Source organism: Azospirillum sp. B2RO_4 (assembly GCF_051124815.1).
In the GTDB taxonomy this organism is placed as follows: Bacteria; Pseudomonadota; Alphaproteobacteria; order Azospirillales; family Azospirillaceae; genus Azospirillum.
On the sequence record NZ_CP118485.1, the window covers coordinates 1,125,845 to 1,182,777 of the forward strand.

The following is a 56,933-nucleotide window of genomic DNA, read 5'->3' on the forward strand; positions in this document are numbered from 1 at the left end:
TCAATCGTCGTCGGGATCCGGCGGCGGCGGCAGGCTGGCGCCGGTCAGATTAGCGCCGGAAAACTTCGCGTCGCGGATGTTCGCGTCGCTCAGGATGGCTCCGGTCAGGTCGGCATTGCTGAAGTCGCAGTCCGACAGGTTGGCCCCGCGCAGGTTGGTGCGGACGCAGGAACTGCCGGTCAGTCGGGCGCCGGTCAGGTTCGCCGCCCACAACCGTCCGGTCGGCTGGCCATCCGGCCCCTTGATGTCGACCCAGCCGACTCCGGCGCCGTCCAGCCGCACCCCGTCCATGTTGGCGCCGCGTAGATTGGCGCCGTCCAGGATCGCCGCGCTGAAATCGGCGCCGGCCAGCACCGCTTCGGAAATGTCGCACATGATCAGCAGCGCCTCGCGCATCTTGGCGCCGCTGAGGTTGGCCCGCTTCAGGTTGGCGCCCGACAGGTTCACGCCGGTCAGGTCGATGTGGCTGAGGTCGGCGCCGGTCAGGTCGGCCCGCGCCCCCATCGTGCCGTTGGTGTTGATCCACGTGTAGTGGCTGTGCAGCGCCTGCTGGATCTGGACCGAGAAATTGTCGGCCGACCGCGCCAGATTGGCGCCGGTGGTGTCGGCCCCGGCCAGATCGGCGCCCTCCAGCTTGGCGCCCTGCAGGTCGGCGTTGCGCAGGTTGGCGCCGGCCAGCATCGCTCCGGTCAAGTTCGCGTCGCGCAGAACCGCGCCCTGCAGGTTCACGCCGGACAGGTTGCTGCCGCGCAGGTCGGCGCGGGCGAGATTGCAGCTTTTCATGCTGGCGCGCATCAGCGTCGCGCCGGTCAGCAGCGCGCCCTCGCAGTCGGCGCCATTCATCGAAACATCGGTCAGGTCGGCGCCGGACAGGTTGGCGTTGGTCAGCGACGCATCGTCGAAATCGGTTCCCGACAGGTCGGAGCGGACGAAGTCCAGCCCCTTTCCGCCCTTGCCGCCTTGTCCGCCATAGAGCAGGGCGCCGCCGCGCAGATCGGCCTCGCGCAGGATGGCGCGCTTCATCTTGGCGCCGCGCATGTGGGCGCCGCGCAGGTCGGCGCGGTACAGGTTGCAGCCGGACAGGTCCGCCTTCGTCAGATGGGCGGCGAACAGGTCTGCGGTGCTGAGATTGGCGTTGGACAGGTCGCAATGGGACAAATTCGCGCCGGACAGCTTGCCCTGCGCCAGGTTCACCCCGGACAGGTTCGAGCCTTCCATGTTCGCCATGGTCAGGTTGGCGCGCGAACCGCCCGACTTGTTCTTCAGCCAGCGCTCGTGCTTTTCCAGCACGGCAACCAACTCGTGCGGTGTCATCGGTCCTGCCCGGTCTGCATGGTTGCGTGGTCCATCGATAGACCAGTGTCCGGAAATAATCTATGCCAAAGGTTAAAGCCGCCTCCAGTGCCGAGGCGGCTTGGCGCGGGCGGCACCGGGCCCCATCTGCGGGGCGTCGGGCGCAGCACCGCCTGCAACTGCGCAGTTTCGAAAGGGAGTTGGGGATCATGTCGGGTGGACACACGCTTGCGGCTTTCGACACCGAACTGGCTGCCCTGCGCAGCGCCATCGACCGGATGGGCGAACTGGTGGAGCGGCAGGTCGGGCTGGCGCTCGATTCGCTGGCCGGCCCCGACGCCGGGATCGCGGGCGAGGTGCTGAAGGGCGACGCCGAGATCGACCGGCTGGAGATGGAGGTCGAGGCGATGACCGTCCGTCTGCTGGCCCTGCGCCAGCCGATGGCGAAGGACCTGCGCGAGATCGTCGCGGCGCTGAAGATCGCCTCGAATCTGGAACGCATGGGCGACTTCGCCGGCTCGGTCGCCAAACGGGCGGTCACGCTGGCCACCCTGCCGGTGGCGCCGCCGGTCGCTTCGCTGGTCCGCATGGGCCGGATGGTGCAGGCGATGATCGGCGACATGCGCCGCGCCTATACCGAACAGGATGCCGACCTCGCCGCCTCCGTCCGCGATTGCGACGGGGAGGTCGACGCTGCCTATACCGCGCTGTTCCGTGAGTTCCTGACCTACATGATGGAGACGCCGGCGCAGATCACCGGCTGCACCCATCTGCTGTTCGCCGCCAAGTCGATCGAGCGCATCGGCGACCACGCCACCAACGTGGCGGAGAACATCAGCTTCCTGGTCAAGGGCCGCCTGCCGTCCGACGAGCGCCGCAAGGAGGATCTCAGCAGCTACGCCGTCGCGCCGCCGCGTGACGGTGAGTAACAGGGAGTGCTTGACAGGCAACCCCGCCCTGTGTTGCGGTTGAAGCCATGAACATGTCCTCGCCCCTCCTGTCGCAGCATTGGTGGTGGCCCGTCTCCCACGGGCCGGCCTGGCAATGCGCGTAAGCGTGGATTGAGAAGAAAAGGCCGCCCGGTGCATCCGGAGCGGCCTTTTTCCTGACCCGACGCAGCGGGTCACCCAGCGGAAGAATGGACAGGCAGGCGGAAGCACTGGGCGGCGTCACCGACAAGACGCCCGAACCGGAGCACCGCCGTCATGATCCCGTCCAACCTGTTCCTCGCCGACCCCTCCTTTCTCGAACCCATAGCCGCCGTGACCGGCGGTGGTCTTGGTCTGCGCCGCACGGCCGAGCCGGTGGCGATTGCCGAGGCGGTCGATGCGCTCGTCACCGCGCTCGACGAGCGGCGCGGCCTGCTGCTGTCCGGCGGGGTGGAGGCGCCCGGCCGCTACCGGCGTCAGGCGCTGGGTTTCGCCGATCCGCCGCTGTCGGTGACCGCGCGAGGCCGCACCGTGCGCATCGATGCGCTCAACCCGCGCGGCCGGCTGCTGCTGCCCGCCGTGGCCCGCGCGCTGGAGGGGCACGAGGCGCTGGTCGGGCTGGAGGTCACCGCCGGCCGCGTCACCGCCCTGGTGTGCCGCCCGGCCGGCGTCTTCGCCGAGGAGGAGCGCAGCCGGCAACCTTCCGTCTTCAGCGTGCTGCGGGCGCTGATGGCGCTGTTCGCCTGCCCGGAGGAGCCGTTCCTGGGGCTCTACGGCGCCTTCGGCTACGACCTCGCCTTCCAGTTCGAGACGATCCGGCGCCGGCTGGAGCGGCCGGACGACCAGCGCGATCTGGTGTTGTATCTGCCCGACCGGTTGCTGGTGGTCGATCATGCCGCCGGGGTGGCGCGGCGCTTCACCTACGAGTTCGTGGTCGATGGCGTCTCGACGGAAGGCTTTGCCGGCGGCGGGCGGATGCACGCCTATCGCCCCGACACCAACGCCGCCGCCGAGTGCGACCATGCCCCCGGCGAGTACCAGCAGGTGGTGCGGGCGGCGAAGGAGGCCTTCAACCGCGGCGACCTGTTCGAGGTGGTGCCCGGCCAGACCTTCGCCGAACCCTGCGCCGACAGCCCGGCCACCATCTTCCGCCGCCTGCGCACGGCCAACCCGGCGCCCTACGAGGCGCTGATCAACCTCGGCGATGGTGAGTTCCTGGTCGCCGCCAGCCCGGAGATGTATGTGCGCGTCGGCGGACGGCGGGTGGAGACCTGCCCGATCTCCGGCACCGTGGCGCGCGGTGGCGATGCGCTGGCCGATGCGGCGCAGGTCTTGACCCTGCTCAACTCCGCCAAGGATGCGGCGGAACTGACCATGTGCACCGACGTCGACCGCAACGACAAGGCGCGGGTGTGCGAGCCCGGTTCCGTCCGTGTCATCGGCCGGCGGATGATCGAGCTGTATTCCCGCCTGATCCACACCGTCGATCATGTGGAAGGGCGGCTGCGCGAGGGATTCGACGCGCTGGACGCTTTCCTCACCCACAGCTGGGCGGTGACGGTGACCGGTGCCCCGAAGCGCTGGGCCATGCAGTTCCTGGAGGATACCGAACGGTCGCCGCGCCGCTGGTATGGCGGGGCCTTCGGCCGCATCGGCTTCGACGGCGGGATGGACACCGGGCTGACGCTGCGGACCATCCGCATGAAGGACGGCATCGCCTTCGTCCGCGCCGGCGCTACCCTGCTGTCGGACAGCGATCCCGATGCGGAGGATGCCGAATGCCGGCTGAAGGCGTCGGCCTTCCTCGACGCGGTGCGCGGCGAGGGGGCGGGACCGCGGCTGTCGGTGGTCCAGACCATGGTGAGGCGGAGCGGGGAGGGTCGGCGGGTGTTGCTGGTCGATCATGACGACAGCTTCGTCCACACGCTGGCCGATTATTTCCGCCAGACGGGGGCCAGCGTGACGACGCTGCGTCATGTCCACGCGCGGGCGTCCTTGCGCAGCGACCCGCCCGACCTGCTGGTCCTGTCGCCGGGGCCGGGGCGGCCGGCCGATTTCGACGTCGGCGGCAGCGTGCAGGCGGCGCTCGACCTTGGCGTGCCGGTGTTCGGCGTCTGCCTGGGCTTGCAGGGGATGGCCGAGCATTTCGGTGCCGAACTGGAGCGCCTGCCGGAGCCGATGCACGGCAAGGCCTCACCCCTGCGTCACCAGGGTGGCGCGCTATTCGACGGGTTGCCGCAGGGGATGCGGGCCGGGCGCTACCACTCGCTGGTGGCGCGGCGCGACAGCCTGCCGCCGGACCTGCGGGTGACGGCGGAGACGGAAGACGGCACGGTGATGGCGATCGAGCACCGGACGCTGCCGCTGGCCGCGGTGCAGTTCCATCCCGAATCGATCCTGACCTTGGACGGGGTCGCCGGTGGCGGTTCCGGTCTGGCGCTGGTCGCCAATGTCATGGAGCGGCTGGCTGGACGCGCCGGCAGGGTGCCTGAACGCGAAGCGGCGGCCTGAAGGGGCCGCCGCTGCGTGACTTGGATGGAAGGAGAGTGACGGGGAAACCCGTCACTCCACCATGCCCAGCGCTTCCTTGTAGAGTTCCAGGATGGCTTCCTGCTCCTGGCGGTCGGCCTTGTCCATCTTCCGCAGGCGGATGATCTGCCGGATGATCTTGGTGTCGAAACCGGTGCCCTTCGCCTCGGCGTAGACTTCCTTGATGTCTTCCTGCAGACCGCGCTTTTCCTCTTCGAGACGCTCGATGCGCTCGACAAAGGACTTCAGGCGATCCGCCGCGATGCCGCCGACGTCGGACATGGCTAAAACCTCAAACGATGGGGGTGTTCGGGAACGGGGCGGGACAATATCGGCGGGCGGGGGGAATGGCAAGCCGGCGATACGCCGCGTGCACGCACGGCAGAGGTCCGGCTGCGTCATCGCGTCGCGGCCATTCCTTCGTACAAGCGTGACCGCCGCCGGGATTTGAACAGCTCGTGGCTGATTTGTCTTATTGCATGAAACAATCGTACGATGGACCTACGCAGCCATTCCCTTTGTTGCGGCGCACCCAATAGGCTGGTATTACCATCGGTGGGTTCGGCTTCACAAAGGCGCATGGATAAGTCATGTATGCGCGTCGTCTGGGCCGATAACCCATGGGGGATGCCGGGATCGGCGTATCTGAGGCAGGGGAGTTTTATCTAATGAAAGTCGCCATTCCAAAGGAGCGACGTGCGGGCGAACTTCGCGTGGCCGCCTCACCGGAAACGGTGAAGAAACTGAAGGGTTTGGGACTGGACGTGGTGGTTGAGAGCGGGGCCGGTCTCGGCTCCAGCATCACCGACGCGGCCTATGAGGCGGCGGGGGCGTCCATCGCTGCCGACGAGGCGTCGGCGCTGGCCGATGCCGACATCGTGTTGAAGGTGCAGCGTCCGCTGATCGCCGCCGAAGGGGGCGAGGACGAGCTGGCGCTGATGCGCAAGGGCGCGCTGCTGTTCGCCATCCTCAACCCCCACAACAGCCGCGACCATGTGAAGGCCTATGCCGATGCCGGCGTGAACGCCTTCGCCATGGAGTTCATGCCGCGCATCACCCGCGCCCAGGTCATGGACGTGCTGTCCTCCCAGGCCAACCTCGCCGGCTACAAGGCCGTGGTGGATGCCGCTTCGGAATATGGCCGCGCCTTCCCGATGATGATGACCGCCGCCGGCACCGTTCCGCCGGCGCGCGCCTTCATCATGGGCGTCGGCGTCGCCGGTCTGCAGGCCATCGCCACCGCCAAGCGCCTCGGCGCCATCGTCTCGGCCACCGACGTGCGCCCGGCGGTGAAGGAGCAGGTGCAGTCGCTGGGCGGCAGCTTCGTCGCCGTCGAGAACGACGAGTTCAAGCAGGCCGAGACCGCCGGCGGCTACGCCAAGGAGATGTCGGACGACTACGAAGCGCCAGCAGGCGGCGGTGGCCGAGCACATCAAGAAGCAGGACATCGTCATCACCACCGCGCTGATCCCCGGCCGCAAGGCGCCGATCCTGGTGAGCGGCGGAGCATGTGGCGTCGATGAAGCCGGGTTCGGTCATCATCGATCTGGCGGTGGAGCAGGGCGGCAATGTCGAGGGTGCCAAGCTGGGCGAGGTGGTGACCACGGCCAACGGCGTGAAGATCGTCGGCCATGCCAACTACGCCAGCCGCATCGCCGAGAGCGCCTCGCTGCTCTACGCCAAGAACCTGCTGGCGCTGCTGACCTCGCTGCACGGCAAGGACACGGGCGTGGCCGTCAATTGGGACGACGAGATCGTCAAGGCCATCGCGCTGACCCGCGACGGCGCCGTCGTCCACCCCGCCTTCGCCGGCTGACCGGGCGCCTGAGGAGACTTACCGCAATGGATCAGACCCAACTGTCCGCCCGTATTGCCGAGCTGAAGGCGAACCTCGCGGCGCTGAGCCAGCAGGCCGACCTGCTGGCCGCCCAGGTCGCGCACGCCGCCCAGCCGGTCACCGAGGCCGCCGGCGGCCATGGCAGCTTCTTCGTCACCGGCCTGACGGTGCTCGTGCTGGCCTGCTTCGTCGGCTACTACGTCGTCTGGCGCGTCACCCCGGCCCTGCACTCGCCGCTGATGGCGGTCACCAACGCCGTGTCGTCGGTCATCATCGTCGGCGCCCTGATCGCCGCCGGCCCGGCCGGCTTCGACTTCGAAGGTCCTGGCTTCCTCGCCGTCATCCTGGCGTCCGTCAACATCTTCGGCGGCTTCCTCGTGACCCAGCGCATGCTCTCCATGTTCAAGAAGAAGGGCCAAGTAAGACCATGGAAACCTTGTCGGCCCTTCTATACCTCGTCGCCTCCATCTGCTTCATCATGGCGCTGCGCGGGCTGTCCAGCCGGAGACCTCGCGCCAGGGCAACATCTACGGCATGGTCGGCATGACCATCGCCATCCTGACCACGCTGGCCTCGCCCATCGTGCAGTCCTATTGGATGATCGTGCTGGGCATCGCCATCGGCGGCGCCATCGGCTATGTGGTCGCCAAGAAGATCGAGATGACGGCGCTGCCGCAGCTGGTCGCCGCCTTCCACTCGCTGGTCGGTCTGGCCGCCGTCTTCGTCGCGCTCGCCGCCTTCTACTCGCCGGCGGCCTACGGCATCGGCCTGCCGGGCGCCATCGCCAAGGGTTCGCTTGTCGAGATGGCGCTGGGCACCGCGGTCGGTGCGATCACCTTCACCGGCTCCATCGTCGCCTTCGCCAAGCTGCAGGGTCTGGTCACCGGCAAGCCGCTGGTCTTCCCGATGCAGCACCCGCTGAACGCGGCGCTGGGCGTGCTGACCGTCATCCTGATCATCTGGCTGGTGCAGTCGAACTCGACCACCGCCATGTGGCTGATCATCCTGGTGGCGCTGGCTCTCGGCTTCCTGCTGATCCTGCCGATCGGCGGCGCCGACATGCCGGTGGTCATCTCGATGCTGAACAGCTATTCGGGCTGGGCGGCCTGCGGCATCGGTTTCACCCTGCAGAACAACCTGCTGATCATCACCGGCGCGCTGGTCGGCTCCTCGGGCGCGATCCTGTCCTACATCATGTGCAAGGGCATGAACCGCTCGATCTTCAACGTCATCCTCGGCGGCTTCGGCGGCGAGGCGGCGGCGGCGGGCGGTCCTGCCAAGGGTCCGCAGGGCAGCGTCAAGGCCGGCTCGGCCGAGGATGCCGCCTACATCATGAAGAACGCGCAGTCGGTCATCATCGTCCCCGGCTATGGCATGGCGGTGGCGCAGGCGCAGCATGCGCTGCGTGAAATGGCCGACGTGCTGAAGCATGAAGGCGTGGACGTGAAGTACGCCATCCACCCGGTGGCGGGCCGCATGCCCGGTCACATGAACGTGCTGCTGGCGGAAGCCAACGTGCCCTACGACGAGGTGTTCGAGCTGGAGGACATCAACCGCGACTTCGGCACCGCCGACGTGGCCTTTGTCATCGGTGCCAACGACGTGACCAACCCGGCCGCCAAGACCGATCCGACGTCGCCGATCTACGGCATGCCGATCCTGGACGTGGAGAAGGCCAAGACGGTGTTCTTCATCAAGCGCGGCATGGCGGCGGGCTATGCTGGCGTCGAGAACGAGCTGTTCTTCCGCCCCAACACCATGATGCTGTTCGGCGACGCCAAGAAGGTCACCGAAGAGGTCGTGAAGGCGATGGAAGCCTGACCGGCATCCATTGCAGTTGACCGGACCGGGCGCGGGAAGCAAGGCTTTCCGCGCCCGTTTCTTTTGGGCCGGAAAACGACAAGAGAGGATGCCGAGACCATGACCGCCTACATCATCGCCGACGTGCGCGTGACCGACCCCGTCGCCTATGAGGTCTACAAGTCGCTGACCCCCGACGCGATCGCCAAGAACGGCGGTCGCTTCATCAGCCGCGGCGGCGAGACGGCGGTGCTGGAAGGTGATTGGCAGCCCAACCGGATCGTCATCCTGGAATTCCCGGACATGGCCTCGGCCAAAGCCTTCTACGACAGCCCGGAATACCGCAAGGCGCGCGAGGCGCGTCGCGATGCCGCCGATTTCAAAATGATCGTGGTGGAAGGCCTGTAACGGACGGCCGGCGCCGTTACCGTCCGTTACACAACAGCGTCCGCGGGACACATCGCCGCAACACGGCGCCGCTATCGCTTACCGTCACCGAGGGACGGCGGGTGGCACCGCCGTCCTCCCCACTGTGACGGAAGGCTGGCCATGGACGATGACGATCTCTGCGAACCGTTCGATTCGCACCTGACGCTCTGGACACGCATCGCGGTGGCGATCCTGCTGGTGGGGGTATCGCTCTGCGGCGTGTCGCTCTACCTGCTGACGGAAAGCTGAGGCCGTACCGCCCAAGCCGCGCCGAACCCACGATTTCTGCGGCTTTCCGGTCGTAGTCGATGCATTAATAACAGTAAATTTTTGTGTAATAATGAATTCCCGTTTCCAGTTATGTGGAAATCGCTCTTCTCCATCCGCGCAATCGTGCTAAATAGCCTCGGAACCCCAGTCGAGGATGATCCGATGCTCCGCTTCACCCGCCGCTTCACCCTTGCCGCCCTGGTTGCCCTCGGGGCCGCCACCGCCGTGATACCCGGCATTGCGCGTGCCGCCGACCCGGTGAAGCTGGAAATCGGCTACATTCCGATCCTGGCGGCGTCGCCGCTGTTCATCGTCGATGGCCAGGGCTGGGCCAAGGATGCGGGGATCGAGCTGAAGCTGACCCGCTTCGAATCCGGCCCGCACGCCATCCAGGCGATGGCCGCCGGCAAGATCGACCTGCTCTATGCCGGCGTCGCCCCGGTGCTGGTCGCCCGCACCAAGGGCGCCGACATCTCGGTCATCGCCAATTCTGCGGTTGAGGAGATGGTGGTCGCCGCGCGCGGTCCCTTCGCCAAGGCGGTGGGCGCCAACCCGACGGCGGAATCCTTCAAGAAGTTCGCCGCCGACACCGGCCGCAAGCCGAAGATCGGCACCCAGCCGCCGGGCTCCGTTCCCGACACCGTGCTGAAGCACTGGCTGTTCAAGGTGGTGAAGGTCGATCCGGCCGACGTGGAACTGGTGCCGATGGGCATCGAGAAGACGCAGCAGGCACTGCTGGCCGGCGCGCTCGACGCCGCCACCATCCGCGAGCCGACGGTGACCGTCACCCGCCAGATGGACCCCAACGTCGCGCTGCTCGCCACCGGCGCCCAGATGTTCCCGAACCAGCCCGGTACCGTCGTCGCCGCCCGTGCGGAGGTGCTCAAGGCCCATCCCGACGCGATCAAGGCGCTGGTCAAGGCCCACATCCGCGCCGTCGACATGATCGCCAAGGACCCGGCCGCCTCGGCGAAGCTGGTGAACAACTATCTCGGCAAGGGCCTGCTGGAGCCGGCGACGCTGGAAGCCGCCTTCAAGGGTCCGGGGTCGAACTTCCTCGCCGACCCGCACAAGGTCGTCCCGGCGGTCGAGCAGATGATGGCCTACACCAAGGAGATCGGTTCGGCCAGCGAGACGATCCCGGTGGCCGAGGCCTTCGACTTCAGCTTCTACGACGCCGCCGCCAAGTAAGCCGGCCGACCGATGCAGACCGACAAGCCGATGAAGTCCTATCAGAAAGTCGCCCTTTCGGCGCTGGGCGTCGTTGCCTTCCTGCTGGCGTGGGAAGCGGTGGCGCGCAGCGGAGTCGTGCCGGCCCGGCTGCTGCCGTCGCCGAGCGCGGTGCCCGCCGCCTTCCTGACCGAATTCAAGAGCGGCACCTGGCAGGAAATGGTGATGGCCAGCCTGTCGCACTATCTCGTCGGGCTGTCGCTGGGCACCTTCCTCGGCGTGTCCTTCGGCACGGCGGCGGCGCTGTGGGGCATGTGGGACGCCTTCCAGGCCTGGGTCGTGCGCATGCTGCGCCCGATCCCGGCCATCGCCTGGATCCCCTTCGCCATCATCTGGTTCGGCGTCAGCGAAGGGGCGGCGTCCTTCCTGATCTCGCTGACGGTGTTCTGGATCAACTATTACGCCAGCTACGCCGCCGTGCGCGGGGTGGACAAGGACCTGATCGAGCTTGGCCATGCCTTCGGGCAGGGCGGGCTGATCCCGCGCCTGTTCAAGATCATCCTGCCGGGTGCCCTGCCGGGCATCCTGTCGGGCATGCGTGCCGGGCTGGGGCAGGGCTGGATGACGGTGGTCGCCGCCGAGCTGTTCGGCATCTCCGGCCTCGGCATGCGGATGATGGAGGCGTCGGGCCTGCTGGCGACGCACATCGTCGTGCTCTACATGGTCACCATCGCGCTGCTCTATGGCGTTTCGGATTTCCTGTTCATGCAAGTTCAGTCGCGGGTGCTCTCATGGCAGCGGTGAGCCTTTCCAAGACCGCCGCCGCCGCGTCGGTCATCGACCTCGAGGACGTGTCGATCGGCTACGGCAAGGACGCGCCGCCGGTGCTGGTCGACGTGAACCTGTCGGTCGAGCGCGGCAGCTTCGTCGCCATCGTCGGCCCGTCCGGCGTCGGCAAGTCCACGCTGCTGCGGGTCGTCGCCGGCCTGCACACCGCGCGCAGCGGCGGCGTCACCATCCACCAGGACCAGCGTCCCGGCCATCGCCCGGTCGGGCTGGTGTTCCAGGACTCCCGCCTGCTGCCCTGGCGCCGGGTGATCCGCAATGTGGAGTTCGGGCTGGAGGGCCTGCCGGTCAGCCGCGACGAACGCCGCCGGCGGGCGGAGGCCGCGCTGAAGCTGGTGCGGCTCGACGGCTATGCCCGCCGCTGGCCCTACGAGCTGTCGGGCGGCCAGCGCCAGCGCATCGGCATCGCCCGCGCCATGGCGGTGGACCCGGACATCCTGCTGATGGACGAACCCTTCGGCGCGCTCGACGCCATCACCCGCCACAACCTGCAGGACGAGCTTCGCCGCATCCATCAGGAGACCGGCAAGACGGTGCTGTTCGTCACCCACGATCTGGAAGAGGCGGTGCATCTGGCCGACCGCATCATCGTGCTGGGCGGCACCCCGGCCCGCGTGGTGCGCGACGTGCGCAACAGCGCCGGCCGGGACGGCTCGGTGTTCCGCGATCAGGTGGAACAGCTGCGGTCGGAGATCGCGGACAATTACAGCATCTGATGGGGTGGCCTGATGTCTCCCTCTCCCCCCGGGGGAGAGGGTCGGGGTGAGGGGGATGCATGACGAGGATCTTCGAGAATCCCGGAGTGCACCTCTCCCATTCAAGCCACGCCTTGCGACCCCCTCACCCTAACCCTCTCCCCGGGGGGGAGAGGGAATCCTGGGGGCGAGAGGGCCTTACCCCACCTCCACCATCAGGCTGGTCGGATAGCCCGCGTCCCTCATCCGTGTCATCAGCGCCTCGACATGGGTCTGGTTGCGGGTTTCCAGCACCACGTCCACCTCGGCCATCTTCACCGGCACATTGTGGAACAGGCGCTGGTGGTGGACCTCGACGATGTTGGCGCCGGCCTCGCCCAGCAGGCGGGTGACGCGGGCCAGCGCGCCGGGGGCGTCGGTGATGCCGATGCGCAAGCGGACGATCCGGCCCTCATAGACCAGCCCGCGCATCAGCACCTGCGCCATGATGCGCGAGTCGATGTTGCCGCCGGACAGCACCATGCCGACCTTGCGGCCGCGGTAGCGCTCCGGTTCCTCCAGAATGGCGGCGAGCGCCGCGGCGCCGGCCCCCTCGGCGACCATCTTCTGCATGGTGGCGAGGCGGTAGACCGCTTCCTCCAGCCGGGCCTCGCCCACCTCCACCACGTCATCGACCAGCGCGCGGATGATCGGCAGCGTTAGGGCGCCGGGCGCCTTCACCGCGATGCCCTCCGCCACCGTGGCGCCGCCGCAGGTGATCGGCTGTCCGGCCAGCGCCTGACGCACGGCGGGGTAGAGGCTGCACTGCACGCCGACGATCTCCAGGTCGGGCCGCAGCGCCTTGGCCGCCGTCGCCATGCCGGCGATCAGCCCGCCGCCGCCGATGGGGATGACGAGCACGTCGAGATCCGGCACGTCCTCCAGCAGTTCCAGCGCCGCCGTGCCCTGCCCGGCGGCGACCAGCGGGTCGTCGTAGGGATGGACGAAGGTCAGCCCGTCGCGCGCTGCCAGATCATGGGCGAAGGCGGCGGCCTCGCTCAGCGTCTCGCCATGTAGCTCTACGGTGGCGCCCAGATTCTCCGTCCGTTCCACCTTGGTGAAGGGGGTGAAGGCGGGCATGACGATGGTCGAACGGATGCCCAGCCGCGTGGCGTGGCAGGCCACGGCCTGGGCATGGTTGCCGGCGGACATGGCGATGACGCCGGCTTGGCGCTCCGCCTCGCCCAGCGACAGCAGCTTGTTCAGCGCGCCGCGCTCCTTGAAGGAACTGGTGGCGTGCTGGTTCTCCAGCTTCACGTGCAGCCGGCACCCCGCCATGTCCCCCAGGCGGGGCGCCGGAACCGTGGGCGTTCGGGACAGGTGCCCCGCGATGCGCGCCGCCGCGGCACGCACGTCCTCCAGAGTGATGGTCATTTCTTGGTTGTCCCGGTGTTGCGTGGTGTGAGTGTCAGCACCTCCGCCCCTGCCGAGATCAACGTGCCACGGTCGCCGGCCAGACGCAATGAGCCGCCATCGCGCCAGAGTTCGACCAGATCGCCCCAATGGCGGGACCAGATGTTGCCGGACTGGCCGGTGGCGATCACGAAGCGGGAATTGTCCAGATCGGCCAGATCATAGACCGCGCGGAACCCGGCGCCATGGACATGGCGGAAGGGGTTCGCCGGGTCGCGGGTCGAGGTCGAGCCGCGGTTGACGGTGAAGAAGCCGCCGTCCGTCTCCACCGACAGGTCGGCGGTGCCGCCGATCAACGGCAGGCGGCTCAGCATCCGGTGGACCAGCGCCGCCTTGTGGTCGTCGCCCCAGCGCCAGTTCTTCAGGCTGGACCCGTGACGCTCGGCCAGCATCGCCACCGCCGCCTCCAGCGACCGGCCGATCATGTCGGCGCAGCTTTCCTTCTGCGGCGTCGTGACGTCGTCGCACCACTCCGGCCGCTCGTCCAGGACATGGCGCAACGCCTCCGGACGAAGCTCCCAGTAGGAAGCGAAATCGGGGCCAAGTTCGTCGGCGAACACGGCACGCACCAGTTCGCGCATCCATGCCGTGAAGATCAGCGGTTCCGGCCGGGCGCGGTCCATTCGGCCGTCCCAACTGCGCAGAAGAGCCGCTGCATCGCTGGCGAGGCCGGGCGGGGACGGATATTTCAGCAGTTCGGGCAGGAAATCGCGGGCAGGAAGCGAGACGGTGTCCATCTGCTGGCGCGCCACGTCATCGACTGAAAAGCGGCCGGTTCCCAGCATCTCGACGATGCGCTTGGCGCGCGACGGATCCGGCCATTCGGTGGCGAGGCGATAGGGATAGTCGCGCCCGACCACCGCGTTGTTGGCGTTGACGAACTGCCCGGACGGCGGGTTCACCGACTGCGGCAGGGCGTAGTAGGGCAGGAAGCCCGTCCAGTCATACTCGCCGGTCCAGCCGGGAACCGGCACGCGGCCGTCGCCCTTGCGGCGGATCGGCACCCGGCCGGCGGAGATGAAGCCGACCGTGCCCGTCACATCCGCATAGACCACGTTCTGCTGCGGGGCGACATGCAGGCGCAGCGCCTCGCGCGCCGCCTCCGCCGTTGCCGCATGGTTCAGTCGGTAGAGCGCCTCCGCGCTGGTGTCGTCGTCGGCAAGGCCGGGGAAGGACAGCGCCAGCACCGGGCCGGGCGAGTTTCCACTGGCGGGCGCGGCGTCCAGGTCGGAGAGGACCGGGCCATGCCGCGTGCTGCGCACGGTCAGCGTCTGCGACGGTTCGCCGGCGATGGCGATGGTTTCGGCGCGCGTCTCGAAAGGCTGGCTGCCGTCAGGGGTCAGGTAGCGGGCGGGATCCTGCGGGTCCGGCTTTTCGACGAACAGGTCCTGGGTGTCGCTGTGGGTGGTGGTGAAGCCCCAGGCGACCTTGCCGTTGTGGCCGAGGATGGTCAGCGGCACGCCCGGAACGGTGGCGCCGGTGACGGTGAAGTCGGGCGTCACGATGCGGGCGAGATACCAGAGGATCGGCGCCTCCAGCCCGAGATGCGGGTCGTTGGCGAGGATCGGCTTGCCGGTGGTTGTGCGGGCGCCGGTCAGGACCCATTCGTTCGAGGCGGTGTCGAAGCCCATTTGCGGCAGGGCCGCCAGGGTGCGGCGCACGGTTTCCCGCAAATCCATGCCGCGCAGGTCGGTCGCCAGCGTGGTGGGCGCGCCGGGGGCGTCGGGCGGGAAAAGGTCGTCGAGCTGGGCCGGCGACAGCCGCTCCAGCACGCGGGAGCGGAACAGTTCGTCGCGGTAGTTGGCGGAGAGTTGCAGTGCCATCAGCTTGGCCCAGACCAGACTGTCGGCGACCGTCCAGGGCTCCGGCGTATGGCGCAGAAGCTGGAATTCGACCGGCAGCGCCTCCGACCGCGTGGCGAGATAGGCGTTCACGCCCTCGGCATAGGCTTCGAAGGCGGTGCGGGCCTCGGGCGACAGGGTGGCTTCCATCGCCTCCGCCGAGCGGCGGACGCCCAGCGTGCGCATCAGGCGGTCGGTGCGAAGCGCGAAGTCGCCGTATTTGGTGCCGATCAACTCGGCCAGCCGGCCGGCGCCGGCGCGGCGCATCGTCTCCATCTGCCACAGCCGGTCCTGGGCGTGGGCGTAGCCCAGTGCGCGGTAGGCATCGCGCTCCGTCGCGGCGAAGATATGGACGACGCCTTGGCGGTCGCGGACGATTTCAGCCGGAGCGCCGCTGCCGGGGATGGCGACGGTGCCGCTGGTCTGCGGCTGCTGCGCCCGCATCCACCAATATGCGCCGACCAGCGTCACCGGCGGCAGCAGAACCAGCACGCCCGCGATGACCGCCACCTTGCCCCAGCGTCCGCGCGGCAGACGCAACCGCGGGCCTCCTGGCGGCCGGCTGGCAGGTGCGGCTTGGGGGGGATAATGCGGGGGTGGGGCGTAGGGCGGAACCGCTTGCGGCGGCTGCACGCCATAGGGCGGCGCCGGCTGCTGCGGATAGGGATAGGGCTGGCCGGGCGGTTGCGGATAGGGATAGGGCTGGCCGGGCGGTTGCGTTCCCATGGGCGGGGGCGCGGGGGGATAGCTTCCGGGCGGATAGGCGTTGGGCGGGTAAACCGGCTGCTGCGGAGGCTGCGGGTAGGGTGCGCCCGGATACTGGACCGGTGGTTGCTGCGGGGCCGCCGGATAGCCGGCATAAGGAGGTGCAGCGGGCGGTGCGGCAGGAGGGGCAGGGCGGGACAGCGCACGCGCCAGGGCGGCGCGGAGATGGAAGGCGCAGGTCTCGCCGGCGCGGATCAGGGAACGGCGCAGCATCACGGTCCGTGAGAGAGAATGGGGCGGCGACGGGCGGGGGCCGCCGGGGGGCTCGTTCGGGTGGCGGATGCTAGTCCCCCGGCCGCCGGCCCGTCCAGGGTTGCTTCGGTGGAGTCGCGCGCTTTTTCCTGCGGCCTCCCGCCTATGCTGCCGCGGTCAGGATCTCGCGCAGCATCGGGGCGGATACCGGCTTGTGGATCAGGCGGTGGCCGCTGCGCTGCACCTCGGCGATGCGGGCGGGGTCGGTGTCGCCGGTCAGCACCACGGCGGGGACGCGAACGCCGCAGACGCCGTAGATGTCGCGGATCGCCTCCACCCCCGTGCGGCCTTCGCGCAGGCGATAATCGGCGACGATCATCGCCGGCTGCCGGCCGAGATTCAGCAGCGACGCGATCGCCTCGTCGGCCGACACGGCGGCGACCACCTCGTATCCCCATTCCTCCAGCATCGCCCGCATGCTGAGCAGGATGATGGTGTCGTCGTCGACGACGACGATCAGCCCCTTGGCGTCCGGCAGTTCGGCCGGGATGCGCACCGGCTTCGGGACCGGGCGCGGCACCGCCGCCGGCAGGTCGAGGAAGAAGCCGCTGCCACGGCCCGGCGTGGACCGCACCGCCACCCCATGCTCCAGCAGCCCGGCAAGCCGCCGCACGATGGCCAATCCCAGGCCAAGGCCCTTGCGCCGGTCGCGCTCCGGGTTGGCGAGCTGGGTGAATTCCTGAAAGATGTCCTCCGTCCGGTCGCCGGGGATGCCGATGCCCTGGTCGATCACCGCGAGCCGCAGAGAACCGCCGCGGCGCAGACAGCCGACCAGGATGTCGCCACGCTCGGTGTAGCGGATGGCGTTCTCGATCAGGTTGCGCAGGATGCGCTCCAGCAGGGCGGGGTCGCTGCGGGTCCAGGCGGAGGTCGGGACATGGCGCAGCATCAGTCCCGATTCGGCGGCGCGGATGCCGTATTCCTCGGCCAACCGGTCCAGCAGGGGCCCGAGCGCGAAATCGGTGACGCTGGGCTTCACCACCCCGGCATCGAGCCGCGACACGTCCAGCAGGCTGTCCAGCATCACCCGCAGGCCGTTCAGCGAATCGGTCATGCTGGCAAGGAGCGGCGACGTGGGGTGGTTTTGCAGCTTGTCGGATAACGCGTGGGCGAAGAAGAACAGCGACTGCAGCGGCTGGCGCAGGTCGTGGCTGGCGGCGGCCAGGAACTTGGTCTTGGCGCGGTCGGCACGCTGGGCGTCGTCGCGGGCTTGAACCGCCTCGACCCTCGCCGCCTCCGCCTCGTCGCGGGCGCGCAGGATCGCATCCTCGGCGGCCTTGCGGGCGGTGATGTCGCGCATGATGCCGGTGTACATGCGCCGCCTGCCGACATGCCATTCGCCCACCGACAGGTCGAGCGGGAAGGTGGAGCCGTCCTTGCGCAGCCCTTCCACCTCGCGGCCGATCCCGAGAATCCGCCGCTCTCCCGTCCGGTGGTAGCGGTCGAGATAGCCGTCATGCGCGCTCCGGTACGGCTCCGGCATCAGCATGTTGACGTTGCGGCCGATCACCTCCTCGGCGCGGTAGCCGAAGGTCTTCTCCGCCGCATGGTTGAAGGATTCGACCGTGCCCTGGTCGTCGATCAGGATGATCGGGTCGACCGCGGTATCGACGATGGCACGATAGCGCGCCTCCTGCTCCGCCGTCCGCTCCGCCTGCTGCCGGCGGTCCAGTAAGGACGACAGCATCGCCAGAGAGAGCAGAAGCAGTGTCCCCACCCCGGTCATGATCGCCAGCAGCGACGGGGACAGCGCCATCCGCTGCCCGGTGGAGGCCATCGCATGGGCCGGCATGGCGGTGTATGTGCCCATGCCGTCAAGCGCGGTGGTGTTCACCACCGTCAGCGGCTCCATTCCGGCCGCGGCCATGCCGGTGTAGTGCATCGTCACCACGCCCAGGCCCAGCAGAACGGCGCCGGCGGCCCGCTGCAGCGGGCGCTGGGTCCGGAAGGCCAGCCACAAGGCCGCGGTGGAGGCGACGATGGCGACGGCGACCGAAACGGCTACCAGAACCACGTCGTAGGACAGTTCCATGTCCATTTGCATGCCCGCCATCCCCACATAATGCATGCTGACGATGCCGAGCCCGGTCAGCGTTCCCGCCACCGGCAGGGTGTAGCGGCGGGGGCGGTTGCGGGCTACGGCGAACAGCCCGGCTCCGGAAACGGCGACGGCCAGCACGAAAGACAAAGCGGTGAGCCCGGCGTCGTAGCTGATCGGTATGTCGCTGCGATAGGCGAGCATGCCGATGAAATGCATCGACCATATCCCGGCCCCGAGGGCCAGCGCCGCACTCGTCAGCCGCCGGCCATCGCCCGGATCGCTGCCGGAGCCGTCGCGACGGTGATGCGCGATGGTGGGGCGGGCAGTGCCGTTGCCGGTGTGATGGGCGAGATCCAGCGCCACATAACCGCCGAACACGGCGATTACATACGAGAGCGCGACGAGGAGGGGATCGTAATTGCCGGGCACGGTGGGCTTTGCTGTTGTGGGACTACGTTCGGGGAAGGAGCAGACCTGATTGTGCGTGTACAGGAACAATTTGGGTGAAGGTGCCAGCCCCTTCCTGCAAACGAAAGGCTCGCCTTGGTGGTAGACAGGGACCTAGGACCTCCGTCGGGATATTTCAAATGAACAGCAATTTCCCGCCCGGCCCCACACGCGGGGCAGACACGCGTATCGCTCCGCCGGGTCGGCCGAAGCAGCCGTGGCGGCTGTTGTCCCGGCTGCTGCGTCCGGTCGCGACACTGCTCGCGGTCGGATATTTCCTGTTGGATGCGCTGGCCTACTGGGTGGTGCGGCCGGTGGTCCGCCGAATTGCCCGGCTGCCGCTGTTCGGGCGGATCGGCCGCTGGGTCGCGGGTCTGGGGCCATACCCGTCGCTGATTCTCGTGCTGGTGCCGCTGGCGTTGCTGGAGCCGGCGAAGCCGGTCGGGGCATGGCTGTTCGCCACCGGACGCCCGATGGCCGGCGTTGCCGTGATCGTCGGGGCGGAACTGGTCAAGATCACGCTGGTGGAGCGGCTGTTCCACGTCGCCAAGCCGAAACTGCTGAACATCGGCTGGTTCGCCTGGGGCTATGTGCGGGTGACGGCCTGGCTCGCCTGGCTGAAGGAGACTGCCCCCGCCCGCGCCGCCCGCCGACTGCTGCACGCCCTCCGCCTCTTTGGCCGCCGGGTCGGACGTCGGCTGTCGCTGATGATGCGGCGGATGGCACGGGGATGACCGCCTATCCCAGCACCGCCAGCACCAATGTGGAGGCGATCAGCAGGGCGCAGGCGCGGCGGTAGAGCACCAGCGCCCGGCCGATATCGTCGGGGGTGGCGGCGGTGCGGCCGGGACCGAGCCAGACATCCTCGATCCGGGTGGCGCCATAGACCCGTGGGCCGCCCAGCCGCAGATCGAGTGCGCCGGCCATCGCCGCCTCCGGCCAGCCGGCGTTCGGGGAGCAGTGGCGGTGGGCGTCCCGCCGGACCGATGCCCAGGCCTGCCCCGCGTCGGCCCCGCCGGTCATCCAGGCCGCTCCCACCAGCAGCAGGGCGGTCAGGCGCGATCCCGGCAGGTTGACCAGATCGTCGAGCCGCGCTGCCGCCCAGCCGAAGGCCTCATGGCGCGGGGTGCGGTGGCCGATCATGCTGTCCGCGGTGTTGATCGCCTTGTAGAGCGCCAGTCCGGGCAGTCCGCCCACCAGAAGCCAGAAGGCAGGCGCCACCACCCCGTCGGAGAAATTCTCGGCGAGGCTTTCGATGGCGGCGCGTGCGACGGCGGGCTCGTCGAGCGTGGCCGGATTGCGGCCGACGATCATCGACACCGCCTTGCGCGCCCCCTCCAGCCCACCGCTGCGGAAACCCTTGGCAACGGCCGCCACATGGTCGTGCAGGCTGCGCTGGGCCAGCAGGGTGGAGGCCAGCACCGCCTCGACCAGCCAGCCGAAGGGCAGCAGCCGGCAGACCCAGGCCACCGCCACGGCGACACCGCCCACCGTCAGCAGAAGCACCACAACGGCCAGCACGCCGAAGGCCTTGCGCCGGCCGAAGCCGTCGGTCTCATGGTTGAGCGCGAGGTCAAGCTGGGCGATAAGCGCTCCGATCCACACGACCGGGTGACGGATGCGGGCGTAGAGTGGATCGGGATAGCCCGCCACCGCTTCGACGATGAGTGCGGTGGCGAGCAGGAAGGGATGCAGCAGCGGCACGGGCGGGACGTTCCAGGCAATGGGGCGGCGCGCTGGCCGCGCGTCGGTGAATGAGGAAGAGGCGCGATCATGGCCGAAGACAGCCCGGTGACCAAGCCGTGCGTGGCGGAAGAAGGGCAGACGGGGCAGGAGGCACCGGCGGGCGGCACCCTGCTGCATGGCGGCGACCTGGACGGCGCACGCGCGGCATTTCCCGGCGCGCCCGAGCCGTGGGTCGACCTGTCCACCGGCATCAATCCCTGGCCCTACCCGCTGCCGCCGGTGCGGCCGGATGCCTGGAGCCGGCTGCCCGGCCGCGGCGAGGAGGCCGCGCTGCGCAGCGCCGCGGCGGCCTGCTATGGCGCGCCGTCGGCGGATGTGGTGGCCGCGGCGTCGGGATCGCAGGCGCTGATCCAGTTGCTGCCGCGGCTGCGTGCGCCGGGCCGCGTCGCCGTCCTGGGGCCGACCTATGCTGAGCATGCGCGCTGCTGGGCGCTGGCCGGACATGACGTCCGGATGGTGGACGAGGCGGCAGAGGCCGACGTCCTGGTGATCGTCAGCCCCAACAACCCCGACGGCCGGCGCTGGCCCGCCGACCGGCTGCTGGAGCTTGCCGACGCGCAGCATGCCCGCGGCGGCTGGCTGGTGGTGGACGAGGCCTTCGCCGACATGCGGCCGGAGGACAGCCTCGCGGTGCATGCCGGCAAGCCGGGGCTGGTGATCCTGCGGTCCTTCGGCAAGTTCTTCGGGCTTGCGGGGCTGCGGCTGGGCATCGCGCTGGCGCCGGCCGGGCTGGCGACGGCGTTGCGCGAGGCCATCGGTCCCTGGGCGGTGTCGGGACCGGGGCTGGCCATTGCCACGGCGGCGCTGGGCGACCGTCAGTGGATCGAGGCGACCAGACGGCGGCTGGCGGCGGCGGCGGTGGAACTGGACCGCTTGCTGGAGGGGGCCGGTCTGCGCGTGGTCGGCGGGACAGAGCTGTACCGTCTCGTCGAGGATCGGCGGGCACCGGCGCTCTATCGCGCCCTGGGCGAGGCCGGGATCCTCGTGCGCCGATTCGAGCAGCGGCCGGACTGGCTGCGATTCGGGTTGCCGGGCACCGCCGGGGAGTGGCAGCGGCTTGGTGTCGCATTGGGCGTGGAAGGAAGCCGGGCACTGCAACCGCGTGAAACGTCAGCACCTTGAACAATCGGCGAAAATTTTATATACTCAACCGTTTTTAGAAATCCGGCCGTCACACTTCGACCCTGTCGGAAATCGCCGGCGTTGCGGGGACATAAAATTCTATGAAACACTCTCGGCCATGCCGGTTCCGGGTTGCATGGTGATGATGTCAGGCCGTGGTGTGGATGACGGGCGCGAAACCGCGTTTTCGGCCTTCGACCGCCTGCCGGTCGGGGTTTGCCTCGTCACGGCATCGGGGATCATCCACCGCGCAAATCCGGCCCTGCACGATCTGCTGGGCTGTGAGGCGGGCGGTCTCCCGGGCCGCAGCCTCTGCGAGTTCGCGCTGGACCATGGTGGCCCCGGCGGCGCCGCGCAGGAGCCGGGACAGGCGTTCCGAGTCTTGCGGAACGATGGGTCCGCACGCTGGGTGACGGTCGCGGAAAGGCCGTGGGACAGCGTGGCGGACGGCGACGTCGGCATGCAGCGGCTGCTGACCGTGACGGACGTCGATTCCCTGTACCGGCAGACCGGGGGTTCGAACGACGCCGCTGCCTGTGCCGAGTTGCCTGTGGTCGACGCTCTGCTGGAAGCTTCGCCGGTGCCGCTGTTCGTCAAGGATGCCGCCGGCCAGTACATTGCGGTCAATCATGCCTTTTCCCGGCTGACCGGCATCGCCCGCGCCGATATGCTGCGGCGGACCACATTCGCGCTCACCAATCCGGACATGGCCAGGGAGCATGCCGGCCACGACCGCGACCTGCTGGAGCATGACGGCAGCGTCCAGTACGAGGCGCCGATCTGTACGGCCGAAGGCGCGATGCGGATGGTCAATCTGACCAAGACCGCCTTCCACGACGGATCGGGCAAGCCGGCAGGCATCGTCGGCGCCATCCACGAACTGACCGAATCGCGCCCGAACGAGGAGCGGCTGGAGGCCATCCTCGAACAGAGTCCGATCGGCGTGTCGGTGTCCCGGCGCGACGACGGCCGGATCATCTTCGTCAACACCCGCTTCGCCGAACTGATCGGCCTGCCGCGTGAAAAGCTGATCGGCAGCCGGGCCCGCGACTATTACCTGGACAGCCACCAGCGCCTGCGCGTCCTGGAACGGCTGCGCGGCGGCGGCGGCGTCACCAATATGGAGGTCCAGTTCAAGCGGGCCGACGGCTCGCCCTTCTGGACGCTGTTCACGGTGAATCAGGCGGTGATCCAGGGCATGGCGGTGAATCTCGCCTGGATCTACGACTATACCGAGCGCCGCAGCATGGAAGAGGCGCTGCGCGACATGGCCTCGCGCGATCCGCTGACCGGCATCTACAACCGGCGCTCCTTCATGGACATGGCCCGCGCCCAACTGGCCCGCGCCCACCGGTTCCACGAGCCGCTGTCCGTCTTCGTCCTGGACGTCGACCATTTCAAGCGCATCAACGACACGTTCGGCCATGCCACCGGCGACGACGCGTTGCGCATGGTGGCGGCCGGCTGTCAGGCGATCCTTCGGGAATACGACATTCTCGGCCGGCTGGGCGGGGAGGAGTTCGTGGTGGTCCTGCCCGGCGCGACCGCCGACGAGAGCCGCGTGGTGGCCGAACGGGTGCGCCGCCATCTGGCCCGCATGCCGATCGAGGCGACCGACGGCACCTTCCGCCTGACCGCGAGCATCGGCATCGCCGGACTGGAGGGTGCGACCGACACGCTGGAGCGGGCGATCCACCGTGCCGATCTGGCGCTTTACCGGGCGAAGCACCTTGGCCGCAATCGGGTCGCGGTGTTCGAGCCGGGAATGTAGGCCGCGCGACGGCGTCCGAATTGCAATTGGCGGCAATGCCGCGGCTGCCGGCCGACGACCTGACGGGGCTGTGGATCAGTCGGACAGGCCGTCCGGCGCCCGGTCCAGATTGACGATGCCGACCACCCGGTTGCCGTTGCCGACATAGGTCAACTGGTCGAACCCGACCATGCGGGCCAGCGCGATGCCGCGGCCGTGGGTGGCGTTCGACTGGGAGGCATCGACCGACAGGTAGCGGTTGAAGTCGAAACCCGTCCCCATGTCGGTCACGGTGAAGATCACGCGGCTGTCGCTGCGCTCCACATGCAGGGTGGCGTATTTGTCGCGATGCTCGGCCGAGGCGAGCCGCGCTTCGATCTCGCGCGCCAGCATGCCGCTGGCCTTCAGCCGGCCCTTCGCCTCGAACCCGATGCCGAGGTTGCCGTGCTCCACCGCGTTCACCAGGATCTCCGACAGGCCGAAGGTCAGGCTGTGGGCGGTGGCGGCGACGGATGACAGGGTGATGGCGAGATTCTGCGCCTCCTGCAGGGTGCGGAAGCGGAAACGCCCGTCGCGCAGCAGGGCGATGGCGTCGGAGCGCGAGCGCAGGTCGCCCTGCAGGCTCCTCAGCCGCCCGGTGGTCTCCTCCGCCGCACGGACGACGGAGCGCAGCAGCGCGCCGTCATAGGGCTTGATGAGGTAGTAGAAAACGCCGGCGCGGATGGCTGCCGCGATTTCAGAACTGCTGTCGGAGATGGTCTGGACGATGACGGGGATGTCGGCCAGATGCGGTTCCTGCTTCATCCGTTCGTACAGTTCCAGCCCGTCGCCGTCGGCAAGCCGCCGGTCGAGCAGAACGACATGGATCGCCGACCCGCTGGCCGACAGGATGTCCCACGCCTGCGCCATGGTCTCGGCCTCCAGCGTGCGGTAGCCGATGCGGGAGAGATAGCCGGCGACGATGGCGCGGGTCATTTCCTCGTCATCGACGACCAGAGCGGTGACGGCATCGGCCATGGTCGGCGTCTACTCCAACGGTTCGGGGAGCGGGGTCGGGAAATCCGCGGCATTTTACTGAAACTGACGCTACTGCACAATCACCGGCGGCACTGCGTCGCAGCAAGGGCGTCCGGCGACCAAGTCGGCGGTTCAGCCGACGGACGCCTCCAGCGCCGCGGCGGCCTTCCGTGCGGCGGACAGTTCGGCGGCGACCCGTTCGCCGGCGGTGGCGGTCAGGGCGTCACGGTCGCCGCTGCGGGCGGCGGCGACCAGATGATGGGCGGTGGCGGCCAGCCGGTCGAACCCGACATTGGCGGCGGAACCCTTCAGGATATGCGCCTCCCGTTCGATGCCGGTGCGGTCCCCGCGCGCGATGGCGGCACGGAGCAGATCGAGATGCTGCGGACTGTCGCTGAAGAAGGTTTCCAGCAGCAGCGTGAACCCATCGCTGCCCAGCGCGTCGCGCAGTTCCTCGATCTTCTCCACATTGACGGTGGCCGGCTCCGGTTCCGACACCGGCTGCGGTGGGGCAGGGGCTTGCCCTCCGCCTTCGATGGTGGTGTCGGCGGCCGGAGCGGCGAAACGGGCGATGGTGTCGAGCAGCTTGCGGGCGTTGATCGGCTTGGAGAGGTAATCGTCCATGCCGGCTTCCAGGCAGATGGCGGCGTCACCCTGCATGGCATTGGCGGTCAGGGCCACCACCGGGATGCGTGCGGCCGGGCCGGACAGCCGGCGGATCAGCCGTGTCGCCGCCAGCCCGTCCATCACCGGCATCTGGACGTCCATCAGAACGAGGTCATAGGGCCGGGCCGTCACCGCCTCCACCGCCTCCTCGCCGTTCGACACCGCTTCCGCGCTGTGGCCGGCACGGCGCAGCAGCGCCAGCGTCAGCTGCTGGTTGACCGGATTGTCTTCGGCCACCAGCACGCGGGCGCGCGGTGTCGGCTCCGGCTGCATGGCCGGCTGCGGGGTGGGCTGCGGGGCGGGCGGTGCACCGGTCCTGGCAATGGGCGCCGTTTCGGCCGGCCCACGGATCGGGAGGGACAGGATGTTGGCGGCGACCGCAGCCGGTTGCGGTTCCAGCAGCCGGGCCAGGCATTGGCAGAGCGTGCTGAAGCGGATCGGCTTGGGAAGGTGGGTATCGACCGGTGCCTGGTCCGGCTCCTGCCCCTCCAGCCTCTGCGACGAGGCGAGCGCCAGCCGGATGCCGGACAACTCGGGAATGGACCGGATGCGCCGTGCCAGCTCCGGACCGGTCAGGCCCGGCATGCGGTGATCGAGGATGGCGGCGTCGAAGGGCTTGCCGTTCCGGGCGGCGGCGATCAGCCGGTACAGGGCCTGCTCCCCGTTCTCCGCCGTTTCGGTCACGATACCGAAGCCGTCGATCTGCCGGGTCAGCAGGTCGCGGTTGACGGCGATGTCGTCGACCAGCAGCAGCCGGCGCCCGGCCCAATCGCCGGCCGGCGCCGGCGGATGGGCGCTGCCGGCGCCACGCTTCAGCGGGACGGTCACCCAGAAGGTGCTGCCCGACCCCGGCTGGCTGTCCACCCCGATCCGGCCGCCCATCAGTTCCGCCAGCCGCTTGCAGATCGCCAGCCCCAGCCCGGTGCCGCCATGGCGGCGGGCGGGCGAGGAATCCACCTGGGTGAACATGGCGAACAGCCGTGGCCGCTCCTCCTCCGGGATGCCGATTCCGGTATCGCGCACCTCGAACCGGACGCAGACGCCGTCGGTCGCAATATTGGCGGCTTCGGAACCGGCGGACACGGGCTCCTCGCTCAGCAGGATGGTGACGCTGCCGGTGTCGGTGAACTTCACGGCGTTGCCGGCGAGGTTCAGCAGGATCTGCCGCAGCCGTCCGGCATCGCCCAGCAGCGGGCCGCGCAGGCCGGGCGGCACGTAGCTGGCGAGGTCCAGCCCCTTGGCCGCGGCGCGCGGCGCCAGGATCTCCGCCACGCTTTCGACCATCGGCACCAGTTCGAACTCGCCGATCTCCAGATCCAGCCGGCCGGCGTCGATCTTGGAGAAGTCGAGAATGTCGTTGATGATGACCAGAAGCGATTCGGCGGAATCGCGGATCGTCTCGGCATAGGTGCGCTGTTCGGCCTCCATCGGCGTGTCGAGCAGCAGCCCGGCCATGCCGATGACGCCGTTCATCGGCGTGCGGATCTCGTGACTCATGGTCGCGAGGAATTCCATCTTGATGCGCTGGCCGTCCTCCGCCCGTTCCTTGGCGTCGCGCAGCGTATGCTCCAGCCGCTTTTCCTCCGTCAGGTCGCGCAGGATGGCGGCATAGAGCGGGCCGGCCCCGGTCATGACCAAGGCCGTGGAATAGGCGAGCGGAAAGCTCTCCGCCTCCCCGGTGCCGTCGGAGGCCGACGGCCGCAGGGCGAGGGTCTCTCCCCGTGCCGCCCGCCCCATGTCGCGGCGGCCCTGAGCGATCTCGTCCAGCGCGCGGGCGGCATTGGTCCGCATCTCCGGCGGCAGCAGATCCAGCACCGACCGTCCGACCAGCCCGCCCGGCGCGCAGCGGAAGATGGCGTGCGCGGCCGGGTTGGCGGCCTCGATCACGCCGTCCGGCCTTGCGGTGACGATGCCCTCCGCCGCGGTGTCGACGATGGCGGACAGACGCGCGTTGGTCTCCTCCAGTTCCTTGCCCTGCCGGCGCTGTGCCGCCAGCGAACGGGCCAGCATCAGCCCGAACATTCCCAGCAGCAGGATCATCCCGCCGGACAGCAGGGTTGCCGTCCAAAGATTGTCGCGCCATCCGGCCAGCACCGTGTCCTTGCGCACGCTGACCGTCAGGACCAGCGGCCAGACCGGCGTCGTCCGGTAGGCGACGATGCGCGTGTCGGGACCGGCGCCGATATCCGTCCCGGAATGGCGGAACACGCCATATTCGGCCTGCGGCAGATGGCTTCGGAACAGCGGGGTCGCGGCGAAGGAGCGGGCGATCTCCTCCCCGGCCTGCGGCTGCACCGTCAGCAGGGTGCCGTCATAGCGGTAGAGCGCGATGCGGTCGCCCACACCGGTGACGCCCCCCGCGACGTGGTCGCCCTGGACCGCACGGTACAGCCCCTGGAAATAGTCCGGATTGACGGTCGCGACGACAACCGCCTGCAGCGTGCCGTCGGCGTCGCGCAGGGCACGGCTCATCGGCAATATCCAGCGTCCCGACCGCTCGCCACCCTCGGCGCGGTCGATCAGGCTGCGTCCCGGGCGCGGATCGCCGATCACCAGACCATTGCCCCGGCCGGCCGCCTGCAGGCGGAAGACATCCAGCTCCGTCAGGTACAGGCCGGCAGGGCGCGTCCCCTCCGTGGTGGCGACGATGCGGCCGGTGCGGTCGAGCAGGGTGAGCCCGCGCAGGTGCGGCGAGCGGCGCAACCGGTCGGTCAGCATGACGGTCGGATCGGGGGCGGTTGCCCCATCCTCGCCGGTCCAACTGGCGTCGGACAGCGAATCGACGATGGAGGACAGGGTCACGTCCACCGACTGGATCGTGCGGGTGGTCGATACCTCCAGTGCCGCGGCGAGGCTGGACAGGCTTGCCTCCGCCGAATCGAGCGCGGCCTGCCTTGCCGCGATCAGCTGCTGGCCCTGGATGATCAGCAGGGCGAAGACCGCCAGAAGGGCGAAGGCGATGACGCCGCCCCGCTTTTCGAAGAGACCCTTCAGGTCCGCTTTGGCTGGGGACAGGGACAGGACTGCGTTCCGGACGGTCAGAAGTGGTCGAGCGACCCGGCATGTCTCGCGGCCCCGGCACGCAATCGCCTCCGGATTGCAGTCGGATCAAGGCGCTGGACGTCGGCCATGGTCGAAGTTTGCGTGCGGGATAATAGCAGGGACGGACGGCGGACGCCAAGCATTCGCTGCCGCCGAAATCCGCAATATGCTAAGATACCGGCTCCGCTTTGCGGGCTTGTGTTTGGAGTGTGAAGAACTGGCGCGGTTGGTTAACGAAAGGTGTGGCATGGCGACGCGGGTCATTTTGGCAGTTGGTGCAGCAATTCTGTCGGTCTTGTCGGTTTCCATCGCCGAACCGGTCATGGCGGCCGATGGGAAACTTCAGAAAATTGCAGAGCAGAAGCAACTTCGTGTCTGCTCCTGGCCCGATTACTATGCAATCTCGTTCCGGAATCCCCGCACCGGCGCGCTGGAGGGGCTGGATGCGGAACTGGCGCAGGCCTTTGCCAACGATCTGGGCGTGCGGCTGACCGTGGTGGAAAGCAGTTTTCCGCGCTTCATCGACGATCTGCTGGCCGATCGCTGCGACATCGGCATGTTCGCCATCGGCGCCACCCCGGCGCGGGCGCAGCGCGTCGCCTTCAGCCAGCCCTATCTGCGCAGCGGCATCTATGCGGTGACCACCCAGACCAACGAGGGCATCCGGCGGTGGGAGGATCTCGATCGCGCCGGCAACGTCGTGGCGGTGCAGAAGGACACCTACATGGACGGCTATGCGCGCTCCGCCATGAAGGCCGCGCGCATCGTCGCCGTCACCCGTCCTCAGGAGCGCGAGGAGGAGGTGCAGTCCGGCCGCGCCGACGCCTTCCTGACCGACTATCCCTATGGGCAGCGTATGCTGGCCTTCCACCCCTGGGCGCGGCTGATCGTGCCGGACGTGCCGGTGCAGCCGACCCCCTATGCCTATGCGGTGGCGCCGGGCGACGCGGCATGGCTGGAGCGGGTCAACGCCTTCGTCGCCGCGATCAAGGCCGACGGCCGGCTGGAGACCATCGCCGCCCGCTACAAGCTGACCCCCATCGTGGCGCGGGACTGAGCCGCGCGCCACGAATGCGATCCCGGGACAAATCCGTATTAGGATCGGTGAGGTTCTTCAGCAGTCAGTGGGGAAATCGTCGATGATCCTGATCGGACAATATGACTCGCCCTTCGTGCGCCGGGTCGCCGTGGCCCTGCGCCTCTACGGCATGGACTATGAGCACCGGCCCTGGTCGGTCTTTTCCGACGCGGCGGAGGTCGCGCGCTTCAACCCGCTGAAACGGGTGCCGACCCTGGTGCTGGACGACCTTATGCGGGAGGATGGCGAGGTGCTGATCGAAAGCGGCGCCATCCTCGACCATCTGGACGAGGTCGTCGGGCCGGAGCGTGCATTGATTGCCCGCCAGGGGCCGGAGCGCCGGCGGGCGCTGAAGCTCTGCGCGCTGTCCACTGGCTTTGCCGACAAGGCGGTGAGCCTCGTCTATGAACGGGTGCTGCACAAGGAGCGGTCGGACCTGTGGGTGGAGCGCTGCACCGGCCAGATCGGCGCGGTCCTGGATGTGCTGGAGGCGGATCGCGCCGCCTCGCCCGGTCCCTGGTGGTTCGGCGAGCGGATCAATCACGCCGACATCGCCGCCGGCTGCGCCCTGCGCTTCGTCGGCGAGGCTCATCCGCAGGTGTTCGACCGCTCGCGCTGGCCGGCGCTGGCCGCCCATTCCGACGCCTGCGAGGCGATGGCGGAGTTCCAGGCGGTGGTGCAGCCCTTCTCGGTGAGCGCCTGAGGCGGCGCCCCCTTCCATTCGCGGCGTCGGCAGCGGAAGGGAGGGGGCCGGACGTCCGACCTTACCGGTGGCCGCTGATCTCCGCATGCAGCGGCTTGGTGTCCTCGAAGGTCTTCTGCTGTTCAGGGGTGGCTTCCTTCTGGTGCTTCTGCTTCCATTCGGAATAAGGCATGCCATAGACGGCGATGCGGGCATCCTCGTCCGACAGTTCGACACCGCGCTCCTTCGCCGCCGCCGCGTACCATTTGGACAGGCAGTTGCGGCAGAAGCCGGCGAGGTTCATCAGGTCGATGTTCTGCACGTCGGTGCGCTTGCGCAGATGCTCGACCAGCCCACGGAAGGCGGCGGCTTCCAGTTCGATGCGGGTCTGGTGGTCCAGATCGGCCATGGGGTCTCAACTCCTCCGGTTTTCTTGGTCTGTTAAGAGTGGGGTGGCCGGTGCAGCGTGACCATCCGGCCATAGGGATGAAAATCGCGTGATCCGCCGCCGCCGGCGATGGTGCGCACCACCGCCTCGCGGTCGATGGCGACGAATCCGGCCAGCGAATGGACGCCGTAGTCGAACAGGCGCGGGGTCAGCGGCGTGCCGGGGCCGATCATCGCCACCATCGCGCCGGCCGACACCCGCAGCAGGCGGGGCAGGGTGCGGTTGGCGAAGGCGGACGCGGTGATGGCCACCGCCTCGGCGCCCGGCAACAGCCAGTCGCAGGCGGCCTCCGGGTACTCGCCATCCTGCGGGCTGAGGTCGATCACCTTGGCTCGCGGCAGGCGTCGGGCAAGCTGGGGGAAGCCGCCGATCACGACCACCCGGCCCTCCACCGAGGCGAACAGGTCGAGCCCGTTGCCGGCGACCCCGGTGACATCCGGCCGGTTGTAATGTGCGTTCAGGGCGGCGACACCGACGGCGATTTCCAACGGATCCCAGGATTGCGCGGCCATGGCGGCCAGATCGCGCAAGCCCCGGCCGGCCCAGCGTTGCGGGTCGTCCCCGGCCGCCGGAGCCTGCCGGGCGGCGACGCCCAGGCCGTCGGCTGTTTCCACCAGCACCCACTTGTCGCCGGTGACGACCCGATGGACCTCGGCATCGGTGACGCCCTGGACAAGGTCCACATACATCCGCTGCGGCCCCCACCAGCGCCACAGCGCGTCGGGCACCGGTGACAGCAGGTCGCAGAAGCCGCCGGTGGCGGTCTGCCATTCATTGAGATAGCGGCTGCCGACGCTGGTCAGCACGGGGATGCCCTCGGCGATGGCCGTCAGCATCTCGTCCGACAGGCCGTCGCCGTGCGATTCCAGGCCGGCGAACTTGTTGACCACCAGCAGGTCGACACCCGACGCGACGGCGTTGCGGATCGCCTGGCTGGCCTCAGCCACGCCCGTCGGGTCGACACGGCAGGACTGCGATTCCCGCCCCAGCTTCTGGGTGATGTCATAGGCGCGGCCGGTGGCGACATCGACCAGCTCCATCCGCTCGGCGCAGTCGTCGCCCGGCCCGTGGTTGCGCTGCACCAGCCCGCCGACGCGGAAGCCGCGCCGTTTCAGCTCCGCCGAAAAGCCGTCCAGCAGCGCATCGACGCCGTAGGAGCCGGGGCCATGGATCACGGTACCGGGGCGCAGCGGTGGCGGGGAGGCGGGGGGAAGCGGCATCGGGATGGACCTTTCGCGGGGCGGCGGACGGGCGGCGGCGGGCGCCTCAACCGCCGCGGCGGATGCGGTAGATGAAGACCGTCGTGTGGACCTCGTCCGGCTGGGTCTCGTGCGACAGCAGCGCGTTGTCGGTCGTGTTGCAGAAGTGCCGGAAGTCTATGACGGAGGCCGGATCGGTCGCATAGACCACCAGTTCCTCCCCGGTCTCCATCCCGTTCAGAAGCGCGCGGGTGCGCAGGATGGGCAACGGGCAATGCAGCCCCTTAACGTCAAGCTCTCTCGCCGGCACCGCGCCCGCTCCACACTGGTTGAGGACCAAATCCTTACAGGACTTATGACTGTAGCGGGTTCCCGCCCGCTTCTCCACATTGGCGGCCGAATGGCCGCATCCGGGATTTTCGCCGACCGGCGCTGTTGTACGGCGCAATCGACGAAACCGGAATGAAAGGACGGCGGTCATGGCGAAGCGTTCTATGGACGACAAGGTGGTGGTCATCACCGGCGCCTCCAGCGGCATCGGCCGGGCGACCGCGCTGGAGTTCGCCCGCCAGGGAGCGGCGGTGATCCTTGCCGCCAGGCGGATGGCGGCCCTGCACGAGGTGGCGGAGGAATGCGTCGAGGCCGGCGGCCGGGCCATGGTGGTGCCGACCGACGTGACCGACCAGCGCGCCATGCAGCATCTGGCCGACCGCGCCATCCAGGCCTTCGGCGGCATCGACATCTGGGTGAACAATGCCGGCGTCATCGCCTTCGGCCGGTTCGAGGATATTCCCGACGAGGTGTTCGAGCAGGTGGTGCGCACCGACTTCTTCGGCATGGTCCATGGCTGCCGCGCCGTGCTGCCCCATTTCCTCGACCATGGCGAGGGCATCATCATCAACACGGCGTCGATGGTGTCGAACATCGGTCAGCGCTATGCCACCCCCTACACCGCCGCCAAGTTCGCCGTTCGCGGCTTCTCCGAGTCCCTGCGGCAGGAACTGGTGGACGAGCCGGGCATCCATGTCTGCATGGTGATGCCGGCCTCCATCGACACCCCGCTGTGGCAACATGCCGCCAACTATACCGGCCGGGCGGTGAAGCCGCTGAACCCCATCCATCCGCCGGAGGAGGTCGCCGCCGCCATCCTGTCGCTGGCCCAGAACCCGCAGCGCGAGCTGTTCGTCGGCGCCGAGGGCCGCCTCGCCGCCGTCGGCAACGCCATGGCGCCGCAGATGACCGAACGGGCGCTGGCCCACACCATCGAGCGCGACATGTTCCAGAACCGCTCGGCGCCGGCCACGTCCGGCGGAGTCCTGACGGCGATGCCGGAATATCAGGGTGCCAGCGGCGGCTGGATGGAAAGGCGGCCGGAGCATGGCCGCGACAGGGATGACGGGCGGGAACGCTCCTTCTCCTGGACCAACCTGACCCTGTTCCTGCTGCCGGTGGTGCTGGCGAGCCGTCCGCTAAGTGCCCGGCGGATGAGCCATGCCGGGTGAATTTCAGGCACGGTGCTTGATCCGGCGGTCGGGAGCCGTTATACGCTCGCCCCTTTTCCGGTGCGGCGGCTGGCCGCATCGGTCATCCGGGCAGGAGGCGGGACATGACGGCGTGCGGGCTCGATTTCGGCACCTCGAACACGACGCTGGGCGTGCAGGACGCGGACGGCTTCCGGCTGCTGGCGCTGGACGGCACGCGCACAACCCTGCCGACCGCGGTGTTCTTCGATTTCGAGCATGACCGGACCACCATCGGGCAGGCGGCCATCGACGGCTATGTGTCGGGGGTGGAAGGGCGGCTGATGCGCTCGATCAAGTCGATGCTCGGCACCGATCTGATCGACGCCGACACCGCGCTGCGAAAGGGCCGCATCAGCTTCCGCGCGGTGATCGGCACCTTCCTCGACCTGGTGAAGAAGCGGGCGGAGGAGGCGATGGGCGGCGAGTTGGGCGACGTGGTCGTCGGCCGCCCGGTCCATTTCGTCGACGGCGACCCGGCGGGCGACGCCGCGGCGGAAGAGACGCTGGGGCAGATCGCGCGGGCAGCCGGATTCCGCAATGTGTCCTTCCAGTTCGAACCCATCGCCGCCGCACTCGATTACGAGCAGCAGGTGGGTGGGGAGGAACTGGCGCTGATCGCCGATATCGGCGGCGGCACCTCCGACTTTTCCGTCGTGCGGATTGGGCCGGAGCGGCGCGGCAAGGCCGACCGGGCCGGCGACATCCTGGCGAATGACGGCATCCGCGTCGGCGGCACTGATTTCGACCGCGACCTGAGCCTCGCCACCGCGATGCCGGAGCTGGGGCTGGGCAGCGCCATGAAGCGCGCCGGGCTGCTGGCGCCCCGGAGCATCTATTTCGATCTGGCGACCTGGGCGAAGATCAACTTCCTTTATACCGCCAAGGCGATGGCCGAGTTGGAGCGCCTGCAGCGCGATTCCGCCGAGCCAGAAAAGATCGGGCGCCTGATCGGCGTGGTCGAGCACCGCCAGGGCCATGCGCTGGCGATGGCGGTGGAGCGCACCAAGATCGCCCTGTCCGATCATGAGGAGGCTCAGTTGGCGCTGGATTGGGGCGAGGGAGATCTTGCCCTGACAGTGGATCGGGATGGTCTGAACCGCGCCACCGGATCGCTGGCGGCCCGCATCGGCAGCCGCATCCGTGACTGTCTGGCTGACGCCGGCGTGACCGCCGACCGCATCGACGCGGTGTTCCTGACCGGCGGATCCACCCTGCTGCCCCAGGTCCGCGCCGCGATCCTGGCCGAGGCGCCGGGTGCGCGGGTGGTGGAAGGCAACATCTTCGGGTCCGTCGGCCTGGGGCTGACGGTGGAGGCGCTGCGGCGGTATGGGTGAGGGTCGGCTTCGATTGCCCCCACCCTGACCCTCCCCCGCTTACGCGGGAGAGGGGGGTAAGTGCCAGAGCGGCGGCAGTCCCCTCTCCCGCGAAGCGAGGGAGGGTTAGGGAGGGGGCACCGACGCGAGCACCCCCAAACCTCACTGCACCACGATGCGCGGCGCCGCACGGCCGCCGGTGCCACCGCCGATCTTTTCCCACAGGCGCGTCGCGATTCGGCGATAGGCCTGGGCGTGCTCCGACTCCGGCTGCGACACCACGATCGGCTGACCCTGGTCGGAGGTCTCGCGGATCGACAGGTGCAGCGGAATCTCACCCAGGAACTCCATGCCGAGATCGTCGGCCTCCTTGCGGGCGCCGCCGTGGCTGAAGATCTCGGTGCGGTGGCCGCAGTTGGGGCAGCAGAAATAGCTCATGTTCTCGATGATGCCCAACACCGGGACATCGACGCGGCGGAACATGTTCAGGCCCTTGCGGGCGTCCAGCAGAGCGATGTCCTGCGGGGTGGAGACGATCACCGCGCCGGCCAGCGGGACCTGCTGCGCCATGGTCAACTGGGCGTCGCCGGTGCCCGGCGGCATGTCCACCACCAGGATGTCGAGTTCGCCCCAGTTGACGTCGCGCAGCATCTGCTGCAGCGCGCTCATCACCATCGGGCCGCGCCAGATCATCGGCGTGTCCTCGGCCACCAGGAAGCCCATCGACATCACCTTGATGCCGTAATTCTCCATCGGCTCCAGACGCTTGCCGTCGGGGCTGTTGGGGCGGCCGGAGATGCCCATCATGCGCGGCATCGACGGGCCGTAGATGTCGGCGTCGAGCAGCCCGACCTTCAGCCCGTTGGCGGCCAGCGCCAGCGCGAGGTTGGCCGATGTGGTCGATTTGCCGACGCCGCCCTTGCCGGACGCCACCGCGACGATGGCCTTCACACCGGGGACCAGCGGCTTCTGCGGATCACCCTGCGGCGCACCGCCATGCGAATGCCCGTGGGAGTGGCCATGCCCGGCATGAGAATGTGCCTGCTGCGGTGCGGCCTGGGGCGCGGCGCGATGGGCGGTCAGCACCGCGGTGACCGACAGGACGCCGGGCAGGGCGTCCACCGCCTTCTCCGCCGCGTGGCGCAACGGCTCGGCCTGGGCGCCTCGCTTGGGGTCGACTTCGATGGAAAAAGCGACATGGCCGTCGCGCACCACGAGGCCCGACAACATGCCCAAACTGACGATGTCGCCGCCCCGGTCCGGGTCGATGACGGTCTTCAGCGCCTGCATGACTTGAGCTTCGCTGATCTGCGCCATGGTTGAAAACTCCGCTGTCTTCCCGATATTGGCGGATATCCGTTGGTGGAATCCTTGCCGAAGGGTATGGGGGACTATAGGACCGACGGACGAGATCGGTAAAGGGATGCGCGGGGCTTAAGCCATTGCGCTTCCACATGATGGGACGAATCGCAGAGGGGGACACAGTCGGATGCCGTGGAACAATCAAGGTGGGGGCGGCGGTGGCGGTCCCTGGGGTCCCCCGCCGGGCAACAACGGCCCGGGCAACCCGTGGGGGCGTCCCCAGGGCGGGGGAAATGGCGGCGGTGGCGGTGGCCCCCAGCCTCCCGACCTTGAGGATCTCCTGCGCCGCAGCCAGGATCGCCTGCGCCGCGCCATGCCCGGCGGATTCGGCAGCGGCCGTGGCATCGCGCTGGTCGCGGGCGTGCTCGGCCTGATCTGGCTCGCCAGCGGCATCTACCGCGTCGAGGCGGACGAGCAGGGCGTGGTCATGCGCTTCGGCCAATGGGTGCGCACCGAGCAGCCCGGCCTGCGCTATCGCCTGCCGTCGCCGATCGAGACGGTGCTGTTGCCCAAGGTGACGCGCGTCAACCGGATCGAGGTCGGTTACCGCTCCTCCGTCGGCGGGGGCCGTAGCGACCGCGACGTGCCGGACGAGTCGCTGATGCTGACCGGCGACGAGAACATCATCGACATCGACTTCACGGTGTTCTGGGTCATCAAGGACGCCGGCAACTTCCTGTTCAAGATTCGCGAACCGGAAGTGACGGTGAAGAAGGCCGCCGAAAGCGCCATGCGCGAGGTCATCGGCCGCACCGACCTGCAGCCGGCATTGACCGAGGCCCGCCAGCAGATCGAAACCTCGACCCGCCAGCTTCTGCAGGCGATGCTGGACGAGTACCAGTCGGGCATCGAGATCACCCAGGTCCAGTTGCAGAAGGCCGATCCGCCGCAGCCGGTCATCGACGCCTTCAACGACGTGCAGCGTGCCCGCGCCGACCGCGAACGCGCCCGCAACGAGGCGGAAGCCTACCGCAACGACATCATCCCGCGCGCCCGCGGCGAGGCGGAGCGGCTGGTGCAGGAGGCTTCGGCCTACCGCGAGCAGGTGGTCAGCCTGGCGCAGGGCGACGCCGAGCGCTTCCGCAAGGTGTACGAGGCCTATGCGCTGAACAAGGACGTCACCGCCAAGCGCATGTATCTGGAAACCATGGAGGAAATCTTCCGCGGCCGGAACAAGATCATCGTCGACGGGTCGGCGCAGAACGTCGTGCCCTATCTGCCGCTGAACCAGTTGGCCCCGCACGCGGTGCCCGCGCCGCAGCAGCCGGCGCCGCGCCCGGCCCCGTCCAACCAGGGCGGCGCAAGGTCCGGCACGCAGACTCAGCCGCTGTCCTCGCTGTCGCAAAACCCGCCGCAGACTTCTTCAATGTCCGGCCAGTGAGGAGGATCGCATCATGAAACGCACCCTCGCCATCGCCGGCATCGCCATCGTCGCGCTCGGCATCGTCGCGTCCTCCTCCCTGTTCACCGTCAACGAGGCCCAGCAGGCGCTGGTCCTGCAGTTCGGCGAACCGCGCCGGGTGATCCAGGATCCGGGGCTCAAGTTCAAGATCCCCTTCATCCAGGAAGTCCGGCTGATCGACCGGCGCGTCCTCGACCTCGACCCGCCGGTGGAGCAGGTCATCCTGGCCGACCAGAAGCGGCTTGATGTCGACGCCTTCGCCCGCTACCGCATCCACGACCCGCTGCGCTTCTACCAGAGCGCCGGGACGGAGGCGGTGGTCGAAACCCGCCTGAACTCGATCGTCAACTCGTCGCTGCGCCGCGTGCTCGGCAACGTCACGGTGCTGGCCGTGCTGTCGGACGAGCGCGCCCGCATCATGACCGACATCAAGGACCAGGTGAACGAGGAGGCCAAGCGCTTCGGCATCGATATCGTCGATGTGCGCATCCGCCGCGCCGACCTGCCGGAGGAGACCAGCCAGTCGATCTTCGCCCGCATGCGGTCCGAACGCGAACGCGAAGCGGCGGAAGCCCGCGCCCAGGGTCAGGAACAGTCGCAGCAGATCAAGTCGCGCGCCGAACGCGAGCGCACGGTCATCATCGCGGAGGCTCAGCGCGACGCGCAGATCCTGCGCGGCGAAGGCGACAACACCGCGCTGAAGCTGATCGCCGAGGCGACCTCGCAGGATCCCGGCTTCTACGGCTTCTACCGCTCGCTCGAAGCCTATCGGAAGTCACTGAACGGCAACGACACCACCATGGTGCTGTCGCCGAACGGGGAGTTCTTCCGCTATTTCAGCGGCCCGGGTCCTCAGGCGGGCGGCAACGGCGCGCCGGCGACTGGATCGGCAGCGAATGGATCGGCGCCGACCTCGCCGCCGGCTCCGGCTCCGTCGAACGTGCCGGCGCAGTAAGGCGGCAGGTCCGCACAGTGTACGGAGCGGCCGGATCGGGACTTTCTCCCGGTCCGGCCGCAGTCCGTTCCGGGGAACGCGCGGTGTCGCAGATATATCCACTGGTGCCGACTGGACCGGCAGGCCATCTTGCAGCCATACTCGTGGCCCAACACATATATGGCCCAGAACCGGGCGGCCGCTCCCGCCCACGGAATCGGCCGGACGTCTGGTAGGGAGAGCACGTTGATTCGCATACCCAACTTCGAACCCGCCACGCGCGGCGCCGTGGCCGAAGCCCGGTCTCGCAAGGCGGGCGTCCGGCCGCTGGTCGCCGCCATCGTCTGGGGCATGACCTCGGTCATGGCCGGCGGTGCGGTCATGGGCGCGCTGGCCGGTGTTGCTCCGGCCCAAGCCCAGGCGGCCCAGGCACAGGCACAGGCCGCAACGCCGCCCCGCAACGCGCCCGGCAGCTTCGCCGATCTGGCGGAAAAGCTGCTGCCGGCGGTCGTCAACATCTCCACCAGCCAGAACGCGCCGCAGCGTCCGCAGGGCCAGCGGCCGGAGATCCCGCAATTCCCGCCGGGTTCGCCCTTCGAGGATTTCTTCCGGGACTTCTTCGACCGCCAGCAGCAGCAGGACCAGCCGCAGCGCAAGGCGACCTCGCTGGGCTCCGGCTTCGTCATCGACGCCAAGAACGGCTATGTGGTCACCAACAACCACGTCGTTCAGGACGCCGACGAGATCACCGTCATCCTGCAGGACGACACCAACATCAAGGCGGAGCTGGTCGGCAAGGACAGCAAGACCGACCTCGCCCTGCTGAAGATCAAGACCAGCCACCCGCTGGTCGCCGTTCCCTTCGGCGACAGCGACGCCATGCGCGTCGGCGACTGGGTGCTGGCCATCGGCAACCCGTTCGGCCTCGGCGGGTCGGTCACCGCCGGCATCATCTCGGCGCGCCAGCGCAACATCGACGCCGGCCCGTATGACGATTTCCTGCAGACCGACGCCTCGATCAACCGCGGCAATTCCGGCGGCCCGATGTTCAACCTGAACGGCGAGGTCATCGGCATCAACACGGCCATCTTCTCGCCGTCGGGCGGGTCGGTCGGCATCGGCTTCGCCATCCCGTCCAACCTCGCCAAGCAGGTCGTGGCGCAACTGAAGGAATACGGCAAGACCCGCCGCGGCTGGCTGGGTGTGCGCATCCAGGCGGTGACGCCGGAGATCGCCGAGAGCCTCGGGCTGCCCAACCACAAGGGCGCGCTGGTCGCTTCCGTCACTCCGGAAGGTCCGGCCGCCAAGGGCGGCATCCAGGCCGGCGACGTGGTGACCAAGTTCGACGGCAAGGAAATCGACGAGATGCGGCGCCTGCCGCGCGTCGTCGCCGAAACCGCAATCGACAAGGCCGTACCGGTCGAGGTGTGGCGCAAGGGCAAGTCGCAGACCGTCCAGGTCAAGGTCGGCGAACTGGAGGCCGCGGAAGAGCAGGGTCTGCTCGCCGCCGGCCCGGACGACAAGCAGCAGCCGAAGGAAAAGCCCCCGGCTCAGAAGCCGACCGAATCGCTCGGCATGAAGCTGACCGCCATCACCCCGGAACTGCGCCAGCAGTATGAGATCAAGCCCGACATGAAGGGCGTGGTCATCACCGAGGTTGCCGGCAACTCCACCGCGGCGGAGAAGGGCCTGCGTGCCGGCGACGTCATCATCGAGGTTGGCCAGGAAGAGGTCCGCAAGCCCGAGGACGTGACCGCCAAGGTCCAGAAGGCCAAGGAGCAGAACAAGAAGTCCGTCCTGCTTCTGGTCGACCGCAAGGGCGACCTGCGCTTCGTGGCGATCCCGCTCAGCTGATCAACGCGGATTGTCGATCAAGGGCGTCGGCGGGAAACCGCCGGCGCCCTTTTTGTTGCGATGGTGCGGCCTATGCCCTGTCCAGCAGCATCGCCAGGGCCACGGCGCCGGCCAGCAGGGCGCACAGGGTGGCGACGATGGCGAGGCTGCGCAGGAACTGGCGGAACTCGCCCTGCTTCCACGCACTGCGCCCCAGCAGCGCCAGATAGCCCGCCATGGCGGCGGCGATGATCTGCCAGCCCATACCGTCCTCGTCCTGTGTCCACCCGGTCGGTGAAAGCCGGCAGAAATGCGCATGCGCGGCCGGGACCGGTCAAGCGATACGACCATGGCCGCAGCGACGACTATATCGAAAGTGTGGCATATCCATCCGGGTTATCTGTTGGCATCACCATGCCCTTGGCTGCCCATGCAACTTCGTGTGAAAAAATTGCGCCCTCTTTCGCTTATGAGAGGTCGGCTAGCGCAAATAAGTGGTGGTTAACAAAACAGTTAACGCCTTCGAGCGCGTCAATGTTCGCCACTGTGATATCTTTGGAACCGGAAATCTTGGAGAGGCTTTGCGCATATGCCCAATGCGTTCTTCTTTTAACTCCGGAGAGTGGTACCGTAGGACACGACACGGGGGTAACCTCCCCCTAAATAACGGCCTGCCGAAGCTATCCAGGGGTAATCGCCGAATCGCCAAAGCGTCGGGACCTTCCTCTGTACAACGGCCTCCACCCTGGCCACGACGTCATGACGATCGACCAAAATTGCGGGAGCGGACGATGGACTCAGTGCGCGCTTTTCTTATCGACTCGAACAAGCTGTTTCGCGAGGGGCTGAAGCGCCTTCTCGATGATTCGCCCTTCCAGATCGTCGCCGAGGCGGGAAACCTGCGGGAGGCGCTGGGGTCGGTTGAAAGCGGCTTGCGGCCTCAGCTTGTCCTTCTGGACCTGCAGAATGGCGGCGACGAGGAAGCCGACGGGATGCGCCGCCTGCGCGCCCTGCTTCCGGAAACCCGCATGGTCATCCTGACCAGCGACCTGTGCACCCGCCGTCTTGCCAACGCGCTGGAGGCCGGCGCCGACGGTTACCTGATGAAGGACCTGTCGTCCGACGCGCTGGCCCAGTCGCTGAAGCTGGTGATGATGGGCGAGAAGGTGTTCCCGACCCATCTGGCTGCGCTGCTGATCTCCGGCCGCGTCAACGGCAACGGCACCGAAATGCCGGTGTCGCGCAAGGGCCTGTCGCAGCGCGAGGTGCAGATCCTGCGCTGCCTGCTGAACGGCGACAGCAACAAGATGATCGCCAACCACCTGAACATCACGGAAGCCACCGTGAAGGTTCACCTGAAGAGCCTGCTGCGCAAGATCAACGCCTCCAACCGCACCCAGGCCGCCATCTGGGCGCTGAACAACGGCATCGGCGGCGAGCTGGCCGGCGCCAACGTGGTTGCCGCGGCGGCGAACCAGTAAGCACGCACCTGTCCATTGCCCCCATTCCCGCCTTGCCTGTTCGCAGGAGAGGCGGGGACGAGGCCGTCATTGCATGACATGAATTGCCCGCCTGAATGAAGGCGGGCTTTTTCATGCGATTACATCATTGGATTGGAATGACCGTGGATCACACCGGCAGCCGGATCACCGCGCGCAGGCCGCCATAGGGGCTGTCGTCCAGCGTGATGTCGCCGCCATGGCTGCGCGCCACGTCCCGTGCGATGGTCAGCCCAAGGCCGGACCCGCCGGTGTCGAGATTGCGGCTGCTGTCGACGCGGAAGAAGGGCTTGAACACGTCGTCGCGCAGATAGGCGGGGATACCGGGCCCGTCGTCGTCGACCGTGATCTCGATCACGCCGTCCTTCGGCTCGGCCTTGACCCAGGCGGTGCCGGCATGACGGCCGGCATTGACCAGCAGGTTGGCGATGCAGCGGCGGATCGCGTTCGGGCGCAGCGGCAGGATCAGCCCATCCGGCGCGGTCAGCGTCACCTCGGTCCCGTCGCGCCGCGCGCCGGCGGCGACCTCGTTCAGCAGGCGGGTCAGGTCGGTCGGCTGCACCGCCTCCGTCCCCTCGCCGCGGGCGAAGGCGAGATAGCCTTCGATCATGGTTTCCATCTCGGCGACGTCGGCCTTCAGCTCCTCCACCTCCGGATCCAGATCGGGATCCTCGATCATGTCGAGCGCCAGCTTCATCCGGGTCAGCGGCGTGCGCAGGTCGTGGCTGACGCCGGCCAGCATCTCGGTGCGCTGGTTGATCTGGCGCTGGATACGTTCGCGCATCAACAGGAAGGCGGAGGCCGCCTGCCGCACCTCCGTCGCCCCCTCCATCTTGAAGTTGGAGACGTCGCGCCCCTTGCCGAGCGCATCGGCGGCGATGGCCAGCCGCTTGATCGGCCTGATCTGGTTGCGCATGAACAGGATGGCGACGGCGAACAGCACGATGGCCGATCCGACCATCCACAGGATGAAGATATAGCTGGTCGGCGTGAACAGGCGGCGCTCCGGCGACATCACCGACAGCACGCCGTCGGCCATCTGCACCCGGATCTCGTACCATTCATGGGCGACGCGGGTGTTGATGGTGAAAGGCCGGCCGACCCGGTCGTCCAGTGCCTTGCCCAGCGTGCGTTCCAGCAGGCCGCTCAGTTCCGGGCGCTTGTCCGGCAGGGTCTGGTCCGGTTCCACCGTGACGATCAGGTCCGTCGTGCGGGCCGCAGTGGCCAGCGTCCAGTCGCGGCCGTCCTGCGACGGATCGCGCTCCAGCATGGCGATGACGGTGGCGATGTCGCCGGCGACCGCATAGGCCAGCCGGTTGGTCACCGTGTCCCAATGGCGGTCGTAGAAGATCCAGGTCGCCACCGCCTGGGCCAGGATCACCGGCGTGACGATGATCAGCAGCGACCGGCCGAACAGGGTGCGCGGCAGGAAGCGCTTCAGGAAGGGCGTGCGCCGCCGCCGCTCGGCGCGCCGGGCCGCCGCCCTGCCTGCCGCCGCGCCGTCGGCGCGTCCGCTGCCCGCCGCCGTCAAGGATCGGGCCTCAGCACATAGCCCTCGCCGCGGACGGTGTGGAGATAGCGCGGCTCACGCGGGTCGGCCTCGATCTTGCGGCGCAGGCGGGTCACCTGGACATCGACGGTGCGGGCGTTGCCGGCGACCTTGCTGCGTTCGGTCAGCTCGTCGCGGGTGAAGGTCACGCCGGGGGAGGTGGCGAGGATGCGCAGCAGGCTGGCCTCCGCCGTGGTCAGGCGGATCACCTCGTCGCCATGGCGCAGCTCGTCGCGGTCGGGTAGGTAGAGGAGCGGGCCCAGCCGCACCGGCGCTGCAGGGGGCTGCGCCGGCTCCGGCGGGCGCGTGGCCTGCCGGCGCAGGATGGAGTTGATGCGCAGCAGCAGTTCGCGTGGATTGAAGGGCTTGGCGAGGTAATCGTCGGCCCCGGCCTCCAGCCCGGCGATGCGGTCGTCCGGCTCGTCGCGGGCGGTCAGCAGCAGGATCGGCAGGTCGCGCTCGCGCCGCAGCGATTCGGTCAGCGACAGCCCCGACTCGCCCGGCATCATGATGTCGAGCACCAGCAGGTCGAAGGCGAGCCCGCCCAGCTGCGCCCGCGCGTCGGCGGCGTCGCGTGCCGTGCTGACCAGAAAGCCGTTGCCGGCGAGATACTTGCGCAGGAGTTCGCGCAGGCGGGTGTCGTCGTCGACGACCAGGATATGAGGCTGATCTTCGGTCATGACGGGACTATAACGCGGCTCCCCGCATTCGACATAGGGCCGCCATGCGGGACTTACCTTGGGTATGCATGGCGGGCAGGCGTGTAAGCGTTTGGCCGTTTTGGCCTCGAACCGTGTTATCCTCAATATGCCCTCTGCTGAGGGCCGAGAGACACGAGGAGCGATCACGATGGCTTATGACCACAGGTCCAACGACCCCCGGGACCTGGACGCCCAAGACCTCGCCGACATGACCCGTGCCTTCCTGGCGAAGGGCGGGAACATCGTTCAATGCCCACCGGGCGCTTCCGAAAACGTGGTGTATCGCAAGGGCGGCTTCCGCCGCCGCAATCCGAACGACGCCAAGACCGCCGCCGACAAGCCGGCCGACGGCGCCACCCAATCCGCAACCGCCGATACCGCGGCCGCGCCGGCTGAAAAGGCCGAATCGAAGGCCGGCTGATCCCGGTACGCGTTTAATGGTTCAGCGTTTAGCGGCAAGACGGGCAGGGGGAACGGGCGGTGCGAATTTCGCCCGGTCCTCCTCGTCCAGCATGCCCATCATCACCTTGCGGAATCCCTCCACCGCCTCGGCCCCCGCCATGCGATAGGCGCGGGCGATGCGCTGACGCTGGGTCTCCGACAGCTGGCGCTCCAGCTCGACACCCTTTTCCGTCAGCTCCAGCAGCCGTTGCCTCCGGTCGCGGGCACCGGTCTGCTGGTCGATGAAGCCCTGGCGCACCAGTTCGCCCAACACGCGCGACAGGCTCTGCTTGGTGATCTTCAGGATCGCCAGCAGCTCCGAAACGGTGATCCTGGGGTAGCGGCCGACGAAGTAGATCACGCGGTGATGCGCGCGGCCGAAGCCGATCTCCGCCAGAATTTCGTCCGGTTCGGCGGTGAATTCGCGATAGGCGTAAAAAAGCAGCTCCATTCCGGTACGGAGTTCCTCCTCGCGGAGGAAGAGCTGGTTCACGCCCGCTTTAAGGTCAGCCATGGCACGCGGTTGGTTCGATTTGTTCTAAATAGGACAGCAAGTCAGACATAAACAATCGTGCGCCCGGTTACAAGAACAAGCTCATTCCGTGAAAAGGCTTTTCTCGCCGCCGCTCACGCGCTGCCGATCAGGATGCCGGTGGCGAAAACCAGCAGCCCGCCGACCACCACCTGGAAGGCGGCGGACAGCAACGGCGTGTCCATGTAGCGGTTGCGAATCCAGGCGATGATTGCCAGTTCGACCACCACCACGGCGATGGCGATGGCGGTCGCCGTCCAGAAATGCGGGATCAGATAGGGCAGGGCGTGGCCCAACCCGCCCAGCGTGGTCATGGCGCCGCAGACCAGCCCGCGCAGCCACGGGCTGCCGCGCCCGGTCAGCGACCCGTTGTCGGACAGCGCCTCGGCGAAGCCCATGGAGATGCCGGCACCGATGGAGGCGGCCAGACCGACCAGGAAGGTCTCGTGGCTGTCCTGGGTGGCGAAGGCGGCGGCGAACAGCGGGGCCAGGGTGGACACCGACCCGTCCATCAGCCCGGCCAGACCCGGCTGCACGACCTGCAGCAGGAACAGGCGGCGTTCGGATTCGTGTTCCTGCTCCCGCACCTCCGGCGAGACGTATTTGGCCTCCAGCCGTTCGGCCTTGGCCTCGTGCCGCCGCTCCTCTTCGGCGAGATCGCCCAGCAGCTGGCGGATGGCGGCGTCCTGCGACCGCTGGGCGGCGCGGGTGTAGAAGCGCTTTGTCTCCGCCTCCATCAGCTCGGCCTGACGGCGCACGGTATCGAGGCCCAGCGGCCGGGTCAGCCAGACCGGCTTGCGCTCCACGAACCCCTTCACGTCCTGGCGGCGGATCAGCGGGATGTGGTCGCCGAATCGCGCGCGGAACAGCTCCAGCAGCCGGTGCCGGTGTCCGCTCTCTTCCGACGCCATGGCGCGGAACAGTTTGGCCGTGTCGGGATAGTTGTCGGTGAGGGCATGGGCGAACTCGTCATAGATGCGGCTGTCCTCCTCCTCCAGCGCGATGGCGAGCGCCAGCAGCTCCTTTTCCGTCAGGTCCGAGAAGTTCTTCATGGGGTCAGGCCTTCGCCGCGTCTGAATGGTGCTTTGCGGATGATGCTATTCCGGAAAGGGGCATCCGCAACATGGCACTTCGTCTGATGTGGTTCCGCCGTGTGTCCGATGGGCCTTCGCCGGGCGGCTGCTACAAGATGTCTCTTATGGCTGTCGGCTGCCGATGCGCCGGTCGGGTGAGTGGAAATTCCGCCGCGGGCTTGCTATGGGCTTGGGTCACGAGAGGCCAAGAACGTTCCACAAGTTCCCATATAAAGCCGACACAAGAAGGAAACGACCATGACCGCCAACCGGAAGCTGATCGCCGGAAACTGGAAGATGAACGGGCTGAAGGCCGACGGGCTGGATCTCGCCTCCGACCTCGCCGGTCGGCTGAAGGGCGCCGGTCCGGTCGTGTTCGACATGCTGGTCTGCCCGCCCTTCCCGCTGCTGTTCCCGGTGGGCGAGGCGATCGCCGACAGCCCGCTGGCGCTGGGCGGACAGGATTGCGCGCCCAAGACCTCCGGCGCCCACACCGGCGACGTGGCGCCGACCATGCTGAAGGATGCCGGCTGCCGCTTCGTCATCCTCGGCCATTCGGAGCGCCGCGCCGATCATGGCGAGAGCGACGCCGTGGTGAACGCCAAGGCGGTGGCCGCCCACAAGGAGGGCCTCGTGGCCATCATCTGCGTCGGCGAGACCGAGGCGCAGCGCGACGCCGGCCAGGCAAACGCCGTGGTGTCGGGCCAGCTCGCCGGCTCCATCCCCTCCGGTGCGACTGCTGAGAACACCGTCATCGCCTATGAGCCGGTCTGGGCCATCGGCACCGGCAAGACCGCGACTCCCGACGACGTGAAGGCGATGCACGCCCACATCCGCGCCGAGCTGGACGGCAAGATCGCCGGGTCCGCCAAGGTCCGCATCCTCTATGGCGGTTCGGTCAAGCCGAACAATGCGGCCGAACTGATGGCGGTTGAGAATGTCGACGGCGCGCTGGTCGGCGGTGCGGCCCTGAAGGCCGACGATTTCTGGGCCATCGCCACCGCCTGCCGCTGATACGCAACGTTGGTGTCAGCCATGCCGCCAATGGATATGCCCTGGGTATTTTGGCGCTGGCATATCCCGCAGCGGCGCGGTACAAACAATGGGCGCGCGCCACGGGCCCTTAAGACGGCCTGTGGCGCGCTATTCGATTTTTGGGATGGGCGTGGGGTGAGCATCGCATGGAATCGGTGATTCTGGTTATTCACCTGCTGATCGCCGTCGGGCTGGTCGGCGTGATCCTGATCCAGCGGTCGGAAGGCGGCGGACTCGGCATCGGTGGCGGCACCATGGGCGGCATGATGAGCACCCGCGGCACGGCCAACCTGCTGACGCGGACCACCGGCATTCTGGCGGGCTGCTTCTTCGCCACCAGCATCGTGCTGGCGATCCTGGCCGGCGGCCATTCGCGTCCGGCGTCGATCATCGACACGCTGCCGGCCTCTCCGGCGGCCCCGGCGCAGCCGGCCGCTCCGGCCCAACCCGCGCCGCCGGTGTCCCAGTAAAGGGACCTCCAGCGCACGGGTACGAAGCGGACAGCGAGGCGGCCTCCCCGAAGCCGCCTCTTTCTTTTGAGGGCCGACGACCGCGACGTGAGTTTCGGCGCCGACCCCTCGGGGACATGAAATATCCGTTCCCAATGGGGACAGGAAACATGGGTCCCCTATGGGGACTTGAAACATGCGTCCCCTATGGGGACACGGAACAGCTCTCAAGCTCTTCGGACGGACATGACTCGCTACATCTTCATCACCGGTGGCGTCGTTTCTTCGCTGGGCAAAGGTCTGGCATCGGCGGCGCTTGGGGCGCTTCTCCAGGCGCGCGGCTACAAGGTGCGGCTGCGCAAGCTGGATCCGTACCTGAACGTCGATCCCGGCACGATGAGCCCCTATCAGCACGGCGAGGTCTTCGTGACCGACGACGGGGCTGAGACGGACCTGGATCTCGGCCACTACGAGCGCTTCACCGGCGTGTCGGCCCGCAAGGGCGACAACATCACCACCGGCCGTATCTACTCCACCGTGATCGCGAAGGAGCGTCGCGGCGATTACCTGGGCGGCACCGTCCAGGTCATTCCGCACATCACCGACGAGATCAAGGAGTTCATCCGCGCCGACGCCACCGACGAGGACTTCGTCCTGATCGAGATCGGCGGCACGGTGGGCGATATCGAATCGCTGCCCTTCCTGGAGGCGATCCGCCAGTTCGGCAACGAGGTCGGTCAGGAGAATGTCCTCTACATCCACCTGACCCTGCTGCCCTACATCCCGACCGCCGGCGAGCTGAAGACCAAGCCGACCCAGCATTCGGTGAAGGAGCTGCTGAGCGTCGGCATCCAGGCCAACATCCTGCTGTGCCGCGCCGATCGTCCGATCCCGGAGAACGAGCGCAAGAAGATCGCGCTGTTCTGCAACATCCGTCCGGAGCGGGTGATCGCGGCGCTGGACGTCGATTCGATCTATCAGGTGCCGATCAGCTACCACGAGGAAGGCTTCGACACCCAGGTCCTGAACTATTTCGGGCTGCCGACCGACAAGGAGCCGGACCTGTCGCGCTGGACCCGCATCATGGAGCGGGTGCGCAAGCCGCAGGGCGAGGTCACCATCGCGGTGGTCGGCAAGTACATCAGCCTGCTCGACAGCTACAAGTCGCTGGCCGAGGCGCTGACCCACGGCGGCATCGCCAACAACGTCAAGGTCAACCTCGACTGGATCGATTCGGAGATCTTCGAGGACGACGACGCGGCGGTGAAGCGGCTGGAGAACGTCCACGGCATCCTGGTGCCGGGCGGCTTCGGCTCGCGCGGGACGGAAGGCAAGATCCGGGCGGCCAAGTTCGCCCGCGAGCGCAAGGTGCCCTATTTCGGCATCTGCTTCGGCATGCAGATGGCGGTGATCGAAGCCGCCCGCAACATGGCGAAGATCGAGGATGCCGGCTCCACCGAGTTGGGCAAGCCGGGCAACCCGGTCGTCGGCCTGATGACGGAGTGGATGCGCGGCAACACGCTGGAACGCCGCGGCGAGGCCGGCGACCTGGGCGGCACCATGCGGCTCGGCGCCTATCCGGCCAAGCTTCTGGACGGCAGCAAGGTCGCCGAGGTCTACGGCACCACCGACATCTCCGAACGGCACCGTCACCGCTATGAGGTGAACGTGTACTACAAGGAGCGTCTGGAGCGCTGCGGCATGAAGTTCAGCGGTCTGTCGCCGGACGGGGAACTGCCGGAGATCGTCGAGATCCCCGATCATCCCTGGTTCATCGGCGTGCAGTTCCACCCGGAACTGAAGTCCAAGCCCTTCGAGCCGCACCCGCTGTTCACCGCCTTCATCAAGGCGGCCATCGATCAGAGCCGGCTGGTCTGAGGGGAGCCTTTGCCCCCTCCCTGACCCTCCCCCACCTTTGGTGGGAGAGGGAACTCCGCCGTACTTCCGCAAAGCTCCTACCCCCTCTCCCGCGATCGGACCGGCCGTCGGCCGGCCGAGTGCGGGGGAGGGATGGGGAGGGGGCATGCGGCACGCGGGCTTATTCATTGAAAACGCCCCGCCCTCCAAAGGCGGGGCGTTTTCGGGTCCGCAACCTTCCCTATACGTCAACTTCCTTGCGTCCCCGAAAACCTTGTGCGACGATCCGCGGAAAATCGCACAACCAAACAATCTGATCGGGGAGTGACCATGAATCGCGTCAGGATCGCTGCGCTCGCCACCTGCCTGACCGCACTCGCCGCGGTCCCGGCAAGCGCTGCGGACTATTCCTCCACCATCTTTTTCGGCGACAGCCTGACCGACAGCGGGGCATTCCAGTCCCTGCTGCCCTTCGGTGGCAAGTTCACCACCAATCCGGGGCCGGTATGGGCGGAGAACCTTGCCGGGGCGCTCGGCACTTCCGCCACCACGGCGGCGCGGGGCGGCACCGACTATGCGGTCGGCGGCGCGCGGGTGAACACGTCGGTCGGCGTCCCGGCGACCGGCCCGACGGCCCTGGCGCCCAGCGTGGTGACGCAGGTCTCCGGCTATCTCGCTTCCACCGGCGGGCGGGCCGATCCGAACGCGCTCTACACTGTCTGGGGCGGCGCCAACGACATCTTCGCCGCGCTCAACAACCCGGCCACCGCCCAGGCGACGGTAACCCAGGCGGCCGGCGATCTGGTGACTCAGGTGGCGCGGCTGCGCGCCGCCGGCGCGCGCACCATCCTGGTGCCGACGGTGCCGGATATCGGATCGACCCCGTTCGGGCAGGCGCAGGGCGCGACGGCGGCGGCGCAGATCACGCAACTGGTCAGCGGCTATAACCAGCTCGTCACGCTGGGGCTGGCCAATGCCGGCGTTTCGGTCATTCCGATCGACACCTATTCGCTGCTGCGGGCGGCGGTGGCGAATCCGGCCTCCTTCGGCTTCGCCAATGTGTCCGGCACCGCCTGCACCACCAGCAGTTCGCTGCTCTGCACCTCCGCCTCGCTGGTGACGCCGAACGCGGCGCAGAGCTACCTGTTCGCCGACGGCGTCCACCCGACCACGGCCGGGCATCGCGCAGTGTCGGACTTCGTGCTGAACGCGCTGACCGCCCCCGGCAACGTCGCGCAGCTCGCCGAATCGCCGATCCACACCCGCGACCGGCTGACCGCCACCATCCTGGCCCAGGCGGCGACCAGCCTGTGGAGTCGCAAGCCGGGTACCAGCGGCGCCTGGGTCAGCGGCGGAGTCGGCCGTCTGACCAGCGACCGCACCGGCGACCCCGGCATCGGCGGACAGACGGAAGTGCGCGGCACGCCGCTGTCGGTCAGCGTCGGCATCGACAAGCGCTTCACCGAGAACCTGCTGCTCGGCGTGGCAGGAACGGCGTCGCACTACCGCGGCAGCTTTTCCACCGGCGGCGACTACAAGCAGCGGGAGTATGTGCTGAGCGGCTACGGCGTCTATCGCATGGGGGGCGCCTTCCTGAACGGCGTCGGGTCCGTCGGCTTCGCCGATTACGACCTGCGGCGCGGCGTGACCATCAACGGCACCGACCATTCCACCGGCGGCAACACCGAGGGCTTCAACGCCTCCATCGGCGCCGAGGGCGGCTATGAATTCACCCTGGGCGGGCTGACCCATGGCCCGGTGCTGGGCCTGCGCTACCAGCATGTCGAGGTCGAGGGCTTCAGCGAGGACAGCAGCCTGTTCGGCTTCACCTACCGCTCACAGACCCGCAACTCGCTGGTCGGCAGCGTCGGCTATCAGGCCGCCTATGATTTCGGCAGTGTCCTGCCCTATGCTAAGGTGACGCTGAACCGGGAGTTCAAGGACGACCAGCGCAGCATCACGGTGGAAAGCCGCAGCATCTCCACGCTCGCCTACGACGTGGCGGTGGCGAAGCCCGATCGCAGCTATGTCGACCTGACCGCCGGCGCATCCTTCAAGCTGGCGGAGTCGGTGACCGGCACGCTTGGCCTGAATGCGCGGGTGGGTGAGGAGAACCGCCGCGATTACGGCGGCTTTGTCGGCGTCAGTGTCGGTTTCTGACGAAAGGCGGGGTGACCGTGGGCAAGTCCGCTCCATATCAGGGGCGGATTTGCCAACGGGAGGATGAGAAAGCCATGTCCGAGGTGATGATCGACGCCGGCGATGGCGGCCGCTTTTCGGCCTATGTCGCCAAGCCCAAGGTGACGCCGGCAGGCGGTCTGGTGGTGATCCAGGAGATCTTCGGCGTCAACGCGGTGATGCGAGAGCAATGCGACTGGTACGCCTCGCAGGGTTTCCTGGCGGTGTGCCCCGACCTGTTCTGGCGCCAGCAGCCGGGCATCCAGTTGACCGACAAGACTGAAGCGGAGTGGAACAAGGCCTTCGCCCTGATGAACGGCATGGACCAGGACAAGGCGGTGGAGGACCTGAAGGCGGCTCTGTCCTGGGTGCGCGGGCAGGATGGCTGCACCGGGAAGGCGGGCAGCGTCGGCTACTGCCTGGGTGGCCGGTTGGCCTTCATGATGGCGACGCGGTCGGACGCCGACGCCAATGTCGGCTATTACGGCGTCGGGCTGGAAGGGCTGCTGGGCGAGGCGGGAAACATCGGCAAGCCGCTGCTTCTGCACATCGCCGAAAACGACAAGTTCTCCAGCCCCGAAAAGCGCGACGCGGTGGTGGCCGGGTTGAAGGACAACAAGTGGGTGACCGCGAAGGTCTATCCCGGCATGGACCACGCCTTCGCCCGGCCGGGCGGCGAGCATTACGACCAGGACGCGGCCGACGAGGCCAACCGGCTGACGGTGGAGTTCTTCCGCACGCATCTGGCGTGAGGGTAGTCGATTTCTGAGGTGCTTTTGCCCCCACCCTAACCCTCCTTCGCCTTCGGCGGGAGAGGGGCGGGGAGGGGGCATTCGGCAGGCGCCTAAGTGGCTTGCAGCGCGCACCGCCGCCCACCATTGACCATGTCTCCATTTAATGGGATGCAAAGGCCCACGGGCGCCCTCTCGCCTGTTTTCGTTTTGGAGCACTCCGATGACCACGCCGCGCCCTGTCCAGATCGGCGACCTGACCGTTGCCAACGACCGTCCCTTTGTCCTGATCGCCGGCCCCTGCCAGATGGAAAGCCGCGACCATGCGTTGGAGACCGCGTCCGCGTTGGTGGAGATGACCAGGGCGCTGGGCATGGGGCTGATCTACAAGTCGAGCTTCGACAAGGCCAACCGCACTTCCATCACCACCGCGCGCGGCCTGGGCATGGACAAGGCGCTGCCGATCTTTGCGGAAATCCGCGAGCGCTTCGGCTGCCCAGTCATCACCGATGTGCATGAATCCACGCAGTGCGCTCCCGTCGCCGAGGCGGTGGACGTGCTGCAGATCCCCGCGTTCCTCTGCCGCCAGACCGACCTGCTGATCGCCGCCGCCCAGACCGGCCGCGCGGTGAACGTCAAGAAGGGCCAGTTCCTGGCGCCGTGGGACATGAAGAACGTCGCCGCCAAGCTGGTCGCCTCGGGCAACGAGCGCGTCATGCTGTGCGAGCGCGGCGCCAGCTTCGGCTACAACACGCTGGTGTCGGACATGCGCTCCCTGCCGATCATGGCGGAGACCGGCTTCCCGGTGGTGTTCGACGCCACCCACTCCGTCCAGCAGCCGGGCGGGCAGGGCACCACCTCGGGCGGCCAGCGCGAGTTCGTGCCGGTTCTGGCCCGTGCCGCCATCGCGGTCGGCGTCGCCGCCGTCTTCATGGAGACGCACGAGAACCCCGACAGCGCCCCCAGCGATGGCCCGAACATGGTCCCGCTGAAGGACATGCCGGCCCTATTGGCGAAGCTCCAGGCCTTCGACCGTCTGGCGAAGTCCTAAACAGGCTTAATTGGATTTGGGGCGCGTGCCGTGCTTCATTGGCGCGCCTCCCGGTTTTTCGGGCCGGTTCAGCCTTCGGGGACAGTCATGATGGTCGGTCGGAGTTTTCGGGGTGCGGTCGTGGCGCTCCTGCTGCTGGTGGTCGCCTTCCCGGCGATGGCGCTGGAGAGCTTCCAGAAATCCAAGCTGACCGTCGAGACGGCGGGCGGCGGCAAGTTCCGCTTCGATGTCGAACTGGCGCTGACGCCCGGCCAGCAGGCCCAGGGGCTGATGTTCCGCCAGTCGATGCCGGCCGATGCCGGGATGCTGTTCGTCTACGACCGGGTGCAGCCGGCCAGCTTCTGGATGAAGAACACGCTGATCCCGCTCGACATGCTGTTCATCGCCGCCGACGGCCGCATCGTGAACATCCACGAGCGCGCGGTCCCGGAATCGCTGGACTCCGTCAATTCCGACGGGCCGGTGAAGGCGATCCTGGAACTGAACGGCGGCATGGCCTCGCGGCTGGGCATCCGTCCCGGCGACCGCGTGGTGTCTCCCGACATCGCCAAGCCCTGAACGGAAAAACCCTCTCGCCGATAGATGATCCGCCGCCCCTGACTTTCGCGTAAACTCGCCCAGATCAATCGCGCGGGGCTTTGGCGGCGCGGAGGGCTGGGATGGCCAAGAGAGCAAGCGGCCGGTCGGCGATCTTCCTTGGGCTGGCGCTCAGCGCCGCGGCCGGCCTGTCCGCCTATGTCATGCTGGCGCAGGCCGAACCGGGGCCGTCCTATCGGCTGGCGCGGGTCGAACAGGGCCCTCTGGTCAGCGCCATCACCGCCACCGGCACGATGAGCGCGCTGGTGACGGTGGAGGTCAGTTCCCAACTCTCCGGCCAGATCGCGGAGCTGTATGCCGATTTCAACAGCCGGGTCACCAGCGGGCAGATCCTCGCCCGGCTGAACGGCGACCAGCTTGCCGCCCGGCTGGCCCAGGCCGGCGCTGATGTCGATTCGGCCAAGGCGGCGCTGATCCAGCAGCAGGCGCTGCACGACAAGGCGCGGGCCGATCTCGCCAGCGCCAAGGCCAGCGTCGTCAATGCCGACGCCCAGATCGTTCGTGCCGACCTCGCCCAGCGCGACGCGGAGCGCGACCTGCGGCGCCGGCGCGACCTGCGGGGGCGCGGTGTCGTCGCCGCCGCCGATCTGGAGAAGACGGAAACCGCCGCCCACAGCGCGCAAGCCCAACTGATCGCCGCCCGTGCCCAGAAACGGCAGGCCGAAGCGGCGGAGGCGTCGGCCGATGCCTCGCTGGCGGTCGCCGCCGCCCAGGTGGAGGTCGCCCGCGCCCAAGTGGCCCAACGCGAGGCGGCCTTGCAGTTGGTCCGCGTCGACCTCAACCGCTCCATCATCCGCTCGCCCATCGACGGGGTGGTGGTGAACCGGGCGGTCAGCACCGGCCAGACGGTGGCGGCCAGCCTGTCGGCTCCCACCCTGTTCACCATCGCCCAGGATCTGCGGCAGATGGAGGTTCTCGCCAACATCGACGAGGCCGACATCGGCCGGGTGCGCGAAGGCATGCCGGTGCGCTTCACCGTCAATGCCTTCCCCGGCGACAGCTTCACCGGCCGGGTGGCGCAGGTGCGTTTGGCGCCGAAGGAGGACCTGACGGTCGTCACCTACATCGTCGTCATCACGGTGGAGAACCCGGAACTGCGGCTGCTGCCGGGCATGACCGCCAACCTGCGTATCACGGTGGACGAACGGCCGTCCGCGCTGAAGCTGCCGAATGCCGCCCTGCGCTTCCGCCCGCCGGGAGCCGAGGCTTCGACCGACGCGCCGACACCGACCACCGGCGGCCTGAATGGCGGGCGGGGCGCCGCGGCACTGGAGGCGGCGGCCAAGCGGATCATGGATGGGCTGATGCTGGATGAAGCCAGGCGCCGTGACATCACCTCCCTGGTCGCCGAGGCCCGTGACCGCTTTGCGGCGCTGGACGCCGAGGGCGGCGACCCGGAGCGCCGCCGGGTGGAAGCGAACGCCATCCGCACCGCAACCCTGGAGCGGATTGCCGGGCTGCTCGCCCCGGAACAGCGCGACCGCTTTGAGGCGCTGGTGGCTCCCGGCCGGGCGGCTGAATCGGCTCGGACCGTCTGGGTGCCCGGCCCCGGCAACGGCAGCCCGGTCGGCGTAGCGGTGCGGCTCGGCATCGGCGACGGCAGCTATACGGAGGTGGTGTCCGGTGACCTGCGGGCCGGGCAGGAGGTCATCACCGGCATCCTCGCCCCCGACCGCGACAGCCGCCGGGGACCGCGCCTTGGTTTCTGACCCGCCGGAAACCGAACCCCTGATCGCGGTCGAACGCCTCAGCCGGCGCTACCGCATGGGGCCGCAGACCGTCCACGCGCTGGAAGCCGTGACCGTCACCATCCGCCGGGGCGAGTTCGTCGCGGTGATGGGGCCGTCGGGGTCCGGCAAATCCACCTTCATGAACCTGCTGGGCTGCCTCGACCGTCCCGATTCCGGTCGATACCGCCTGGATGGGCAGGAGGTCGCCGGCCTGTCCTCCGACGCGCTGGCGGCGGTGCGGAACCGCCGCATCGGTTTCGTCTTCCAGTCCTTCAACCTGCTTCCGCGGCAGACCGCGCTCGCCAATGTCATGCTGCCGATGGTCTATGCCGGTGTTGACCACGCCCAGCGGGTGGAGCGGGCGCTGGCGGCCCTCGATTCGGTTGGGCTGCGCGAGCGCGCAAGGCATCGGCCGACCCAGCTTTCCGGCGGTCAGCAGCAGCGGGTCGCCATTGCCCGCGCGCTGGTCAACGATCCGCTGTTGCTACTGGCCGACGAACCGACCGGCGCGCTCGACAGCGTTACCAGCCTGGAGATCATCGACCTGTTCCAGCAGTTGAACCGGCGCGGCATCACCGTCGTGCTGGTGACGCACGAGCCGGAGGTGGCGCGTTTTGCCGCCCGCATCCTGCAGTTCCGCGACGGCCGCCTGATCGACGATGCGAGCCAGGAACCGGAGGCCGCGGCATGACTGCCTGGGACGCCCTGCGCGCAGCGCTCGAGTCGCTGCGGGCGAACCCGCTGCGCAGCGCGCTGACCATGCTGGGCATCGTCATCGGCGTGGCGGCGGTGATCGCCATGGTCGCGGTCGGGGCCGGTGCCCGCGATCAGGTGCTGCGCCAGATCGCCAGCCTGGGCACCAACCTGATCCTGGTGGGGCAGGGCAGCATCGTCCGCAGCGGGGTGAAGCTGGGCGCCGGCACCGCATCCTCTCTGACGGAGGACGATGCGCTGGCGGTGTTGTCCGAGATCCCCGGCGTGGTGGTGACGGCGCCGTCGGTGCGCTGGGGCCTGCAGATCGTCGCCGGCAACCAGAACTGGGGCACCATCCTGTTCGGTATCACGCCCGACTATATGGACGCCCGCGACTGGACCGTCGCGCTGGGGCGCGGCCTGTCGGACGAGGATGTGGCGCAGGCGACCAAGGTCGTGGTCCTCGGCCAGACGGTGGTGCGCAACCTGTTCGGCGGCGGCGACCCCATCGGCGAGCAGGTGCGGGTATTCTCCACCCCGCTGACCGTCGTCGGCGTGCTGGCGGAGAAGGGGCAGAACACGCAGGGCCAGGACCAGGACGACGTCATCTTTGTGCCGCTGTCCACCGCCAAGCGCAACATTCCGGGCATGGCGAAGAGCAACCCGCGTTTCATCCACAGCATGGCGGTGAAGATGCGGGACGGCGCCGACATGGCCGACGCTCAGGCGCAGATCCGCGACCTGCTGCGCCAGCGCCACCGGCTGATCCCCGGCCAGGACGACGATTTCTGGATGCGCGACCTGTCGGAAGTGTCGGCGACCCGTGACGAGTCCTCCCGTGCCCTGTCCTTCCTGCTGGCTGCCGTCGCGGCGGTCTCGCTGCTGGTCGGCGGCATCGGCATCATGAACATCATGCTGGTGTCGGTGACCGAGCGCACGCGGGAGATCGGGTTGCGGCTCGCCGTCGGGGCGAGGCGGCGCGACATCCTGGTGCAGTTCCTGATCGAATCGATCACCCTGTCGCTGATTGGCGCCGCGGTCGGGGTGGCGCTGGGCATCGGCACAGCGGTTGCGGTCGCGGCGCTGGCCGGTTGGCCGACTCTG

46 protein-coding genes and 3 pseudogenes (1 of these 49 cut by a window edge) are annotated in these 56,933 nt (G+C 68.2%); 32 read left to right on the forward strand and 17 right to left on the reverse strand.

Annotated features, from left to right (window positions below; all coding sequences use genetic code 11):
* The gene (locus PWS46_RS05295; protein ID WP_085089287.1) at positions 1-1,314 is read right to left on the reverse strand and encodes a pentapeptide repeat-containing protein; all 1,314 of its coding nucleotides are present in this window, start codon (positions 1,312-1,314) and stop codon (positions 1-3) included.
* A 188-nt stretch (positions 1,315-1,502) separates the two neighbouring features.
* On the opposite strand from PWS46_RS05295, the gene phoU reads away from it, so the two are divergent.
* Together phoU and PWS46_RS05305 are read left to right on the forward strand one after the other, a co-directional pair.
* Complete coding sequence (phoU, locus tag PWS46_RS05300; RefSeq protein WP_434619001.1) at positions 1,503-2,222, forward strand: phosphate signaling complex protein PhoU; 720 nt, start codon at positions 1,503-1,505, stop codon at positions 2,220-2,222.
* 276 nt (positions 2,223-2,498) lie between these two features.
* Positions 2,499-4,733, forward strand: a complete 2,235-nt coding sequence (locus PWS46_RS05305) for an anthranilate synthase (protein ID WP_434619004.1) — start codon at positions 2,499-2,501, stop codon at positions 4,731-4,733.
* Between the two features lie 51 nt (positions 4,734-4,784).
* On the opposite strand, the gene PWS46_RS05310 is transcribed toward PWS46_RS05305, so the two are convergent.
* Positions 4,785-5,033, reverse strand: a complete 249-nt coding sequence (locus PWS46_RS05310) for a DUF2312 domain-containing protein (RefSeq protein WP_012973951.1) — start codon at positions 5,031-5,033, stop codon at positions 4,785-4,787.
* Positions 5,034-5,419: 386 nt separating this feature from the next.
* Between PWS46_RS05310 and PWS46_RS05315 the strand changes: the two are divergent.
* The 8 genes and pseudogenes from PWS46_RS05315 to PWS46_RS05350 all read left to right on the forward strand — a co-directional run bounded on the left by PWS46_RS05315 (position 5,420) and on the right by PWS46_RS05350 (position 11,819).
* A pseudogene (locus PWS46_RS05315) lies at positions 5,420-6,567 on the forward strand (Re/Si-specific NAD(P)(+) transhydrogenase subunit alpha).
* Positions 6,568-6,593: 26 nt separating this feature from the next.
* A pseudogene (locus tag PWS46_RS05320) lies at positions 6,594-7,001 on the forward strand (NAD(P) transhydrogenase subunit alpha); the annotation flags it as partial.
* 14 nt (positions 7,002-7,015) lie between these two features.
* Positions 7,016-8,409: pseudogene (locus PWS46_RS05325) on the forward strand (NAD(P)(+) transhydrogenase (Re/Si-specific) subunit beta).
* A gap of 99 nt (positions 8,410-8,508) precedes the next feature.
* Entirely contained in the window at positions 8,509-8,796 is a 288-nt protein-coding gene (locus PWS46_RS05330; RefSeq protein ID WP_434619008.1) for a DUF1330 domain-containing protein, read from the forward strand.
* A 141-nt stretch (positions 8,797-8,937) separates the two neighbouring features.
* Positions 8,938-9,066, forward strand: coding sequence for a hypothetical protein (locus PWS46_RS05335; protein WP_256379244.1), 129 nt, complete (start codon positions 8,938-8,940; stop codon positions 9,064-9,066).
* 183 nt (positions 9,067-9,249) lie between these two features.
* Positions 9,250-10,278, forward strand: coding sequence for an ABC transporter substrate-binding protein (locus tag PWS46_RS05340; RefSeq protein WP_434619011.1), 1,029 nt, complete (start codon positions 9,250-9,252; stop codon positions 10,276-10,278).
* A 12-nt stretch (positions 10,279-10,290) separates the two neighbouring features.
* Positions 10,291-11,061 (forward strand): ABC transporter permease, encoded by a 771-nt coding sequence (locus PWS46_RS05345; protein ID WP_434619014.1) that lies wholly within the window; start codon positions 10,291-10,293, stop codon positions 11,059-11,061.
* Positions 11,049-11,819, forward strand: a complete 771-nt coding sequence (locus tag PWS46_RS05350; RefSeq protein WP_434619017.1) for an ABC transporter ATP-binding protein — start codon at positions 11,049-11,051, stop codon at positions 11,817-11,819. The genes PWS46_RS05345 and PWS46_RS05350 overlap by 13 nt, the downstream gene beginning before the upstream one ends.
* A 177-nt stretch (positions 11,820-11,996) precedes the next feature.
* Here the strand turns inward: PWS46_RS05350 and PWS46_RS05355 are convergent, their stop codons facing one another.
* The 3 genes from PWS46_RS05355 to PWS46_RS05365 form a co-directional block, all read right to left on the reverse strand.
* Positions 11,997-13,211, reverse strand: coding sequence for a threonine ammonia-lyase (locus PWS46_RS05355; protein ID WP_434619020.1), 1,215 nt, complete (start codon positions 13,209-13,211; stop codon positions 11,997-11,999).
* Positions 13,208-16,069 carry a penicillin acylase family protein gene (locus PWS46_RS05360; protein WP_434619023.1) on the reverse strand — a complete coding sequence of 954 codons (2,862 nt, stop codon included), beginning with the start codon at positions 16,067-16,069 and terminating at the stop codon, positions 13,208-13,210. Before PWS46_RS05360 ends, PWS46_RS05355 begins: the two co-directional genes overlap by 4 nt.
* A gap of 142 nt (positions 16,070-16,211) precedes the next feature.
* Positions 16,212-18,578: a hybrid sensor histidine kinase/response regulator gene (locus PWS46_RS05365; protein WP_434619026.1), complete on the reverse strand. Its 2,367-nt coding sequence runs from the start codon at positions 18,576-18,578 to the stop codon at positions 16,212-16,214.
* A gap of 158 nt (positions 18,579-18,736) precedes the next feature.
* Between PWS46_RS05365 and PWS46_RS05370 the strand changes: the two genes are divergently transcribed.
* Positions 18,737-19,330 (forward strand): hypothetical protein, encoded by a 594-nt coding sequence (locus tag PWS46_RS05370; protein ID WP_434619029.1) that lies wholly within the window; start codon positions 18,737-18,739, stop codon positions 19,328-19,330.
* Between the two features lie 4 nt (positions 19,331-19,334).
* On the opposite strand, the gene cbiB is transcribed toward PWS46_RS05370, so the two are convergent.
* Positions 19,335-20,300: an adenosylcobinamide-phosphate synthase CbiB gene (gene cbiB, locus PWS46_RS05375; RefSeq protein WP_434619032.1), complete on the reverse strand. Its 966-nt coding sequence runs from the start codon at positions 20,298-20,300 to the stop codon at positions 19,335-19,337.
* Between the two features lie 69 nt (positions 20,301-20,369).
* On the opposite strand from cbiB, the gene cobD reads away from it, so the two are divergent.
* Complete coding sequence (gene cobD / locus PWS46_RS05380) at positions 20,370-21,464, forward strand: threonine-phosphate decarboxylase CobD (RefSeq protein WP_434619035.1); 1,095 nt, start codon at positions 20,370-20,372, stop codon at positions 21,462-21,464.
* A 136-nt stretch (positions 21,465-21,600) separates the two neighbouring features.
* A complete protein-coding gene (locus PWS46_RS05385) occupies positions 21,601-23,235 on the forward strand; it encodes a diguanylate cyclase (protein WP_434619038.1) in 1,635 nt (544 codons plus the stop codon).
* Between the two features lie 75 nt (positions 23,236-23,310).
* Here PWS46_RS05385 and PWS46_RS05390 read toward each other — a convergent pair whose 3' ends face one another.
* Together PWS46_RS05390 and PWS46_RS05395 are read right to left on the reverse strand one after the other, a co-directional pair.
* Entirely contained in the window at positions 23,311-24,231 is a 921-nt protein-coding gene (locus tag PWS46_RS05390; protein WP_434619041.1) for a response regulator, read from the reverse strand.
* A 132-nt stretch (positions 24,232-24,363) separates the two neighbouring features.
* Entirely contained in the window at positions 24,364-27,705 is a 3,342-nt protein-coding gene (locus PWS46_RS05395) for a response regulator (protein ID WP_434619043.1), read from the reverse strand.
* A gap of 481 nt (positions 27,706-28,186) precedes the next feature.
* On the opposite strand from PWS46_RS05395, the gene PWS46_RS05400 reads away from it, so the two are divergent.
* Together PWS46_RS05400 and PWS46_RS05405 are read left to right on the forward strand one after the other, a co-directional pair.
* On the forward strand, positions 28,187-28,996 hold the full coding sequence (locus tag PWS46_RS05400) for a substrate-binding periplasmic protein (protein WP_434619046.1): 810 nt from the start codon (positions 28,187-28,189) through the stop codon (positions 28,994-28,996).
* Positions 28,997-29,078: 82 nt separating this feature from the next.
* Positions 29,079-29,720, forward strand: a complete 642-nt coding sequence (locus PWS46_RS05405) for a glutathione S-transferase family protein (protein WP_434619049.1) — start codon at positions 29,079-29,081, stop codon at positions 29,718-29,720.
* A 61-nt stretch (positions 29,721-29,781) separates the two neighbouring features.
* On the opposite strand, the gene PWS46_RS05410 is transcribed toward PWS46_RS05405, so the two are convergent.
* From PWS46_RS05410 to PWS46_RS05420, 3 genes are read right to left on the reverse strand one after another with little or no spacing between them, the layout of a single operon-like run.
* Positions 29,782-30,108: a DUF1244 domain-containing protein gene (locus PWS46_RS05410; RefSeq protein WP_085089304.1), complete on the reverse strand. Its 327-nt coding sequence runs from the start codon at positions 30,106-30,108 to the stop codon at positions 29,782-29,784.
* A gap of 32 nt (positions 30,109-30,140) precedes the next feature.
* Entirely contained in the window at positions 30,141-31,367 is a 1,227-nt protein-coding gene (locus PWS46_RS05415) for a DUF2478 domain-containing protein (RefSeq protein ID WP_434619052.1), read from the reverse strand.
* 46 nt (positions 31,368-31,413) lie between these two features.
* Complete coding sequence (locus PWS46_RS05420) at positions 31,414-31,863, reverse strand: sulfurtransferase TusA family protein (protein WP_434619055.1); 450 nt, start codon at positions 31,861-31,863, stop codon at positions 31,414-31,416.
* On the opposite strand from PWS46_RS05420, the gene PWS46_RS05425 reads away from it, so the two are divergent.
* Positions 31,826-32,848: an SDR family oxidoreductase gene (locus PWS46_RS05425; protein WP_434619058.1), complete on the forward strand. Its 1,023-nt coding sequence runs from the start codon at positions 31,826-31,828 to the stop codon at positions 32,846-32,848. The genes PWS46_RS05420 and PWS46_RS05425 overlap by 38 nt on opposite strands.
* A gap of 104 nt (positions 32,849-32,952) precedes the next feature.
* The gene (locus PWS46_RS05430) at positions 32,953-34,203 is read left to right on the forward strand and encodes an Hsp70 family protein (protein WP_434619061.1); all 1,251 of its coding nucleotides are present in this window, start codon (positions 32,953-32,955) and stop codon (positions 34,201-34,203) included.
* Between the two features lie 141 nt (positions 34,204-34,344).
* Here PWS46_RS05430 and apbC read toward each other — a convergent pair whose 3' ends face one another.
* The gene (apbC, locus tag PWS46_RS05435) at positions 34,345-35,499 is read right to left on the reverse strand and encodes an iron-sulfur cluster carrier protein ApbC (protein ID WP_434619064.1); all 1,155 of its coding nucleotides are present in this window, start codon (positions 35,497-35,499) and stop codon (positions 34,345-34,347) included.
* Between the two features lie 172 nt (positions 35,500-35,671).
* Here apbC and hflK point away from each other — a divergent pair, with 172 nt between their 5' ends.
* From hflK to PWS46_RS05450, 3 genes are all read left to right on the forward strand, one after another.
* Positions 35,672-36,925 carry an FtsH protease activity modulator HflK gene (hflK, locus tag PWS46_RS05440; protein WP_434619067.1) on the forward strand — a complete coding sequence of 418 codons (1,254 nt, stop codon included), beginning with the start codon at positions 35,672-35,674 and terminating at the stop codon, positions 36,923-36,925.
* A 13-nt stretch (positions 36,926-36,938) separates the two neighbouring features.
* The gene (gene hflC, locus PWS46_RS05445; RefSeq protein WP_434619070.1) at positions 36,939-37,901 is read left to right on the forward strand and encodes a protease modulator HflC; all 963 of its coding nucleotides are present in this window, start codon (positions 36,939-36,941) and stop codon (positions 37,899-37,901) included.
* Positions 37,902-38,231: 330 nt separating this feature from the next.
* Positions 38,232-39,734, forward strand: coding sequence for a DegQ family serine endoprotease (locus tag PWS46_RS05450; protein WP_434619912.1), 1,503 nt, complete (start codon positions 38,232-38,234; stop codon positions 39,732-39,734).
* Positions 39,735-39,804: 70 nt separating this feature from the next.
* Here the strand turns inward: PWS46_RS05450 and PWS46_RS05455 are convergent, their stop codons facing one another.
* On the reverse strand, positions 39,805-39,978 hold the full coding sequence (locus tag PWS46_RS05455; protein ID WP_434619073.1) for a hypothetical protein: 174 nt from the start codon (positions 39,976-39,978) through the stop codon (positions 39,805-39,807).
* A gap of 526 nt (positions 39,979-40,504) precedes the next feature.
* Here PWS46_RS05455 and PWS46_RS05460 point away from each other — a divergent pair.
* Positions 40,505-41,194: a LuxR C-terminal-related transcriptional regulator gene (locus tag PWS46_RS05460; RefSeq protein ID WP_085089312.1), complete on the forward strand. Its 690-nt coding sequence runs from the start codon at positions 40,505-40,507 to the stop codon at positions 41,192-41,194.
* 148 nt (positions 41,195-41,342) lie between these two features.
* Here PWS46_RS05460 and PWS46_RS05465 read toward each other — a convergent pair whose 3' ends face one another.
* Both PWS46_RS05465 and PWS46_RS05470 read right to left on the reverse strand, forming a co-directional pair.
* A complete protein-coding gene (locus PWS46_RS05465; RefSeq protein WP_434619076.1) occupies positions 41,343-42,743 on the reverse strand; it encodes an ATP-binding protein in 1,401 nt (466 codons plus the stop codon).
* Entirely contained in the window at positions 42,740-43,441 is a 702-nt protein-coding gene (locus PWS46_RS05470; protein ID WP_434619079.1) for a response regulator, read from the reverse strand. The genes PWS46_RS05465 and PWS46_RS05470 overlap by 4 nt, the downstream gene beginning before the upstream one ends.
* 169 nt (positions 43,442-43,610) lie before the next feature.
* Here PWS46_RS05470 and PWS46_RS05475 point away from each other — a divergent pair, with 169 nt between their 5' ends.
* Complete coding sequence (locus tag PWS46_RS05475) at positions 43,611-43,883, forward strand: hypothetical protein (protein ID WP_434619082.1); 273 nt, start codon at positions 43,611-43,613, stop codon at positions 43,881-43,883.
* Between the two features lie 21 nt (positions 43,884-43,904).
* Here the strand turns inward: PWS46_RS05475 and PWS46_RS05480 are convergent, their stop codons facing one another.
* Together PWS46_RS05480 and mbfA are read right to left on the reverse strand one after the other, a co-directional pair.
* Positions 43,905-44,417, reverse strand: coding sequence for a MarR family winged helix-turn-helix transcriptional regulator (locus PWS46_RS05480; RefSeq protein ID WP_434619085.1), 513 nt, complete (start codon positions 44,415-44,417; stop codon positions 43,905-43,907).
* Positions 44,418-44,530: 113 nt separating this feature from the next.
* The gene (gene mbfA / locus PWS46_RS05485) at positions 44,531-45,487 is read right to left on the reverse strand and encodes an iron exporter MbfA (RefSeq protein ID WP_434619088.1); all 957 of its coding nucleotides are present in this window, start codon (positions 45,485-45,487) and stop codon (positions 44,531-44,533) included.
* Between the two features lie 279 nt (positions 45,488-45,766).
* Here mbfA and tpiA point away from each other — a divergent pair, with 279 nt between their 5' ends.
* From tpiA to PWS46_RS05535, 10 genes are all read left to right on the forward strand, one after another.
* Positions 45,767-46,522, forward strand: a complete 756-nt coding sequence (gene tpiA / locus PWS46_RS05490) for a triose-phosphate isomerase (RefSeq protein WP_434619091.1) — start codon at positions 45,767-45,769, stop codon at positions 46,520-46,522.
* 167 nt (positions 46,523-46,689) lie between these two features.
* Positions 46,690-47,013 carry a preprotein translocase subunit SecG gene (gene secG / locus PWS46_RS05495; RefSeq protein WP_085089319.1) on the forward strand — a complete coding sequence of 108 codons (324 nt, stop codon included), beginning with the start codon at positions 46,690-46,692 and terminating at the stop codon, positions 47,011-47,013.
* 225 nt (positions 47,014-47,238) lie between these two features.
* On the forward strand, positions 47,239-48,870 hold the full coding sequence (locus tag PWS46_RS05500; protein ID WP_434619095.1) for a CTP synthase: 1,632 nt from the start codon (positions 47,239-47,241) through the stop codon (positions 48,868-48,870).
* A 309-nt stretch (positions 48,871-49,179) separates the two neighbouring features.
* A complete protein-coding gene (locus PWS46_RS05505; RefSeq protein ID WP_434619098.1) occupies positions 49,180-51,009 on the forward strand; it encodes an autotransporter domain-containing protein in 1,830 nt (609 codons plus the stop codon).
* A gap of 74 nt (positions 51,010-51,083) precedes the next feature.
* On the forward strand, positions 51,084-51,779 hold the full coding sequence (locus PWS46_RS05510) for a dienelactone hydrolase family protein (protein ID WP_434619101.1): 696 nt from the start codon (positions 51,084-51,086) through the stop codon (positions 51,777-51,779).
* A 202-nt stretch (positions 51,780-51,981) separates the two neighbouring features.
* Positions 51,982-52,809 carry a 3-deoxy-8-phosphooctulonate synthase gene (gene kdsA, locus PWS46_RS05515; RefSeq protein WP_434619104.1) on the forward strand — a complete coding sequence of 276 codons (828 nt, stop codon included), beginning with the start codon at positions 51,982-51,984 and terminating at the stop codon, positions 52,807-52,809.
* A 120-nt stretch (positions 52,810-52,929) separates the two neighbouring features.
* On the forward strand, positions 52,930-53,367 hold the full coding sequence (locus tag PWS46_RS05520; protein ID WP_434619107.1) for a DUF192 domain-containing protein: 438 nt from the start codon (positions 52,930-52,932) through the stop codon (positions 53,365-53,367).
* Between the two features lie 101 nt (positions 53,368-53,468).
* Positions 53,469-55,115, forward strand: coding sequence for an efflux RND transporter periplasmic adaptor subunit (locus tag PWS46_RS05525; protein ID WP_434619110.1), 1,647 nt, complete (start codon positions 53,469-53,471; stop codon positions 55,113-55,115).
* Positions 55,105-55,827: an ABC transporter ATP-binding protein gene (locus tag PWS46_RS05530; protein WP_434619113.1), complete on the forward strand. Its 723-nt coding sequence runs from the start codon at positions 55,105-55,107 to the stop codon at positions 55,825-55,827. Before PWS46_RS05525 ends, PWS46_RS05530 begins: the two co-directional genes overlap by 11 nt.
* Positions 55,824-56,933, forward strand: partial view of an ABC transporter permease gene (locus PWS46_RS05535; RefSeq protein WP_434619116.1) — the 5' portion only. It continues 123 nt past the right edge of the window; 1,110 of the gene's 1,233 nt are visible here — the first part of the coding sequence; it begins with the start codon at positions 55,824-55,826; the stop codon falls past the right edge of the window. The genes PWS46_RS05530 and PWS46_RS05535 overlap by 4 nt, the downstream gene beginning before the upstream one ends.

What these genes read in the sequence shown, in the direction of transcription:
- PWS46_RS05405 (WP_434619049.1), top strand. Translation starts at nt 29,079, where the DNA reads ATGATCCTGATCGGACAATATGACTCGCCCTTCGTGCGCCGGGTCGCC.
- PWS46_RS05330 (WP_434619008.1), top strand. Translation starts at nt 8,509, where the DNA reads ATGACCGCCTACATCATCGCCGACGTGCGCGTGACCGACCCCGTCGCC.
- PWS46_RS05525 (WP_434619110.1), top strand. Translation starts at nt 53,469, where the DNA reads ATGGCCAAGAGAGCAAGCGGCCGGTCGGCGATCTTCCTTGGGCTGGCG.
- PWS46_RS05425 (WP_434619058.1), top strand. Translation starts at nt 31,826, where the DNA reads ATGGCGAAGCGTTCTATGGACGACAAGGTGGTGGTCATCACCGGCGCC.
- PWS46_RS05360 (WP_434619023.1), bottom strand. Translation starts at nt 16,069, where the DNA reads ATGCTGCGCCGTTCCCTGATCCGCGCCGGCGAGACCTGCGCCTTCCAT.
- secG (WP_085089319.1), top strand. Translation starts at nt 46,690, where the DNA reads ATGGAATCGGTGATTCTGGTTATTCACCTGCTGATCGCCGTCGGGCTG.
- PWS46_RS05340 (WP_434619011.1), top strand. Translation starts at nt 9,250, where the DNA reads ATGCTCCGCTTCACCCGCCGCTTCACCCTTGCCGCCCTGGTTGCCCTC.
- PWS46_RS05480 (WP_434619085.1), bottom strand. Translation starts at nt 44,417, where the DNA reads ATGGCTGACCTTAAAGCGGGCGTGAACCAGCTCTTCCTCCGCGAGGAG.
- PWS46_RS05455 (WP_434619073.1), bottom strand. Translation starts at nt 39,978, where the DNA reads ATGGGCTGGCAGATCATCGCCGCCGCCATGGCGGGCTATCTGGCGCTG.
- PWS46_RS05470 (WP_434619079.1), bottom strand. Translation starts at nt 43,441, where the DNA reads ATGACCGAAGATCAGCCTCATATCCTGGTCGTCGACGACGACACCCGC.
- PWS46_RS05460 (WP_085089312.1), top strand. Translation starts at nt 40,505, where the DNA reads ATGGACTCAGTGCGCGCTTTTCTTATCGACTCGAACAAGCTGTTTCGC.
- tpiA (WP_434619091.1), top strand. Translation starts at nt 45,767, where the DNA reads ATGACCGCCAACCGGAAGCTGATCGCCGGAAACTGGAAGATGAACGGG.
- PWS46_RS05410 (WP_085089304.1), bottom strand. Translation starts at nt 30,108, where the DNA reads ATGGCCGATCTGGACCACCAGACCCGCATCGAACTGGAAGCCGCCGCC.
- cobD (WP_434619035.1), top strand. Translation starts at nt 20,370, where the DNA reads ATGGCCGAAGACAGCCCGGTGACCAAGCCGTGCGTGGCGGAAGAAGGG.
- PWS46_RS05475 (WP_434619082.1), top strand. Translation starts at nt 43,611, where the DNA reads ATGGCTTATGACCACAGGTCCAACGACCCCCGGGACCTGGACGCCCAA.
- PWS46_RS05500 (WP_434619095.1), top strand. Translation starts at nt 47,239, where the DNA reads ATGACTCGCTACATCTTCATCACCGGTGGCGTCGTTTCTTCGCTGGGC.
- PWS46_RS05305 (WP_434619004.1), top strand. Translation starts at nt 2,499, where the DNA reads ATGATCCCGTCCAACCTGTTCCTCGCCGACCCCTCCTTTCTCGAACCC.
- PWS46_RS05415 (WP_434619052.1), bottom strand. Translation starts at nt 31,367, where the DNA reads ATGCCGCTTCCCCCCGCCTCCCCGCCACCGCTGCGCCCCGGTACCGTG.
- apbC (WP_434619064.1), bottom strand. Translation starts at nt 35,499, where the DNA reads ATGGCGCAGATCAGCGAAGCTCAAGTCATGCAGGCGCTGAAGACCGTC.
- PWS46_RS05350 (WP_434619017.1), top strand. Translation starts at nt 11,049, where the DNA reads ATGGCAGCGGTGAGCCTTTCCAAGACCGCCGCCGCCGCGTCGGTCATC.
- mbfA (WP_434619088.1), bottom strand. Translation starts at nt 45,487, where the DNA reads ATGAAGAACTTCTCGGACCTGACGGAAAAGGAGCTGCTGGCGCTCGCC.
- kdsA (WP_434619104.1), top strand. Translation starts at nt 51,982, where the DNA reads ATGACCACGCCGCGCCCTGTCCAGATCGGCGACCTGACCGTTGCCAAC.
- PWS46_RS05385 (WP_434619038.1), top strand. Translation starts at nt 21,601, where the DNA reads ATGGTGATGATGTCAGGCCGTGGTGTGGATGACGGGCGCGAAACCGCG.
- PWS46_RS05335 (WP_256379244.1), top strand. Translation starts at nt 8,938, where the DNA reads ATGGACGATGACGATCTCTGCGAACCGTTCGATTCGCACCTGACGCTC.
- PWS46_RS05430 (WP_434619061.1), top strand. Translation starts at nt 32,953, where the DNA reads ATGACGGCGTGCGGGCTCGATTTCGGCACCTCGAACACGACGCTGGGC.
- PWS46_RS05355 (WP_434619020.1), bottom strand. Translation starts at nt 13,211, where the DNA reads ATGACCATCACTCTGGAGGACGTGCGTGCCGCGGCGGCGCGCATCGCG.
- phoU (WP_434619001.1), top strand. Translation starts at nt 1,503, where the DNA reads ATGTCGGGTGGACACACGCTTGCGGCTTTCGACACCGAACTGGCTGCC.
- PWS46_RS05450 (WP_434619912.1), top strand. Translation starts at nt 38,232, where the DNA reads ATGACCTCGGTCATGGCCGGCGGTGCGGTCATGGGCGCGCTGGCCGGT.
- PWS46_RS05400 (WP_434619046.1), top strand. Translation starts at nt 28,187, where the DNA reads ATGGCGACGCGGGTCATTTTGGCAGTTGGTGCAGCAATTCTGTCGGTC.
- PWS46_RS05505 (WP_434619098.1), top strand. Translation starts at nt 49,180, where the DNA reads ATGAATCGCGTCAGGATCGCTGCGCTCGCCACCTGCCTGACCGCACTC.
- PWS46_RS05370 (WP_434619029.1), top strand. Translation starts at nt 18,737, where the DNA reads ATGAACAGCAATTTCCCGCCCGGCCCCACACGCGGGGCAGACACGCGT.
- PWS46_RS05345 (WP_434619014.1), top strand. Translation starts at nt 10,291, where the DNA reads ATGCAGACCGACAAGCCGATGAAGTCCTATCAGAAAGTCGCCCTTTCG.
- hflC (WP_434619070.1), top strand. Translation starts at nt 36,939, where the DNA reads ATGAAACGCACCCTCGCCATCGCCGGCATCGCCATCGTCGCGCTCGGC.
- hflK (WP_434619067.1), top strand. Translation starts at nt 35,672, where the DNA reads ATGCCGTGGAACAATCAAGGTGGGGGCGGCGGTGGCGGTCCCTGGGGT.
- PWS46_RS05310 (WP_012973951.1), bottom strand. Translation starts at nt 5,033, where the DNA reads ATGTCCGACGTCGGCGGCATCGCGGCGGATCGCCTGAAGTCCTTTGTC.
- PWS46_RS05510 (WP_434619101.1), top strand. Translation starts at nt 51,084, where the DNA reads ATGTCCGAGGTGATGATCGACGCCGGCGATGGCGGCCGCTTTTCGGCC.
- PWS46_RS05295 (WP_085089287.1), bottom strand. Translation starts at nt 1,314, where the DNA reads ATGACACCGCACGAGTTGGTTGCCGTGCTGGAAAAGCACGAGCGCTGG.
- PWS46_RS05390 (WP_434619041.1), bottom strand. Translation starts at nt 24,231, where the DNA reads ATGGCCGATGCCGTCACCGCTCTGGTCGTCGATGACGAGGAAATGACC.
- PWS46_RS05420 (WP_434619055.1), bottom strand. Translation starts at nt 31,863, where the DNA reads ATGACCACCACCTTGTCGTCCATAGAACGCTTCGCCATGACCGCCGTC.